50 protein-coding genes (1 of these 50 only partly in view) are annotated in these 57,306 nt (G+C 64.6%); 20 read left to right on the top strand and 30 right to left on the bottom strand.

What is annotated here, in order from left to right; all coding sequences use genetic code 11:
* Positions 1–212 precede the first annotated feature (212 nt).
* From LB572_RS26695 to hutI, 7 genes are all read right to left on the bottom strand, one after another.
* Positions 213–1,982 (bottom strand): glucan ABC transporter ATP-binding protein/ permease, encoded by a 1,770-nt coding sequence (locus LB572_RS26695; RefSeq protein ID WP_224669844.1) that lies wholly within the window; start codon positions 1,980–1,982, stop codon positions 213–215.
* Positions 1,983–2,357: 375 nt separating this feature from the next.
* Positions 2,358–10,940, bottom strand: coding sequence for a GH36-type glycosyl hydrolase domain-containing protein (locus tag LB572_RS26700; RefSeq protein WP_224669845.1), 8,583 nt, complete (start codon positions 10,938–10,940; stop codon positions 2,358–2,360).
* Between the two features lie 270 nt (positions 10,941–11,210).
* The gene (locus tag LB572_RS26705; RefSeq protein WP_140801277.1) at positions 11,211–11,798 is read right to left on the bottom strand and encodes a HutD family protein; all 588 of its coding nucleotides are present in this window, start codon (positions 11,796–11,798) and stop codon (positions 11,211–11,213) included.
* A 114-nt stretch (positions 11,799–11,912) separates the two neighbouring features.
* The gene (hutU, locus tag LB572_RS26710) at positions 11,913–13,583 is read right to left on the bottom strand and encodes a urocanate hydratase (RefSeq protein WP_224669846.1); all 1,671 of its coding nucleotides are present in this window, start codon (positions 13,581–13,583) and stop codon (positions 11,913–11,915) included.
* A 28-nt stretch (positions 13,584–13,611) separates the two neighbouring features.
* Positions 13,612–14,430: an N-formylglutamate deformylase gene (gene hutG, locus LB572_RS26715; protein WP_224669847.1), complete on the bottom strand. Its 819-nt coding sequence runs from the start codon at positions 14,428–14,430 to the stop codon at positions 13,612–13,614.
* On the bottom strand, positions 14,430–15,971 hold the full coding sequence (gene hutH / locus LB572_RS26720) for a histidine ammonia-lyase (RefSeq protein ID WP_224669848.1): 1,542 nt from the start codon (positions 15,969–15,971) through the stop codon (positions 14,430–14,432). The genes hutG and hutH overlap by 1 nt, the downstream gene beginning before the upstream one ends.
* Positions 15,968–17,197: an imidazolonepropionase gene (gene hutI / locus LB572_RS26725; protein ID WP_181179040.1), complete on the bottom strand. Its 1,230-nt coding sequence runs from the start codon at positions 17,195–17,197 to the stop codon at positions 15,968–15,970. The genes hutH and hutI overlap by 4 nt, the downstream gene beginning before the upstream one ends.
* 96 nt (positions 17,198–17,293) lie before the next feature.
* On the opposite strand from hutI, the gene LB572_RS26730 reads away from it, so the two are divergent.
* Together LB572_RS26730 and hutC are read left to right on the top strand one after the other, a co-directional pair.
* Entirely contained in the window at positions 17,294–18,649 is a 1,356-nt protein-coding gene (locus LB572_RS26730; RefSeq protein WP_224669849.1) for a formimidoylglutamate deiminase, read from the top strand.
* Positions 18,650–18,662: 13 nt separating this feature from the next.
* Entirely contained in the window at positions 18,663–19,409 is a 747-nt protein-coding gene (hutC, locus tag LB572_RS26735; RefSeq protein WP_224669850.1) for a histidine utilization repressor, read from the top strand.
* Positions 19,410–19,572: 163 nt separating this feature from the next.
* On the opposite strand, the gene LB572_RS26740 is transcribed toward hutC, so the two are convergent.
* Positions 19,573–19,917, bottom strand: a complete 345-nt coding sequence (locus tag LB572_RS26740) for a RidA family protein (protein WP_140801270.1) — start codon at positions 19,915–19,917, stop codon at positions 19,573–19,575.
* Positions 19,918–20,139: 222 nt separating this feature from the next.
* On the opposite strand from LB572_RS26740, the gene aztA reads away from it, so the two are divergent.
* The 4 genes from aztA to LB572_RS26760 all read left to right on the top strand — a co-directional run bounded on the left by aztA (position 20,140) and on the right by LB572_RS26760 (position 23,294).
* A complete protein-coding gene (gene aztA / locus LB572_RS26745) occupies positions 20,140–20,964 on the top strand; it encodes a zinc ABC transporter ATP-binding protein AztA (protein ID WP_140801269.1) in 825 nt (274 codons plus the stop codon).
* A complete protein-coding gene (gene aztB / locus LB572_RS26750; RefSeq protein ID WP_224669851.1) occupies positions 20,964–21,839 on the top strand; it encodes a zinc ABC transporter permease AztB in 876 nt (291 codons plus the stop codon). Before aztA ends, aztB begins: the two co-directional genes overlap by 1 nt.
* Before the next feature lie 27 nt (positions 21,840–21,866).
* Positions 21,867–22,808, top strand: a complete 942-nt coding sequence (gene aztC / locus LB572_RS26755) for a zinc ABC transporter substrate-binding protein AztC (protein ID WP_140801267.1) — start codon at positions 21,867–21,869, stop codon at positions 22,806–22,808.
* 147 nt (positions 22,809–22,955) lie between these two features.
* Complete coding sequence (locus LB572_RS26760; RefSeq protein ID WP_224669852.1) at positions 22,956–23,294, top strand: TIGR01244 family sulfur transferase; 339 nt, start codon at positions 22,956–22,958, stop codon at positions 23,292–23,294.
* Here LB572_RS26760 and LB572_RS26765 read toward each other — a convergent pair.
* The gene (locus LB572_RS26765; RefSeq protein ID WP_224669853.1) at positions 23,291–23,758 is read right to left on the bottom strand and encodes an Lrp/AsnC family transcriptional regulator; all 468 of its coding nucleotides are present in this window, start codon (positions 23,756–23,758) and stop codon (positions 23,291–23,293) included. The two genes, LB572_RS26760 and LB572_RS26765, sit on opposite strands and share 4 nt — an antisense overlap.
* Positions 23,759–23,896: 138 nt before the next feature.
* Between LB572_RS26765 and hppD the strand changes: the two genes are divergently transcribed.
* The 3 genes from hppD to LB572_RS26780 are packed head-to-tail and all read left to right on the top strand — an operon-like array spanning position 23,897 to position 25,669.
* Positions 23,897–25,012 carry a 4-hydroxyphenylpyruvate dioxygenase gene (gene hppD / locus LB572_RS26770; RefSeq protein WP_224669854.1) on the top strand — a complete coding sequence of 372 codons (1,116 nt, stop codon included), beginning with the start codon at positions 23,897–23,899 and terminating at the stop codon, positions 25,010–25,012.
* Between the two features lie 58 nt (positions 25,013–25,070).
* A complete protein-coding gene (locus LB572_RS26775) occupies positions 25,071–25,298 on the top strand; it encodes a type II toxin-antitoxin system Phd/YefM family antitoxin (protein WP_224669855.1) in 228 nt (75 codons plus the stop codon).
* Entirely contained in the window at positions 25,295–25,669 is a 375-nt protein-coding gene (locus LB572_RS26780; protein WP_224669856.1) for a type II toxin-antitoxin system VapC family toxin, read from the top strand. The genes LB572_RS26775 and LB572_RS26780 overlap by 4 nt, the downstream gene beginning before the upstream one ends.
* Here the strand turns inward: LB572_RS26780 and LB572_RS26785 are convergent, their stop codons facing one another.
* The 4 genes from LB572_RS26785 to hmgA form a co-directional block, all read right to left on the bottom strand.
* Positions 25,670–26,209, bottom strand: coding sequence for a DinB family protein (locus LB572_RS26785; protein WP_140801261.1), 540 nt, complete (start codon positions 26,207–26,209; stop codon positions 25,670–25,672).
* On the bottom strand, positions 26,206–26,502 hold the full coding sequence (locus LB572_RS26790) for a hypothetical protein (protein ID WP_140801260.1): 297 nt from the start codon (positions 26,500–26,502) through the stop codon (positions 26,206–26,208). The genes LB572_RS26785 and LB572_RS26790 overlap by 4 nt, the downstream gene beginning before the upstream one ends.
* A gap of 3 nt (positions 26,503–26,505) precedes the next feature.
* Positions 26,506–27,519 (bottom strand): fumarylacetoacetate hydrolase family protein, encoded by a 1,014-nt coding sequence (locus LB572_RS26795; RefSeq protein WP_224669857.1) that lies wholly within the window; start codon positions 27,517–27,519, stop codon positions 26,506–26,508.
* 106 nt (positions 27,520–27,625) lie between these two features.
* Entirely contained in the window at positions 27,626–28,939 is a 1,314-nt protein-coding gene (gene hmgA / locus LB572_RS26800; protein ID WP_224669858.1) for a homogentisate 1,2-dioxygenase, read from the bottom strand.
* A 130-nt stretch (positions 28,940–29,069) separates the two neighbouring features.
* Between hmgA and LB572_RS26805 the strand changes: the two genes are divergently transcribed.
* A complete protein-coding gene (locus LB572_RS26805; RefSeq protein WP_224669859.1) occupies positions 29,070–29,516 on the top strand; it encodes a MarR family winged helix-turn-helix transcriptional regulator in 447 nt (148 codons plus the stop codon).
* A 77-nt stretch (positions 29,517–29,593) separates the two neighbouring features.
* Here LB572_RS26805 and tdh read toward each other — a convergent pair whose 3' ends face one another.
* Together tdh and LB572_RS26815 are read right to left on the bottom strand one after the other, a co-directional pair.
* Entirely contained in the window at positions 29,594–30,628 is a 1,035-nt protein-coding gene (gene tdh / locus LB572_RS26810; protein ID WP_224669860.1) for an L-threonine 3-dehydrogenase, read from the bottom strand.
* A gap of 55 nt (positions 30,629–30,683) precedes the next feature.
* On the bottom strand, positions 30,684–31,871 hold the full coding sequence (locus tag LB572_RS26815) for a glycine C-acetyltransferase (protein ID WP_224669861.1): 1,188 nt from the start codon (positions 31,869–31,871) through the stop codon (positions 30,684–30,686).
* Between the two features lie 300 nt (positions 31,872–32,171).
* On the opposite strand from LB572_RS26815, the gene LB572_RS26820 reads away from it, so the two are divergent.
* Entirely contained in the window at positions 32,172–34,241 is a 2,070-nt protein-coding gene (locus LB572_RS26820; RefSeq protein WP_224669862.1) for a putative bifunctional diguanylate cyclase/phosphodiesterase, read from the top strand.
* Between the two features lie 71 nt (positions 34,242–34,312).
* Positions 34,313–35,053 carry a polysaccharide deacetylase family protein gene (locus LB572_RS26825; protein WP_224669863.1) on the top strand — a complete coding sequence of 247 codons (741 nt, stop codon included), beginning with the start codon at positions 34,313–34,315 and terminating at the stop codon, positions 35,051–35,053.
* A 4-nt stretch (positions 35,054–35,057) separates the two neighbouring features.
* On the opposite strand, the gene LB572_RS26830 is transcribed toward LB572_RS26825, so the two are convergent.
* Complete coding sequence (locus tag LB572_RS26830) at positions 35,058–35,576, bottom strand: MarR family winged helix-turn-helix transcriptional regulator (RefSeq protein WP_224669864.1); 519 nt, start codon at positions 35,574–35,576, stop codon at positions 35,058–35,060.
* 142 nt (positions 35,577–35,718) lie between these two features.
* On the opposite strand from LB572_RS26830, the gene LB572_RS26835 reads away from it, so the two are divergent.
* Positions 35,719–36,126, top strand: a complete 408-nt coding sequence (locus LB572_RS26835) for a hypothetical protein (protein ID WP_140801251.1) — start codon at positions 35,719–35,721, stop codon at positions 36,124–36,126.
* Between the two features lie 132 nt (positions 36,127–36,258).
* On the opposite strand, the gene LB572_RS26840 is transcribed toward LB572_RS26835, so the two are convergent.
* Positions 36,259–38,304 carry an FAD-dependent oxidoreductase gene (locus LB572_RS26840; protein WP_224669865.1) on the bottom strand — a complete coding sequence of 682 codons (2,046 nt, stop codon included), beginning with the start codon at positions 38,302–38,304 and terminating at the stop codon, positions 36,259–36,261.
* A gap of 137 nt (positions 38,305–38,441) precedes the next feature.
* On the opposite strand from LB572_RS26840, the gene queF reads away from it, so the two are divergent.
* On the top strand, positions 38,442–38,903 hold the full coding sequence (queF, locus tag LB572_RS26845; protein ID WP_140801249.1) for a preQ(1) synthase: 462 nt from the start codon (positions 38,442–38,444) through the stop codon (positions 38,901–38,903).
* 14 nt (positions 38,904–38,917) lie between these two features.
* On the opposite strand, the gene LB572_RS26850 is transcribed toward queF, so the two are convergent.
* The 4 genes from LB572_RS26850 to LB572_RS26865 all read right to left on the bottom strand — a co-directional run bounded on the left by LB572_RS26850 (position 38,918) and on the right by LB572_RS26865 (position 43,375).
* Complete coding sequence (locus LB572_RS26850; RefSeq protein WP_224669866.1) at positions 38,918–39,538, bottom strand: hypothetical protein; 621 nt, start codon at positions 39,536–39,538, stop codon at positions 38,918–38,920.
* 4 nt (positions 39,539–39,542) lie between these two features.
* Positions 39,543–40,016, bottom strand: coding sequence for a DUF3828 domain-containing protein (locus LB572_RS26855; protein ID WP_224669867.1), 474 nt, complete (start codon positions 40,014–40,016; stop codon positions 39,543–39,545).
* A 94-nt stretch (positions 40,017–40,110) separates the two neighbouring features.
* On the bottom strand, positions 40,111–41,760 hold the full coding sequence (locus LB572_RS26860) for an ABC transporter substrate-binding protein (RefSeq protein WP_224669868.1): 1,650 nt from the start codon (positions 41,758–41,760) through the stop codon (positions 40,111–40,113).
* Positions 41,761–41,824: 64 nt separating this feature from the next.
* Entirely contained in the window at positions 41,825–43,375 is a 1,551-nt protein-coding gene (locus LB572_RS26865) for a trimethylamine methyltransferase family protein (RefSeq protein ID WP_140801245.1), read from the bottom strand.
* Positions 43,376–43,464: 89 nt separating this feature from the next.
* On the opposite strand from LB572_RS26865, the gene LB572_RS26870 reads away from it, so the two are divergent.
* On the top strand, positions 43,465–44,367 hold the full coding sequence (locus LB572_RS26870; RefSeq protein WP_224669869.1) for a LysR substrate-binding domain-containing protein: 903 nt from the start codon (positions 43,465–43,467) through the stop codon (positions 44,365–44,367).
* Positions 44,368–44,421: 54 nt separating this feature from the next.
* Complete coding sequence (gene mutL / locus LB572_RS26875) at positions 44,422–46,290, top strand: DNA mismatch repair endonuclease MutL (protein WP_224669902.1); 1,869 nt, start codon at positions 44,422–44,424, stop codon at positions 46,288–46,290.
* Between the two features lie 46 nt (positions 46,291–46,336).
* Here the strand turns inward: mutL and LB572_RS26880 are convergent, their stop codons facing one another.
* Positions 46,337–47,062, bottom strand: coding sequence for a hypothetical protein (locus LB572_RS26880; protein ID WP_140801243.1), 726 nt, complete (start codon positions 47,060–47,062; stop codon positions 46,337–46,339).
* A gap of 150 nt (positions 47,063–47,212) precedes the next feature.
* Positions 47,213–48,106, bottom strand: a complete 894-nt coding sequence (locus LB572_RS26885; RefSeq protein WP_224669870.1) for a DMT family transporter — start codon at positions 48,104–48,106, stop codon at positions 47,213–47,215.
* Between the two features lie 90 nt (positions 48,107–48,196).
* Here LB572_RS26885 and LB572_RS26890 point away from each other — a divergent pair, with 90 nt between their 5' ends.
* On the top strand, positions 48,197–49,123 hold the full coding sequence (locus LB572_RS26890; protein ID WP_224669871.1) for a LysR family transcriptional regulator: 927 nt from the start codon (positions 48,197–48,199) through the stop codon (positions 49,121–49,123).
* A 28-nt stretch (positions 49,124–49,151) separates the two neighbouring features.
* Here LB572_RS26890 and LB572_RS26895 read toward each other — a convergent pair whose 3' ends face one another.
* Positions 49,152–49,772: a hypothetical protein gene (locus tag LB572_RS26895; RefSeq protein WP_224669872.1), complete on the bottom strand. Its 621-nt coding sequence runs from the start codon at positions 49,770–49,772 to the stop codon at positions 49,152–49,154.
* 95 nt (positions 49,773–49,867) lie between these two features.
* Between LB572_RS26895 and LB572_RS26900 the strand changes: the two genes are divergently transcribed.
* Complete coding sequence (locus LB572_RS26900; RefSeq protein ID WP_140801239.1) at positions 49,868–50,101, top strand: DUF2093 domain-containing protein; 234 nt, start codon at positions 49,868–49,870, stop codon at positions 50,099–50,101.
* Positions 50,102–50,302: 201 nt separating this feature from the next.
* Complete coding sequence (locus tag LB572_RS26905) at positions 50,303–51,229, top strand: UDP-glucuronic acid decarboxylase family protein (RefSeq protein ID WP_318014068.1); 927 nt, start codon at positions 50,303–50,305, stop codon at positions 51,227–51,229.
* Between the two features lie 59 nt (positions 51,230–51,288).
* Here LB572_RS26905 and lpxK read toward each other — a convergent pair whose 3' ends face one another.
* From lpxK to LB572_RS26935, 6 genes are all read right to left on the bottom strand, one after another.
* Positions 51,289–52,317, bottom strand: a complete 1,029-nt coding sequence (lpxK, locus tag LB572_RS26910) for a tetraacyldisaccharide 4'-kinase (RefSeq protein WP_224669904.1) — start codon at positions 52,315–52,317, stop codon at positions 51,289–51,291.
* Between the two features lie 138 nt (positions 52,318–52,455).
* Positions 52,456–53,772 carry a lipid IV(A) 3-deoxy-D-manno-octulosonic acid transferase gene (gene waaA / locus LB572_RS26915; RefSeq protein ID WP_140801237.1) on the bottom strand — a complete coding sequence of 439 codons (1,317 nt, stop codon included), beginning with the start codon at positions 53,770–53,772 and terminating at the stop codon, positions 52,456–52,458.
* Positions 53,769–54,548 carry a lysophospholipid acyltransferase family protein gene (locus LB572_RS26920; protein ID WP_224669905.1) on the bottom strand — a complete coding sequence of 260 codons (780 nt, stop codon included), beginning with the start codon at positions 54,546–54,548 and terminating at the stop codon, positions 53,769–53,771. The genes waaA and LB572_RS26920 overlap by 4 nt, the downstream gene beginning before the upstream one ends.
* Positions 54,549–54,553: 5 nt before the next feature.
* The gene (locus LB572_RS26925; protein ID WP_140801235.1) at positions 54,554–54,799 is read right to left on the bottom strand and encodes a DUF4170 domain-containing protein; all 246 of its coding nucleotides are present in this window, start codon (positions 54,797–54,799) and stop codon (positions 54,554–54,556) included.
* Between the two features lie 75 nt (positions 54,800–54,874).
* Complete coding sequence (locus tag LB572_RS26930) at positions 54,875–55,684, bottom strand: 3'(2'),5'-bisphosphate nucleotidase CysQ (RefSeq protein ID WP_224669873.1); 810 nt, start codon at positions 55,682–55,684, stop codon at positions 54,875–54,877.
* On the bottom strand, positions 55,671–57,014 hold the full coding sequence (locus tag LB572_RS26935; protein WP_224669874.1) for a TldD/PmbA family protein: 1,344 nt from the start codon (positions 57,012–57,014) through the stop codon (positions 55,671–55,673). Before LB572_RS26935 ends, LB572_RS26930 begins: the two co-directional genes overlap by 14 nt.
* A 275-nt stretch (positions 57,015–57,289) precedes the next feature.
* On the opposite strand from LB572_RS26935, the gene LB572_RS26940 reads away from it, so the two are divergent.
* Positions 57,290–57,306: the 5' portion of a glycosyltransferase gene (locus LB572_RS26940; RefSeq protein WP_224669875.1), read on the top strand. It continues 1,801 nt past the right edge of the window; only the first 17 of its 1,818 coding nucleotides appear in the window; its start codon is at positions 57,290–57,292; its stop codon lies off the right edge, out of view.

Below are 57,306 nucleotides of genomic sequence, written 5' to 3' on the forward strand. Positions count from 1 at the left end.
GGTTCGCGTAGCGAATTCATCGTGCCACTGGCACGATGAAAGGCCGGCGAACGCCGGGACGCTGCGGAGCAGCGGGGACTCGGCCGGGGTGGATCGGCCACCACCCGGCCCTTCGCAGGCTCAGGGCGTTCGAAGCTCGAAAAGCCAACCAATTGGCTTTTCGTCCGCTAGCGCGGACCGCTTCTCACCCCACAAGGCGAGAAGGGAAGAGCTTAAGCCGCTTCGTTGACCGGACGGCTGAGGCGGCGGACCTCTTCGTCGTTGAGCAAGCCGCCGGCGCGCAGCAGGGCGGCGAAGCGGCCATTGCGCAGCGACAGCTCCGTGAAGCCGCCCATCTCGACCACCTTGCCCTTGTCCATGAAGACGACGAGGTCGGCGTCGCGGACCGTGGTCAGGCGGTGAGCGATGATGAAGGTCGTGCGGTCCCGGCGCAGCTCGTCGATCGCTTCCTTGACGCGGTCCTCGGTCTCGACGTCGAGCGCGCTCGTCGCCTCGTCGAGCACCAGGATCGGCGCGTCCTTCAGCACGGCGCGGGCAATGGCGATACGCTGGCGCTCGCCGCCCGAGAGCTGGCCGCCACGCTCGCCGACGACGGTGTCGTAGCCGCCGCTCTTCGACAGGATGAAGTCCTGCGCCGCGGCGGCATCGGCCGCGGCATGGATCTCATCATAGGTCGCATCGGCGCGGCCGACGCGGATGTTGTCCTCGATCGAGCGGTTGAGCAGGCCGGCGTCCTGGAAGACGGTGGCGATCGAATGGCGGAGCGACTTGCGGGTCACCGTCTTGGTGTCGATGCCATCGATCAGGATGCGGCCGCTGGACGGCGTGAAGACGCGCTGCAACAGGTTGATGAGCGTCGTCTTGCCGGCGCCGGTCGGGCCGACGATGGCGACCGTCTGGCCTGCCTGGACCTCGAAGGAGACGTCCTCGATACCGTGGCCCGAATTGGCGAACTCGAAGCTGACGTCCTCGAAGCGGACATGGCCGGTGACGTTGGTGAGCTCGCGCAGGCCGTCCGGCTCGGCGGTTTCGGCAGCCGAGTCCTCTAGGCGATAGAAATCCTCGAGCTTGGCGCGCGCCTCGGAAATCTGGGTGGTGAAGGCCGACATCTGGTCGAGACGGGCGATCAGCATTCCGGCAAAGCCAGTGAAGGCGACGACATCGCCGACGCGAAGCTGGCCGCGGGTGACGAGATAAGCACCGATCGAGAGCACGATCATCATCGAGATGGTCGAGGACAGGCGGTTCAGCGCGTTGGCGATCGCCCACCAGTCGAGCACAGGGTTCTGCGCGTCGAGCAGGTCCTTGACGTAGCGCTTCAGCGTCGCGGTCTCGTGGCCGATGCGGTTGTAGCTCTGCAGGACGGCGACGTTGCTGACGCTATCGGTCACATGGGCAAAGACGGTGTGGTAGTGACGCTCGACGGCGGTCTGCCCCGACTTGGTGTGGCGCATGACGATACGGCCGATGCCGACGTAAAGCACGCCGAGGCCAAGCAGCACGATGGACATGCGGACATCCATGGCAAGCGCAGTCGGCACCAGCAGCACCAGCGCGATGGCGGTCGAGAGATGCACGCGCATGAATTCGAGCCACAGGCTGAACAGGGTCTCGACAGCGCGCAGCAGCGTGTGCAGCGAATTGGAGGTGCCGCGCTGGTGATGCCAGGCAAGCGGCATGGTGATGACGCGCTCGAAGGACTGGCACAGAACCTCGGAGCGGCGGGCATGGGCGAAGCGATCGGCGCCGCGCGCCACCAGAACGAAGGCGACGACGTTGAAGACACCGATGGCTGCCCAGACGGCGAGCGTCGAAAACACCGCGCCTTTTTCGGAAATGGCACCGATCACCCGACCCAGCAGGATCGGCTCGAGGATCGCGATCGCCGCGAGCGCGACGTTGGCACCGCAAATCAGCGCGACGCGCTTCTTGTCGGCCGCCAGATAACCCAGCGCTCTAAAGTAGATCTGCAGAAGTGACACTTCAGCTACTCCGCCAAACTCTTGTCAGTGCTCAATGCCCGTATTGTGCACCGCACCATTTTTTGACACGTACCGGTTAATGTGTCGCGAAACAATGCGTCGTCTATCCCTTCCGTTCCCATTTAGCGAACAAAAGATGACGACGGTACGAAATCTGGCGTGATCACCTAACGGTTTGAGATAAAAGGTGAAATGTCAGCCTTGCGGCAAAATAATGGCACTTGCCCCGCGCTGCCACATTTTTAATCACAAGCTGCTTGCTTAGCCTGCCCTAAAGGAAGGCACGCGACCGGGCGCAAAAGCCGCGCCAAGTAAAAAACGGCGATTGGCCGCGCATCCCAAGGGACGCGCGGCCGGCAAGCCAAGCCTTTGATTTTACGCAGGTATCCTGACGACGACCTCAGTCTTGTCGCCGGCTTTCGGCTCGAAAGACGCCGATTTTTTCTTGGAGCCGTCGACTTCTAGCGAGATCGACTTGGTCTTTTTGTCGCGGATAACGCGAAGCTTGACCTCTGCGTCGAACATCTTGAGCGTCGCGGCGTAGCCGTCCCAGTGCCCGGGCAGCTTCGGCCTAAACGTGATCTCTTTGCCGCGCCGCTCGATGCCGAGGATGCCCTCCACCGCGGCGCGGTAAAGCCAGCCGGCCGAGCCCGTATACCAGGTCCAGCCGCCGCGGCCGCCCTTGCCTTCGCCGGAATAGATGTCGGCGGCCACGACATAGGGCTCGACGCGGTAGTGTTCGGCCGCGGCCTCATCCGAAGCATGGTTGACCGGGTTCAGCATCGAGAAGCAGCGATAGGCCTCGTCGGTGCGGCCCATTTCGGCCAGCGCGATCACGAACCAGGTGGCGGCATGGGTGTACTGGCCGCCATTCTCCCGCACGCCCGGCGGATAGCTCTTGATGTAGCCGGGATCCTTCTCGCTTTTCGAGAAGGGCGGGGTGAACAGCTTGACGATCTTGAGCTCATCATCGACCAGCATCTCGGTTGCCTGCTCCATGGCCGTGGTCGAGCGCGCGGGATCGCCCTCGCCCGATAGCACGCTCCAGGACTGGGCGATGGAGTCGATCTTGCACTCGTCCGAATTGTGCGAGCCGAGCGGCGTGCCGTCGTCGAAGCTGCCGCGCCGATACCACTGGCCGTCCCAGGCGGTGCTTTCCAAGGCCCGCTTCAGCGCGTCCGCGTGCTTGGTCCAGGCCTGCGCCCGCTTGGTGTCGCCCTGCCCCTTGGCGACAGGCGCGAAGTCGGTGAGCGTCTTCAACAGGAACCAGCCCAGCCACACGCTCTCGCCCTTGCCGCCCTCGCCGACACGGTTCATGCCGTCGTTCCAGTCGCCGCCGAGGATAAGCGGCAGGCCGGCAGGGCTGCTGCGCTTGATCGCGAGATCGAGCGCCCGCGCGCAATGCTCATAGAGCGGCGCGGTGGTCTTGGTGATCTCCGGCGTGAAGAAGGCGTCGTGCTCGCCCTCGCCGAGCTGCTGGCCGTCGATGAAGGGCAACTGCTCCTTGAGGATCGCGGCGTCGCCCGTCACCTCGATATAGCGGGCCGTGGCATGCGCCAGCCAGACGACGTCGTCGGAGATCATGGTGCGCACGCCGGCATCGGTGCGCGGCAGCCACCAATGCTGCACGTCGCCTTCCGGGAACTGCCGGCGCGCGGCATTGAGGATCTGGTCGCGCGCCAGCTTCGGGTCGTGCGCCAGAAGGGCGAGCGTATCCTGTAACTGGTCGCGGAAGCCGAAAGCGCCGCTCGCCTGGTAGAAAGCCGAACGGGCGCGGATGCGGCAGGCAACGGCCTGGTAAGGCAGCCAGTGGTTGACCATGGCGTTCATCGCCTCGTCGGGCGTCTCGACCTGAATGGTGTCGAGGAAGCCGCGCCAGGCCTTTTCGTTGTCGGCCAGGCGCTTGTCGAAATCCTTGCCGCGATGGGTCTGCACCAGCGCGCTGGCCTCGGCGGACGTGGCCGCGTCGCCGAGCAGCCAGAACAGCGTGACGTCGCCGCCGGCAGGAATGTCGATGTCACTGGCGACAACCGCGCAGGGATCGTCGCCCGCCTCGATCCGACCCGAGAGCGCGAGCCCGCCTAGCACGGCTTGCGGATACTCGGTCGTGCCATGCCTGCCGATGAACTCGCTACGGTCAGCGGTCACCGAATGGACGGTATGGGCAGCCGCCAGGAAAGCGACCCGCTCGCCGAAGTCGAGGCCGTAGGGGTTCTGCGCCAGAAGCGCGCCCGTTGCCGCATCCCGCGTCGGCACGATGGTCGCCGCGGTGCGCGAGCGGTGGCCGCCCAGCACCCATTCGGCATAGGCATAGACGCGCAGCCGCGCCGGCGCGGAGCCGGAATTCTGAATGCGCAACCGGGTGATCTTCACCGGATCGACGGGGTCGACCACCTGCGTCAGGTCCATGGAGAGCGGCCCGCGCTTCGAGCGGAAGGTGGAAAAGCCCTGGCCGTGCCAGGTCTCATAGGTCATCGACGGATCGCGAACCAATGCTGCCATCGGCGAGAACGCCTTGCCGCTGGCATGGTCGAAGACATAGAAGCCCTCGCCCGGCCGGTTCGACACCGGGTCGTTCGACCACGGCGTCAGCTGGTAGTCGCGGCTGTTGCGGCTCCAGGTGAAGCCGGCGCCTTCCGCCGAGACGTGGAAGCCGAAGGAGGCGTTGGAGATGACGTTGATCCAGGGCTGCGGCGTCGAACGTCGTCCGGTAAGCCGCGTCACATAGTGGCGGCCGTCGCCGTCGAAGCCGCCGAAGCCGTTCCACAGGCTGAGGCCACTGCCGTCGGCGGCGATGTCGCCTCCATCCCGGCTTGCCGGCACCGGCAAGGGCAGCGGCGGAGTGGGCTCGCGCGGGCTGCCGCCTTCCGCCTGAAGCAAGGCGTCGCGGGCCTGGAGGGCCGCTGTCTCGGCGCGTTCGAGCTGATCGAAGATCGTGCCGTTGCGGGTGTGCAGCACGACGCGCGCCACCGACAGCAGGGTCTTGTAAGTCGGCTCATCCATCAGGTCGCGACGCACCGCGAAGATGTGCTGGCGAGGTCCGAGTTCGCGGCCGCGCAGGCGGCTGTTCTCGCACAGCGTCTCCACGGCGCGCTGCAGGTCCTGCACATAGGAGGAGGCCTGCTCGTTGACGACGACGAAGTCGATCATCATGCCGCGAGCACGCATATATTCCTGGAAGCGCAGCGCCTGGGCGACGATCTCGAGGTCGGCGACGTCGCCGATGCGTACGAGGAAGATCGGGAAATCGCCGGAAATGCTGGTCGGCCACAGGCTCGACTGGCGGCCGAGGCCCGACGCGATGGATTCCGCCGGCAGGCGCAGGAACGGATCGGGATAGATCAGGTAGCGCGCCAGCTTCTGCACATTGGCTGCGTCGGTGAGGCTGAGCCCCAGATGACGCGTCTGCACCTGGCTGCGCGTCCAGGCAAGCATGGCCTGGCGGGCAAAGCTCTCCTGGTGGTCGAGGCGGGCGATCGCTTCGTCGAGCTCGCCGCGATTGGCGCCGACGGCGGTCCAGAAAGTCAGCGAGATCTTCTTGTTGGCTGGCACGCGCACCTGGCGGCGCAGTGCCGCCACGGGATCGAGCGTGAAGCCCTGGCTACCGGAAAGCCTGACGCCGGGGTCGAAGGCGACGGCATCGGCGATGGTGCGGCCACGGCCGATGAAGGCGCGCCGGTCGGTCTCGGCCTCGGCATCGCGCGACGGACCCGACGGGTCGGTGACGAAATGCACCATTGTGAGGTCGGGGTCGTTCTTGTCTCGCTTGCGCCGCGTGGCAAAGATCGCGCCGTTGTTCGGCGCGATCTCGGTCTCGACGAACATCTTGGAGAACGCCGGATGGGCGTTGTCGGAGGCCTCGTTGCCGAGCACCAGCTCGGCGAAGGAGGTCACCTCGATATGCCGGTCGGTGGCGCCGTCATTGTAGAGCGTGATGCGGCGACCTTCGCCATTGCCCTCGGAGATGACCATGCATTCGACTTCCGAACGCAACGATCCCACGGTCTTGGTGAAGCTCGCCTTGTCGTCGCCGAACAGCGTCTGGACGCGTTCGCCCTCGGCGCGCTTCGGCTCGGCGGTTGCGGACCACCAGTCGCCGGTCGCGGTGTCGCGCAGGAAGATATAGGAGCCGAGGCGATCCTCGCTCGGATCCGGCTGCCAGCGGGTGACGGCAAGCTCGCCGAAGCGGCTGTAGCCGGAGCCGGTCGCGCTGACCATGACCGAATAGCGGCCGTTGGACATGACGTTGGTTGCCCGCAGCGCCTTGATAGGATCGAGGATGACGCGGCTGTCCGGGCTCTCCGTCTCGGTCTCGTCCTTGGAGCGCTCGTCGGCTTCCGTCCTGACGGTCGCGGTCGGAATGTCGCGCGGCGCCTTCTCCTGCAACAGAAGCTCGGCCGACTCGATCACCGGATCGCTGTGGAACCGCTCGCGCAGCCGGCCCTCGAAGATGGCGTCGGCGACAGCGGCGATCGACATGCCGGAATGGTGCGCCATGTAGTTCTGCACCACGGCGTGGTCGGTGCCCTCCGGCACGCGCTGCGGCGTGAAATCGACCGCGTCGTAGAAGCCGTGGCGGCCAAGCGCGCCGATCGAGCGCAGCCGCTGCAGGTTCTGCACCGCCTCGCGTGGGCTGAACTGCGCGGCCAGGATCGTCGCATAGGGCGCGATCACGGTGTTCTGGCCAAGGCCGCGCTTCAGGCCGAGGCCGGGCACGCCGAAATTGGTGTACTGGTAGGTGAGCTCGCGGTCGCGGGCGTTGTAGGCCGCTTCCGAAATGCCCCAGGGCACGTTCTTGGAACGCGCATACTGGATCTGGCGCTTGATGATGAGCTTGCTGGTCTGGTTCAGGATCGAGCCCTGCGGCTCCTTCATGACCAGCGGCGGCATCAGGTACTCGAACATCGAGCCCGACCAGGACATCAGCGCGCCCTGGAAGCCGATCTCGACGATCGGCCGTCCGAGACGGAACCAGTGCTCGGTCGGCAGGTCACCCTTGGCGATGGCGAACAGGCTGGTGAGCCGCGCCTCGGAGGCGAGAAGGTCGTAGCAGCTCTCGTCGAGCTGGCGGTCCTCGACCCGGTAGCCGATCGACAGAAGCTTGCGCTCCTGCCGCATCAGGAAGGAGAAATCCATCTCGAAGGCATAGCGGCGACAGCGCTCGCGCAACGCGAGCAGCTTGGCGCGCAAGGCGGCGACAGCGCTTTCGTCATTGTGCGAGTCATGCACATGCGCCTCGCAGGTCGCCTCCAGCCGCTCCGCCCAGTCGGCAATGACATCGCTCTTCGGCGACGCCGCCTCGGTGTGAACGGCGGTTGCAAGCTTGCGGATCTCGCCCGCCAGCACGGCAAGGTTGATGGTACGGATCGATGCCATCTCGGGCTGCGCCTTGATGGTCGCAACCGCACGGCGCATGCCGTCGAGACGGTCGGCGAGACGCTGGCGCAGCGGCCGCAGCTGCCGGCGGTCGTCCGGCAGCTCGTCAAGGCTTTCGTCGAGGATGGTGACGGTGTCGATGATGCCTTCGAAATCGCCCTGCAGGTGCACGGACGGCGCTTCGGCCCATTCGGCGCAGGACGCCGCCACCGCGACCAGATGCCCGGCGAGATTGCCGCTGTCGACCGCGGAGATATAGAGCGGATAGAGCGGCTTCAGCGTCGTCGTGTCATACCAGTTGTAGAGATGGCCGCGATCGCGCGGCATGTTCTCGATGGTCGTCATCGTGGCGTCGATGCGGGTGATGGCGTCCGACAGGCTGATCCAGCCGAAATCGCGCGCCGACACCACCGAGAGCAGATAGACGCCGATATTGGTCGGCGAGGTGCGCGGAGCCACAACCGGCGCCGGGCTTTCCTGGAAATTGTCCGGCGGCAGATGATGCTGCTCGGGCGTGACGAAGGTCTCGAAATAGTGCCAGGTGCGGCGCGCGAAGGTGCGCAGCGCGTGGATGTCGGCGCTCGAGATGCGCAGCCTGTCCTCGGTCTCGGCCGAGCGGCTGATCCAGCAGGCGACGGCGGGCGAAGCGATCCAGAAGATGGCGAAGAAGAAGGCGACGAAGGCGCCGGTGGAATCGGCCAGCACCGGAATCGCCAGGCCGACGACGCCGATGATCACCGCGCCATACATCATGCCGTAGTAGGCGCCGAGATCGCTGCCGCTGTTCTTGGCGGCCTGCGAGGCGGTGCGCCATTCGAGCAGGTTCTGGCGGCTGACGAAGAGCCGATAGATAGTGCGGATGATGGCATCGCCCATCATCCAGGCGAGATGCGCCATCAAGAGCACCTTGAGCGCCACAAGCGCTGTGCCGAACACGGTGTCGCGCGCCAGGGCGGAGAAATGGCCGCGCGGGGTCTGGTCGCCGCTCTTGGGCAGGATGCCGTTCACGATGTCGAAGGTCGGCGCCATGAACAGGCTGAGGATCAGAAGCGCCTGCCACTGCGCCGCCTGGGTGAAGGGCAGCAGCGTCCAGCCGGCGACGCAGGCCATGACCCAGAAGATCGGCGTGACCGAGCGGCGCAGATTGTCGACCATCTTCCAGCGCGACAGCGCAGGCACGCCGGAGCGCGGGTCGAAGATGTAGCCGAGCAGCTGCCAATCGCCGCGGGCCCAGCGGTGGTGGCGCGAGGCGTCGACCGAGTAGCGGGTCGGATAGTCCTCGACCAGCTCGACGTCGGTGACCAGCGCGGCGCGCGCCAGCGCGCCTTCGAGCAGATCGTGGCTGAGGATGGTGTTTTCGTCGATGCGGTTCTTCAGCGCCGCCTCGAAGGCGTCGACATGGTAGAGGCCCTTGCCGGTGAAGGACCCGTCGCCGAAGACGTCCTGGTAGACGTCGGATACGGCGAAGACATAGGGGTCGAGGCCGCGATTGGCCGAGAAGACGCGCTGGAAGAAGGAGGCGTCGTCGCCGCTGGTGAGCGAAGCGGTGATGCGCGGCTGCAGGATGGTGTAACCGGCGCTGACGACGCGCTTCACCGGATCGAAATGCGGGCGGTTGAGCGGATGGGCGAGCTTGCCGACCAGGCTCGAAACAGCATCGCGTGTGGTGCGCGTGTCGGCGTCGAGCGTCATCACATAAACGACCTTTTCCGGCAGCGGCACGTCGAGCGGCAGGAAGGTGGTATCGCTGTCGCCGCGCAAGAGAAGGTTCAGCTCATGCAGCTTGCCGCGCTTGCGCTCCCAGCCCATCCAGCAGCCCTGCGCCTGGTTGTAGAGCCGGCGGCGGTGCAGGAGATAGAAGCGCGGCGAGCCTTCCGACGGATAGCGGGCATTGAGCCTGGCGATCTCGTCGCGGGCATATTGCAGGATCTCGATGTCGGCGGCGTCGATCTCGGTCTTGGAATCCGGCCAATCCGACAACAGCGCGAAATGGATCTCCTCCGCCGTGTTGGCGAGGTGATGGACCTCGATGTTGCGGATGTTTTCCTCGACGTCGTCGCGCGAGCCGATCAGCGAGGGCACCACGACCAGCGTGCGCGCCGTGGCCGGGATGCCGTGCTTGTTGTAGTCATAGCCCACAAGCCTAGTCGGCTTCAGGAACAGCGCCACCACGGTGTTGAAGAAGGCCAGCGCGCCTTCGCTGGCCGGCACGGCGAACAGCGCCAGCATCAGCGTGATCGATTCCACCGACAGGCCGAGATTGGCGAGCGCCCTGCCCGACAGCACCAAGAGCAGCGCCGTCAACAGGAAGACGGGCACGACGATGCCCAGCCAGCCGGCGCCGGCAAAGCCGCGCTTGAACGTCACATAGAAAGGCGGCCGGTAGCCGATCGCCTTTTCCAGTTCCTGCCGGCGTGGGCCGACCAGGAAGAAGCCGACATCGGTGTGCACGGCGGGGTCGGCGGTTTCCGGCACGCCGGATGCGTCGGTGACGCCGGGCGTGTGGCCGGCAAGCTCGATCGCCTTTTCGGCGACGCGGTATTCGGAGAGGTCCGAGCGGCGTGCCAACTGCTCGATCGCGGTGCGGTACTGGTCGCGCGAGAAGAAATCGAGGTCGGCGAAATCGGTCTTTTCACGCAGCAGCGTGTCGATGCGGCTGACGCCCTCGAACCAGACCGTCCAGTCGACGTCGTTGATGAGGCGCAGGCCGCGAATGATGTTGCCGGTGGTGACGTTGCCGCTGGAGAGCGTCTGATGCTCGGAGATGATGATCTCCTCGGCGTCGGAGCCGGTCTTTTCGAGCTCGCCTTCCAGCCATTCCAGCGCGCGGCCGGCGTTCTGCGACCCGTCGCGCAGGCGGTAGAGCAACTGGGTGGCGAAAGTGGTGTCCTGCGCATGGGCGCTGTAGTTGGACAGGATCCTGGTGCGGTCGGCATTGTCGTCGGTCGCCAGAACGCGGTCGGCGACCTCGTTGGCGATGTGGCGCATCTGCCTGGTGCGATCGACGCGCACGGCGATGCGGCGCAGGTTCTCGATCAGCACGAAGCGCAGCAGCGAGGGCAGCGCCCAGAGCTCGCCGATCTTCATCGGCTCGATCGACTGGAAGCCCTCGACGATCGCCTTGAACATGGTGGCCGAGACGGAGCTGTCGGAATGCTCGACATAGCCCCAGGCAACGACGAAGGCGCGCGGCAGCACCGTGCCGTCGCCAAGCGTGAGCGTCGGCAGCTGGCGATAGAAGCGGCGCGGCAGGTCGCGCTTGACCTGGAAGATGGTCTCCTCGACCAGGTAATTGTTGTCGAGCAGCCATTGCGCGGCCGGCGTGATGGTCTCGCCCTTGGCCTGGGCGGCGTTGGTCGAGCGGTAGACTTCGAGGATCTTCTTGGCGCTGTCGCGGATGCGGGCCTGGAACTCGAACGGAGCGAGGCCGAACAGTTCCTTGACCTCGCCCTTGGCCAAAGCGACGCCCAAGGCGCGCAGCCGGTCCTCAGGCAGGAAATTGGAGCGTATCGGCGCTTCCGTCACCGCCGGGAAACCGGCGCTTGTCTGTTCGATCTTGTTCGGGTTCGTCTGAATGTTCATTGAAAATTCCGTAAGGCGGGGCGCAATGCGGCGTCACCGCCACGGCAATGCCCCTAAAACCGGTTCAATTGCAATTGGTTGCATGACTGGTTGGCCGAAAGTTTGTTTTGCGCACCACGACAGGGGGCGTGCCCTTTCGACAGCTCGTGGGCGAACGCCCCTCGCTCTCCGCCCCGGTTGGATCAGGGCAAGGATTCAGGCTTTTTCGTGATACATGCAAGGGCCCGGGCGATAATTCGCCCGGGCCGCGATCATGTTTGGCAACAGCCGTTAATGGTTGGCGGCGAGGCGGTCGAGTTCGATCACGAAAAGCAGGCCCTGCCCCTTGGGCCGAAGCCGCAATTCAGGACTGCCGCGGTCGAGGACCAGCGTGTCGAGCGGGCCGAGGTCCGGCGCCTCGTTCGTGAAGAGCGCGAAGCTTCCGCCGACGGCTAGAACCAACGTCGTGTCGGCGCGCGGCGCGATGCGATTCTCACCAGCGAACGGCCGGCGCTCGACCTTATGCGCCATGCGGCCACGGCGAGTCATGACGTTGAGATCGGTGATCGGACCGCCGATCAGCGCCGCGCTGGTCGGCACGTCGCCCGGAAAGGCGAGCGGCGCTGAGGCCGTGGTCAGCCGCGCCGGCGGCTGGCCGGCGATGTCAAGGACAACGCCATCGCCTTCCAGCACCGACAGCGTCCGGTCGATGCCGGCGAAACTCGAGAACGGCCCGCTGGTTTCGACGCGGGCCATCGAGATGCGCCAGTCGAAATCGTCGAGCCCGGCGCCGTCTGGCGAAACCGCGATCTCGGTCGTCGTGCCGCCGCCATTCTTCCACGGCATGACGCGGTAGTCGGCGGCACGAAGGATGCGCATGGCCTAGAGCCGGATGATTTCAAGTCGATTCGACCTGAAATCATCCGCCTCTGTCTTCTTGGTATGGAGCATGATGTTGTCCGAAAACCGTTTCACACTTTTCGGCATCATGCTCTAGCCCAGGATGCCCGGCAGGTTGAGCTGGTGCTCCTTGGCGCACTCGATGGCGATGTCGTAGCCGGCATCGGCATGGCGCATGACGCCGGTCGCCGGATCGTTCCACAGCACGCGTTCCAGGCGCTTTGCCGCTTCAGGCGTGCCGTCGGCGACGATCACCATGCCGGCATGTTGGGAGAAGCCCATGCCGACGCCGCCGCCATGGTGCAGCGACACCCAGGTGGCGCCCGATGCGGTGTTGAGTAGCGCGTTGAGCAGCGGCCAGTCGGAAACGGCATCCGAGCCGTCCTTCATCGCTTCGGTCTCGCGGTTGGGCGAGGCGACTGAGCCGGAATCGAGATGGTCGCGGCCGATGACGACGGGCGCCTTGAGCTCGCCCTTGGCCACCATCTCGTTGAAGGCGAGGCCGAGCCGGTGGCGATCGCCGAGGCCGACCCAGCAGATGCGCGCCGGCAGGCCCTGGAACGCGATGCGCTCGCGCGCCATGTCGAGCCAGTTGTGCAGATGGGTGTTGCCGGGAGTGAGCTCGCGCACCTTGGCGTCGGTCTTGTAGATATCCTCCGGATCGCCCGACAACGCGGCCCAGCGGAACGGACCGATGCCGCGGCAAAACAGCGGCCGGATATAGGCCGGCACGAAACCCGGGAAGGCAAAGGCGTTCTCGAAGCCTTCGTCCTTGGCGACCTGGCGGATGTTGTTGCCGTAGTCGAGCGTCGGCACGCCGGCGCTCCAGAACGCCACCATCGCCTCGACATGCTCGCGCATCGACGCACGCGCCGCCTTCTCGACGGCCTTGGGATCGGACGTACGCTTCTCGCGCCATTCGGCCATGGTCCAGCCCTTGGGCAGATAGCCGTTGATCGGGTCATGCGCCGAGGTCTGGTCGGTGACCATGTCGGGGCGAATGCCGCGCCTGAACATCTCCGGCACGATCTCGGCCGCGTTGCCGAGCAGGCCGACCGATTTCGCCTCGCCGGCCTTGGTCCAGCGATCGATCATTTCCATCGCTTCGTCGAGCGTCTCGGCCTTTTCGTCGAGATAGCGGGTGCGCAGGCGGAAATCGATCGAGTCCGGATTGCATTCGATGGCAAGGCAGGACGCGCCGGCCATGACCGCGGCCAGAGGCTGGGCACCGCCCATGCCGCCGAGACCGCCGGTCAGGATCCACTTGCCCTTGAGGTTGCCATTGTAGTGCTGGCGGCCGGCCTCGACGAAGGTCTCGTAGGTGCCCTGCACGATGCCCTGCGTGCCGATGTAGATCCAGGAGCCGGCCGTCATCTGGCCGTACATCATCAGGCCCTTCTTATCGAGCTCGTTGAACTTTTCCCAATTCGCCCAATGCGGCACGATGTTGGAATTGGCGATGAGCACGCGCGGGGCGTTGGCGTGGGTCTTGAAGACGCCGACCGGCTTGCCGGACTGCACCAGCAGCGTCTCGTCTTCGCCAAGCGTCTTCAGCGAAGCGACGATGCGATCGAAGTCGTTCCAGGTGCGTGCCGCCCTGCCGATGCCGCCATAGACCACGAGCTCATTCGGGTTCTCGGCGACCTCCGGGTCGAGATTGTTCATCAGCATGCGCAGCGGCGCCTCGGTCGTCCAATAGCGGGCGTTGAGCTTGTCGCCGCGGGGAGCACGCACTTCGCGGATGTTGTGGCGGGGATCGTTCATCTTTATCCCTTTCGAGTAAGGCGGCGCGTCAGCGCCCGGCCCAGTCAATGGCGGTTTCGAGGATGGTCTTCAGCGTGGCGCGGATCGGCGCGGCGTAAGTCGCGTCGTAAGGCACCGGCCAGTTCTCGGGCGAACCCTTCTGCGACGGCTCGCGCATATAGCCGCGATTGGACAGCTCCATCTGCAGCGCGTGGACGCCGTTTTGGGGCTGGCCGAAGCTTCGCGTGATCCAGCCACCCTTGAAGCGGCCGTTGACCACCCAGGTCTCGCCGGTCGCGGCCAGGATGGCGGCTACCCTTTCCTGCAGCACCGGATCGGTGCTTTTGCCCTCATTGGTGCCTAAGTTGAACACTGGCAGCGTGCCTTCGAACAGGCGCGGCAGCACCGAGCGGATCGAATGGCAATCGTGGAGCACGATCTTTGCGTGCATGCCGCGCAGCCGGTCGATCTCGGCCTGCAGCGCAGCGTGATAAGGCTTGAAATAGGTCTCGCGGCGCTGGTCGATCTCGGCCGGCGTCGGCTCCTCGCCCATGCGGTAGAGCGGATCGCCATCAAAGGTATCTGTCGGGCAAAGGGTTGTCGTCGCCTGTCCGGGATAGAGCGAGACGCCGGACGGATCGCGGTTGACGTCGATGACCGTGCGCGAAATCGCGGTGTGCACGACCGTCGCGCCAAGGTCCCTGGCGAAATCGTAGAGATTGTCGATCCACCAGTCGCAGTCGCGGCGGCCCAGCCAGGTCGAGACCAGCCGCGAGTCGAGGCCGGCAAGGTCGATCCCGGTATGCGGGATCGAGACCAGCAGCGGCGCGGTGCCCTGGGTGACGGTGAGCCAGGAAGGCGTGGCCATCATGCCGCTCCGGCGATCGACGGCAGCGCCACTGCGCTCGCCGCCTTCACGGTGGCGCCGCTGCGCACCATGGCGATCGCCTTTTCCATGTCGGGGTGAAAATGGCGGTCGTTGTCGAGATGCGGGACTTCGGCCCGGACCAGCTTGCGCACTGCTTCCAGCGCCTCGCTGGATGCAAGCGGCTGGTGGAAGTCGCAGCCTTGGGCTGCTGCCAGCAACTCGATGCCGATGACGGCGGTCGCATTCTCGATCATGCCGAGCAGCCGGCGCGCGCCGTGAGCGGCCATCGAGACATGGTCTTCCTGATTGGCCGAGGTCGGGATCGAATCGACGCTTGCTGGGTAGGCCTTCTGCTTGTTTTCCGAAACGAGCGCCGCCGCCGTCACCTGCGGGATCATGAAGCCGGAATTCAGGCCGGGCTTCGGCGTCAGGAAGGCCGGCATGCCGGACAGCGCCGGATCGACCAGCATGGCGATGCGCCGCTCCGACAGCGAGCCGATTTCGCACACGGCTAAAGCGATCATGTCGGCGGCGAAAGCCACCGGCTCGGCGTGGAAATTGCCGCCTGAAAGCGCGGTGTCGTCCTCGGCGAAGATCAGCGGATTGTCGGTGACGCCATTGGCCTCGGTCTGAAGCGTGTCGGCGGCCTTGCGCAGCACGTCGAGCGCGGCGCCCATCACCTGCGGCTGGCAGCGCAGGCAATACGGATCCTGAACGCGCTCGTCGCCGACCCGGTGCGATTCACGGATGGCGCTGCCGGCCATGAGATTGCGCAGCGCATCCGCCGTTTCGATCTGGCCGCGATGCTTTCTCAAGAGATGGATGCGCGGGTCGAAGGGGGCGTCGGAGCCTCGTGCCGCGTCAGTCGACAGCGCGCCAGCGACCAGCGCCGACTGGTAAAGCGTCTCGGCTTCGAACAGGCCGGCGAGCGCAAAAGCTGTCGAAAACTGCGTGCCGTTGAGCAGCGCGAGCCCCTCCTTGGCGCCGAGCGTCACCGGCTCCAACCCATGCGAAACGAAGGCGACCTTGGCCGGGAAGCGGCCGTGCGGGGTGAAACATTCGCCGACGCCGATCATCACGGCCGTCATGTGGGACAGCGGCGCGAGGTCGCCCGAGGCGCCGACCGAGCCTTGCGCCGGCACCACCGGAATGACGTCGTTGGCGAGCATGGCTTCCAGCAATTCTATGGTCTGAGGCCGCACGCCGGATGCGCCCTGGGCCAAGCTGGCGAGCTTCAGCGCCATCATCAGCCGAACCACAGCGACGGGCATCGGCTCGCCGACACCTGCGGCGTGCGAGAGCACGATGTTGCGCTGCAGCGTTTCGAGATCGTCAGCCGGGATGCGGACGCTGGCGAGCTTGCCGAAGCCGGTGTTGATACCATAGACCGGCTCGCCCTTGGCGACGATGCGGGCGACCGCTTCGGCGCTGTCCCGGATCTTCGGCCGGCAGGCGGCGTCGAGCTTCGGCACGGCGCCACGATAGATGGCGCGCCAGTCGGCAAGCGTCGCGTTGCCGGGCGTCAGGGTCAGTTCGGTCATTGTCCTCTCCAGATACGGGCATGGAGCGGGTTGAAGCCCATGCGGTAGACGAGTTCGGCCGGGCGCTCGATGTCCCAGATGGCGAGATCGGCCGATTTGCCGGCTTCCAAAGTGCCGGTCTGGCCAAGCAGGCCAAGGGCGCGCGCGGCTTCGCGGGTGACGCCGGCGAGGCATTCGTCGACAGTCATGCCGAACAGCGTCGCGGCCATGTTCATGGTGAGCAGCAGCGAGGTGAGCGGCGAGGTGCCGGGATTGGAATCGGTGGCGACAGCCATTTTCACGCCGCGTCGGCGGAACAGTTCGACCGGCGGCTTCTTGGTCTCGCGGATGAAGTAGTAGGCGCCTGGCAGGATACCCGCCACGGTGCCGGCCTTGGCCATCGCCGCGGCGCCCTCCTCGTCCGTATATTCGAGATGGTCGGCCGACAACGCGTCATAGCGGGCGGCAAGCGCTGCACCATGCAGGTTGGAAAGCTGGTCGGCATGCAGCTTCACCGGCAGGCCGAGCGCCTTGGCCTTGTCGAAGACGCGCGCCATCTGCTCCGGCGAGAAGGCGATACCCTCGCAAAAGCCGTCGACGGCGTCGGCGAGCTTTTCGGCGGCGACTTGCGGCAGGATCGTCCCGGCGACCAGATCGATGAAAGCGTCCTTGTCGCCCTTGGCTTCCGGCGGCAGGGCATGCGCGGCAAGACAAGTCGTGCGGACGGTGACGGGGCGCTCTTTGCCCAGACGGCGGGCCGCACGCAGCGACTTCTTCTCGTTGTCGGCATCGAGGCCATAACCGGACTTCACTTCGACGGTGGTGACGCCCTCGGCCATCAACGCGTCGAGGCGCGGCAGCGTCTGGGCTACCAGCTCGTCCTCGCTGGCAATGCGCAGCGATTTGACCGAGGAGACGATGCCGCCGCCGGCGCGCGCCACTTCTTCATAAGTGGCGCCGGCCAGCCGCATCTCGAACTCGTTGGCCCGGTTGCCCGCATAGACGAGATGCGTGTGGCAATCGATCAGGCCCGGCGTGATCCAGCGTCCAGCGCAATCGACGGTCTCGGCGCCCTCCCCGGCCGCAGCCGGCATATCGGCCTCAGGGCCGGCATAGACAATAAGCCCATCGCGCGCAGCGACCGCGCCTTTCTCGACGATGCCGAGACCGGCCGCGCCATCGGCCAGGGTCGCCAGGCGCGCATTGCGCCAGACCCGATGGCCGCTCTTCCGGTTTGCTCCACCCATCATCTTTTCCGTTGCTTGGATGGCGATTATGTATATACATATTGGAACGCGACGCAAGTGATAATGTCGCTTGGGCATTCAGATTTGGAGATGGACGTGACGGCGATCTTTGCGGAACAGGCGCTTCTGCCCGGCGGTTGGCAGGGCAATGTGCGGATCGCCTTCGACGGTGGCCGCATCTCGACGGTCGAGACCAGCGCTTCCGCTCGGGCAGGCGACGAGCGCCATGCCATCGTCGTACCCGGCATGCCCAATCTGCATAGCCACGCCTTCCAGCGCGGCATGGCGGGATTGGCCGAACTGCGCGGTCCTTCGGCCGACAGTTTCTGGAGCTGGCGCGAGGTGATGTACCGCTTCGCGCTGTCGATGACGCCAGACCAGGTCGAGGCAGTGGCGGCGCAGCTTTATGTCGAGATGCTGGAGGCCGGTTTTTCGCGCGTCGGCGAATTCCACTATCTGCATCACGACCGCGACGGGCAGCCTTACGCCAATATCGCCGAGATGGCGCAGCGGATCGCCGCCGCCGCGGCCGACGCCGGCATAGGCCTGACGCTGTTGCCTGTCTTCTATGCCCATTCCGCCTTCGGCGGCGCCGCGCCGAACGAAGGCCAGCGGCGATTCATCAATGATGTCGATCGTTTCGGGCGTCTGCTTGAGAAAGCCCGCGAGGGCGTTCGCCCGTTGGAACAGGCCGTCGTCGGTGTCGCGCCGCACAGCTTGCGCGCCGCAACGCCGGACGAGCTCAATGCCGTCGCAGCCTTGGCGCTGGATGGGCCGATCCATATCCATGTCGCGGAACAGGTGAAGGAAGTAGAGGATTGCGTCGCCTGGTCGGGCAAGCGTCCGGTCGAATTCCTGCTCGCCAATGCTGAGGTGGACAATCGCTGGTGCCTCATCCACGCCACCCATATGACCGAGGCCGAAACGATCGCCATGGCGAAGTGTGGCGCGATCGCCGGGCTCTGCCCGATCACCGAGGCCAATCTCGGCGACGGCGCCTTTGCCGCGCCGCTGTTCATCGAGCATGGCGGCCGCTTCGGCGTCGGCTCCGACTCCAATGTGCTGATCGGCCTGCCCGATGAGCTGAGGCAGCTCGAATATTCGCAGCGCCTCGCCCATCGCGCCCGCAACGTGCTGGCCCGCGCAGGCGGATCGACGGGGCGCGCGCTGTTCGACGCTTCGCTCGATGGGGGCAGTCAGGCGCTCGGCGCCGGGCCTTCGCGGATTGCCGCGGGCTGTCCTGGCGATCTCGTCTCGCTCGACCAAAACCATCCATCACTGGCCGGCAACGCGGGCGACGCGGTCCTCGATGCCTGGATCTTTGCCAATGGCAGCAAGGTCGATTGCGTTTGGGTGCATGGCAGGAAGCAGGTCAGCGGCGGCAGGCATGCGAAGCGCGAGGCGGTCGCCGCGCGGTTCCGCGACGTCATGACCGCATTGTCGCAAGGCTGAACAGGATCACCCGATGAGCCTTGTCGAGACAGACGATGTCGAGGGCGGCGAGATCCTCTCGCTGCATCAGCGCATCCTGTCGGACATCCGCGACAAGATCCTGTCGGGCGCCTGGGCGCCAGGACATCGCATCCCCTTTGAGCACGAGCTGACGGCTCAATACAATTGCTCGCGCATGACGGTGAACAAGGCGCTGTCGCAGCTCGCCAAGGCCGGGCTGATCGAGCGCCGCCGCCGCTCCGGCAGTTTCGTGCGCCAGCCGCAGTCGCAGGCCGCGGTGCTGGAACTGCATGACATCAGGATCGAGGTCGAGGCGCTCGGCCTGCCCTACCGCTACGAGCGGCTGGAACGCCTAAAGCGGCGCAGCGGTGCCGAGGATCGCGCGCTGCTCGGGCTTTCCGCGCCGGGTCCGGTGCTTGCCCTGGAGGGCCTGCATTTTGCCGGCGAACGGCCGTTCGCGCTCGAGCAGCGGCTGATCAATCTCTCAGCTGTGGCCGAGGCCGGCGAGGAACAGTTTATCGATATCGCTCCCGGCCCCTGGCTGATCGGCCGCGTGCCATGGAGCGAAGCCGAGCACCGCATCCGCGCCATGGCGGCAGACGAGACAATCGCCGATGCGCTCGACATCGACCCCGGCGCGCCCTGCCTGGTGGTCGAGCGCCGCACCTGGAGCGCCGAGCATCCGGTGACGCATGTGCGGTTCATCTATCCGGCGGAGAGCCACACGCTGGTGGCGAGGTTCACGCCTTCGCAGGGGTGAGGCTGTCACCTTCTCCCCCTTGTGGGAGAAGGTGGATCGGCGCGATAGCGCCGAGACGGATGAGGGGTGTTCCAGCGGAGTGAGGCGCTGGCGTTCCCTGGAACACCCCTCATCCGGCCGCTGCGCGGCCACCTTCTCCCACAAGGGGAGAAGGGAAAAGCGCCTACAGCGCCGCCGTCACAATGATCTCGACCAGATATTCCGGGCCGGCGAGCTTGGCTTCGCCGGTGGCGCGCGCTGGGGTGTGGCCCTGCGGCACCCACTTGTCCCATTCCGAATTCATCTCGGCGAAGGTGCTCATGTCCGCCAGCCAGATGATCGTCTGCACGATCTTGGTCTTGTCGGTGCCGGCCTTGGCCAGCAATTCATCGATGGCCTTCAGGATGTCACGGGTCTGCGAAGCGACGTTGCCGCCGGGCTCGCCGACCTGGCCGGCGAGATAGACGGTGTTGCCGTGAATAACGATCTGGCTCATGCGCGGGCCGACATCGATGCGACGAATGCTCATTGGAGGTTCCTTCGTTGTGGGAGTCGCTGCTCTTTAGAGTCCGAGCCGGCGCGGGGCAAGGCCGGCGGGCGCGAAACCAATTGAGCCAATTGTCCGGGTCCCGAGCGGACCGCCTACACGGCGAGTTGACCGGTCGCGACATAATTCCGCCGGGCTGGCGTGTTGACTAATGTAATAACATCACATATCGACAACCTACCCGATTTCCCGGACCGCTGTTTGATGACCACCGCCTGCCTGACCTTCCGCGACCTGACGCTTGGCTATGGCAGCCACCCCGCCATTCATCATCTCGACGGCATTGTCCGCAAAGGCTCATTGACGGCCGTCGTGGGCGCCAATGGTTCTGGCAAGTCGACGCTAATGAAGGGCATCGTCGGCGTGCTGAAGCCGATGGAAGGCGCGGTGGTCCGCATGCCCGGCGTGCGCACCGCCTATCTGCCGCAGCAGTCGGAGCTCGATCGCTCCTTTCCGGCGCGCGTCGTCGACCTAGTCTCGCTCGGGCTGTGGCCGAAGCGGGGCATGCTCGGCCGCTACACCAGGGAAGACCGCGAGTCGGTCAGCAAAGCGCTGATGGCGGTCGGGCTCGGCGGCTTCGAGAAAAGGCCGATCGACACGCTCTCCGGCGGCCAGCTGCAGCGCACGCTGTTTGCCCGCGTGCTTCTGCAGGACGCCGACCTCATTCTGCTCGACGAGCCGTTCAACGCGGTCGACGCCAAGACCGTCGGCGACCTGATCCAGCTCATCAAACGCTGGCATGGCGAGGAGCGCACGATCATGGTCGTGGTGCACGATCTCGATCTGGTGCGGCAGAATTTCCCGGAGACGCTGCTGCTCGCGCGCCAGCCGGTGGCCTGGGGCGACACAAAGGAGACGCTCAGGCCGGAAAACCTGCTCAAGGCAAGGCGCTTCCACGAGGGGTGGGAAGAGAACGCGCCTTGGTGCGAGCCGAGCGAGGATGATCATGACCATGATCACGGCCATGACCACGACCATCATGATCATACCCACGACCACCGGCATGGCTCCGGACCGAGGGCGGCGTGATGGATTTTCTCCATGGCCTGTTCATCGCGCCCTTTGCCGATTTCGCCTTCATGCAGCGGGCGCTGTTCGGCTCGCTGATGCTGTCGCTCGGCGCCTGCCCGGTCGGCGTCTTCCTGATGCTGCGGCGCATGAGCCTGTCGGGCGACGCCATGGCGCATGCCATCCTGCCGGGCGCGGCCGCAGGCTTCCTGCTCTATGGCCTGGAAATCCTGCCGATGACGATCGGCGGGCTGGTCGCCGGCATCATCGTGGCGCTCGGCGCGGGTGCTGTCTCGCGCTTCACCATCCAGCGCGAGGACGCCTCGATGGCGGCTTTTTATCTCATCTCGCTCGCCGTCGGCGTGCTGATGGTGTCGATCCGCGGTTCCAGCGTCGACCTGATGCATGTGCTGTTCGGCACTGTGCTGGCGCTCAACAACGAGGCGCTGATCCTGATTGGTGGCATCGTCGTGGCGACGCTCGCCTGCCTCGCCCTCTTCTGGCGCGCGCTGGTCGCCGAATGCCTCGATCCCCTGTTCCTGCGCTCGGTGAGCCGCATGGGAAGCCCAGTGCATTTCATCTTCCTCGGCCTTGTCGTGCTCAACCTCGTCGGCGGTTTTCAGGCGCTGGGCACGCTGCTCTCGGTCGGGCTGATGATGCTGCCGGCGGCGGCCGCCCGCTTCTGGACGGCGCGCGTCGAACCAATGTGCGTGCTGGCCGTGCTGATCGGATTTGCCTCCTGCATTTCAGGACTGCTTCTGTCCTACCACGCCTCGCTGCCCTCTGGCCCGGCGATCATCCTCTCGGCCGGCGTCGTCTATTTCTGCTCGATCCTGTTCGGCACGCGTGGTGTGTTGCGCGCCCGCATCGTGCATCACCGACACCGCACCGCCTGATCCCAATACCCAAGCAAGGAGACTCCAATGCTGAAATCCTTCCGTGCCGCTTTGGCCCTGAGCGTTATAACATTAAGCGCCTTTGCGACGTCTTCGGCCTTCGCGGCACCGCTGAAAGTAGTGGCGAGCTTCACGGTGATTGCGGACTTCGCGAAAAATGTCGGCGGCGACCGGGTCAACATCACCACCATCGTCGGTCCGGATGGCGACGCGCATGTCTATGAGCCGAGCCCGGCCGACGCCGTGGCGATGGCCGGCGCCGACGTGGTGCTGGTCAACGGCCTGCATTTCGAAGGTTTCCTGCAGCGCCTGGTCGACGCCAGCGCCACAAAGGCTGCGATCGTGACGCTGACCAAAGGCGTGACCCCGATCGACTTCAAACCGGAATTCGCCGATGCGGATGCCGCCGAAGGCGCTGGCACTGGCGGCGGCAAGACTGTCACCGACCCGCACGCCTTCCAGTCGATCGCCAACGCCAAGATCTATGTGAAGAACATCGCCGAGGCGTTCTGCACGGCCGACAGCGAGGGCTGCGACAGCTACAAGGCCAACGCCGCCGCCTACACCACCAAGCTCGATGCGCTGGAGACCGAAGTGAAGGCGGCGATCCAGTCGATCCCTGAAGAAAAGCGGGTCGTCATCACTTCGCATGACGCCTTCGGCTATTTCGAGCACGAATACGGCCTGACCTTCCTGGCCCCGCAAGGCGTCTCGACCGACTCCGAGCCTTCGGCCGCAGACGTCGCAAAGCTCGTCAAACAGGTCAAGCAGGACAAGGCTACCGCCATCTTCATCGAGAACATCACCAATCCGCGGCTGATCGAGCAGATCTCAAGCGAATCCGGCATCAAGGTCGGCGGCACGCTCTATTCGGACGCGCTGTCTGGGCCCGACGGCCCCGCCTCGACCTATATCGACATGATGCACAACAACATCACGCAGATCAAAGGCGCGATCCTGGGAAGCTGATCGGTCGAGTATCCAACCGGGCACGAAGCGGCCCGGTTGGAATTTTCTGCGCGCGATGTCTATTTGGCAGAGAATTCCTTCAATGCGGATTGCCGCTCCTCACCCGGAGTGGCAAGACTGCGCCAAAGAGATCGCGAGGACGACACCATGGAATACCGCCAGATCAGCGACGACTATTCGGTCTCCGGCCAGATCCAGCCGCAGGACATCGCCGCCATCAAGGACGCCGGCTTCAAAAGCGTGATTTGCAACCGGCCGAACGATGAGCAACCCGGCCAGCCTTCGGCCGAGAGCGTCCAGGCCGCGGCAGAGGCGTCAGGGCTTTCCTTCCGCTACATCCCGGTCATCAGCGGCCAGATCACCATGGACAATGTCGAGGACCAGGCCGCCGCGCTGGACGAGCTCGAAGGGCCGGTCTTCGCCTATTGCCGGTCAGGCGCGCGCTGCACCAATCTTTATGGGCTGATCCAGCAGCAGCGCAGCTAAATAGGCAGAGAGCCGGTTTCCTTCAACGTCTCCAGCACGATCGCCGTCTTTACATGCTGCACGGATTCGTGCGGCAGGAGCACGCCGTTGACGAACTCCGACAGCGACTTGAGATCGGGCGTCACCACCTTCAGGATGTAGTCCATCTCGCCGGTCAGCGCGTGCGCCTCCTGTACCTCCGGTAGCCGCGCCACCAGTTCGCCGAAGCGGCGGGCGTTGTCCCGGTTGTGTGTCGCCAGGGTCACCGAGATGACGTTGACCAGCGAAAAGCCCAGACGGTCGCGGTCGAGCACGGCGCGGTAACCCTTGATATAGCCATCGTCCTCCAGCCGCTGGCGGCGGCGCGAGCATTGCGATGGCGAGAGGTTCACACGCTCCGAAAGGTCGTTGTTGGTGTAGCGCGCGTCATCCTGCAAAAGCGCCATTATCTTGCGGTCAAACTGATCAAGGCGCGCATCATCCATGAATACTCCTCCATTCATGCACAATTTGCGCACATCATGAGCATTTCAAGCGGTTGAATGCAAGCACCGTGCGGCGACTCCGCGCTATCATGGTGAAAGATGGCCAAGACCGGCCGCAACAGCTTTCGGAGGACTGCCATGGGCCCCTTCCCGCACGACGCCCCGCCCGCCAGGATCAGCAAGCAAAACCCCGCCGGCACCGACGGCTTCGAGTTCGTGGAATTCGCGCATGCCGAGCCGGCAAAGCTTGCCGAGCTGTTCACCCGCATGGGCTATGTCGCGGTGGCCAAGCATCGCTCGAAGGACATCACCGTCTGGCGTCAGGGCGACATCAACTATGTCGTCAATGCAGAGCCTGGCTCGCATGCGATGAAGTTCGTCGAAAAGCACGGCCCCTGCGCCGCCTCGATGGCCTGGCGCGTGGTCGATGCCAAGCATGCCTTCGACCATGCGGTATCGAAGGGCGCCACGCCCTATCAAGGCACCGACAAGGCGCTTGACGTGCCGGCGATCGTCGGCATCGGCGGTTCGCTGCTCTATTTCATCGAGGCCTATGGCGAGAAGGGCTCGGCCTATGACGCCGAGTTCGAATGGCTGGGCGCGCGCGACCCGAAACCGGAAGGCGTCGGCTTTTACTTCCTCGACCACCTCACCCACAATGTCTATCGCGGCAACATGGACAAGTGGTGGGACTTCTACCGCGACCTGTTCGGCTTCAAGCAGATCCATTTCTTCGACATCGACGGCAAGATCACCGGTCTGGTCAGCCGCGCCATCACCTCGCCCTGCGGCAAGATCCGCATTCCGCTGAACGAGTCCAAGGACGAGACCAGCCAGATCGCCGAGTATCTGAAGAAGTACAATGGCGAGGGCATCCAGCATATCGCGGTCGGCACCGACGCCATCTACGAGGCCACCGACAAGCTCGCCGCCAACGGGCTGAAATTCATGCCCGGCCCGCCCGACACCTATTACGAGATGTCGCACGACCGCGTGCATGGCCATGACGAGCCGATCGAGCGCATGAAGAAACACGGCATCCTGATCGACGGCGAAGGCGTCGTCGATGGCGGCATGACCAAGATCCTGCTGCAGATCTTTTCGAAGACGGTGATCGGCCCGATCTTCTTCGAGTTCATCCAGCGCAAGGGCGACGAAGGTTTTGGCGAAGGCAATTTCCGCGCGCTGTTTGAATCGATCGAGCAGGACCAGATCAAGCGTGGCGTGATCAAACTGGACGGCAAGGCGGCGTAGCGCCTGAGCTTGCGGCTCGACCGATTATGACCTAAATTATGGTCATAAGAGGTCTGGTATGAACGTTCCGATGGCAAAAGCCAAGGCGCAACTTTCCGAGTTGGTTAAACGTGCCCAGGCTGGCGAAACGATCCATCTGACAAAGCATGGAGAGGTTGTCGCGACCTTGAGCGCTCCCGTTCGGGCTGGCGGGAGCGAAGGCCTGTTTGGAGCCCTGAAAGGCCAAATCTGGATAGCGGATGATTTTGATGAACTCGGTCCCGAATGGGACGAGTACATTAAATGAGCCACAGATATTTGGTCGACACCCATATTCTGCTTTGGGTGCTTAACGCAGACTCACGTCTTTTGGATCACCACCGTGACATTTTTCTGGCGGGCAAGGATGTAACCGTCAGCACCATCTCGGTGGCTGAGATTGCCATCAAGAAGTCGCTCGGTAAGATCACACTCACCGGCAATATCGTCGACATTCTGCGATCGAACGGAATCCCAATCCTTGGCGTCAACGAACTGCATGCGGCAAGGCTTGAACACTTGCCGCTCCATCATCGCGATCCCTTTGACCGCCTGCTCATCGCACAGGCTCAAATTGAAGGCCTCATTCTGGTCACCGCGGATCGGCATTTTTCAGCCTACGACGTAGCGCTGGCTTGATCATTCCAGCCCCAGCCGCTCGACCTCGCCCTTCCTGAGCTTCGCGTCATAATCGAGCAGAAACTCATCCAATTGCGGCGGCGCCACCGAAGTGCCGGAAAGCATGGCATGCACCTGGCCGCGATGATGGATGTCGTGCAGGAAGACATGGGCGAGGATGTCGCCGATCCTCTCGGGGATCATGCCGTCCTCGCGCCGGTCGGTGATGACGCGGCGATCAAGATCGGCCTCGGACAAGCCGTCGCAGAAGGCGATCAGCCTGCGGTCAAAATCGGCCTGCGCCGCCGCCAGGCTTGCCGCGCCGTCGAACGGTACGAAATCGTCATAGGCCGAGGCGTCGAGACCGCCATCGGCCAGGAAGTCGAGATAGAGAAGGTCGACCGCGAGGATGTGGTTGAGCGTCTCCCTGATCGACGGGAAGAAGCTGGTGCGTCTGGCCTCGAATTCGCCCGGCTTCAGCGCAAGCACAGCGCGGTAGAGCCGGTCGTTCGACCAGAGATTGTTGCGCGCCATGCGACGCAGATGCTCGAGCAAGGTCATGGCGCGCTTCCGCTGGCCAGGCCGATGCCGGCGGCCATGGCCAGGAAGCCGGCGACGACGACCAGCAGCAGCATGATCATGCGCCGCCGCAGCGCTTGCGTCTCCGCGTCCCGCGCCACGTTCAGATTGGTGATGGTGTGGAACAGCATCGCCTTGCGCGGAACGCCGCTCCGGTTGGTGAGGCCCGGCGAACGCGCCTCGATGCGGTAACTCAGCCGGGTCGCCTGAACGAAAACCACCAGCATGGCCAGCGCCCACAGCCCAAACAGCACATAGAGCGCTTCGCCCGGCATCAGCTACCCTTCGTATTTCTCGACCTTCTGCTCGATGGCGCCGAAGATCGAATGTCCGGTTTTGTCCTTCATCTCGATGCGCACCGTGTCGCCGAAGCGCAGGAAGGGCGTCTTCGGTTCGCCTGACTCGATGGTCTCGATCATGCGCAGCTCGGCGATGCAGGAATAGCCAGCGCCGCCCGCCGAGACGGGCCTGCCCGGCTTGCCATCCAGCTTGTTGGAGACCGTGCCCGAGCCGACGATGGTGCCGGCGGCGAGCGGCCGGGTCTTAGCGGCATGCACGATCAGCGCCGGGAAATCGAAGGTCATGTCGATGCCGGCATTGGCGCGGCCGAACGGCTTGCCGTTGAGATCGGCGAGCAGCGGCAGGCTGACCTTGCCGCCGTCCCAGGCATCGCCCAATTCGTCCGGCGTGACCGCGACCGGCGAGAAAGCCGAAGACGGTTTCGACTGGAAGAAGCCGAAGCCTTTGGCCAGCTCCGGTCCGGTGATGGCGCGCAGCGTCACGTCGTTGACCAGCACGACGAGGCGGATCGCCTCTTTCGCCTCCGCCAGCCCGGCGCCCATCGGCACATCGTCGACGATGACGGCAACCTCCGCCTCCATGTCGATGCCGAAAGCCTCGTCGGCCATGCGGATAGGGTCGCGCGGCGGAATGAATGAGTCCGAGCCGCCCTGGTAGATCAGAGGATCGGTCCAGAAGCTTGCCGGCATCTCGACGCCGCGCGCCTTCCGCACCAATTCGACATGGTTCACATAGGCCGAGCCGTCGGCCCATTGATAGGCGCGCGGCAGCGGCGAATGCGCGTCATGCTCGTGGAAGCGCGCCGAAGGCACCGCGTTGGTTTCCAGCGATTCCGCCATGGCCGCCAGATGCGGCGCGATGCGGCGCCAGTCGTCGAGCGCGGCCTGCAGCGTCGGTACCAGGAAGGAAGCGTCGGTGAACCGCGTCAGATCGCGCGAGACCACGACCAGCTTTCCGTCGCGCGTCCCGTTCTTCAAAGTGGCAAGCTTCATGCGGTTTCCTCTCCTGGCGGCCTTTTCACCGCTTTGTCACACATCAAAGCGCGCGCGGGCGATCGTCAAGTCGCCCGAGCGAGTTTTCCTGACAATGATGCGCCGATCAGGACCAATCGCCTTCGGGCGTGCCGTTGAAGCGCTTCTTCAGGTCGGCCCAGCAATCGATGTAGTTCTCCTGCAGTGTGCCGAGCTCGGCGGCATAGCGGGTCAGCATCTGTGGAAAGCGGGTCTCGAACATGAAGGCCATGGTGTTGTCGAGCTTGACCGGCTTCAGCTCCGCGCGGGTCGCCTTCTCGAAGCCGGAAGCGTCCGGTCCATGCGCCAGCATCTGGTTGTGCAGGCTGATGCCGCCAGGCACAAAACCTTCCTCCTTGGCGTCGTACTGGCCGTGGATCAGGCCCATGAACTCGCTCATGATGTTGCGGTGGTACCAAGGCGGCCGGAACGTGTTTTCCGCCACCAGCCAGCGCGGTGGGAAGATGACGAAGTCGACATTGGCGGTGCCCTCCTCGCCGCTCGGCGCCGTCAGCACGGTGAAGATCGACGGATCCGGGTGGTCGAACAGGATGGCGCCGACCGGCGAAAACGTCGCAAGATCATATTTATAGGGCGCGTAGTTGCCGTGCCAGGCGACGACATCCAACGGCGAATGGCCGAGCTCGGTGACGTGGAAAGAGCCGCACCATTTGACAATCAGCCGGCAGGGCGTCTCCTTCTCTTCGAACCAGGCGCAGGGCGTCTTGAAGTCGCGCGGATTGGCCAGGCAATTGGCTCCGATCGGGCCGCGGTCAGGCATGGTGAACTTTGCGCCATAATTCTCGCAGACATAGCCGCGTGCTTCCTTGTCGGCGAGCTCGACTTTGAAGACCAGGCCGCGCGGCAGCACGGCGATCTCGCCGGGCCGAAGCTCGATCACGCCCATCTCGGTGACGAAGCGCAGCGCGCCGACCTGCGGCACGACCAGCAATTCGCCGTCGGCATTGAAGAAATGATCGTCCACCATCGAGCGGTTGGCGACATAGACATGCGCTGCCATGCCGGACTGGCCGACCGCATCGCCTGCCGTGGTGAAGGTGCGCATGCCGGAGATGAAGTCGGTCGGCTCGCCGGGCATCGGCGTCGGGTTCCAGCGGTATTGGCCGAGCGCCAGCTCGTGGTCGCCGATGCTAGGCCCGGTCTTCCACAAGGGATAGCTCGCGCCCTTGAAGCGGCCGGTGTGCTTTACGCTCGGACGGATGCGGTAGAGCCAGGAGCGCTCGTTGGTGCCGCGCGGCGCCGTGAAGGGCGAGCCGGAGAGCTGCTCGGCATAGAGGCCATAGGCCGGTCGCTGCGGCGAGTTGCGGCCCTGCGGCAGCGATCCAGGCAGCGTCTCGGTCTCGAAATCATTGCCGAAGCCCGGCATGTAGGAAAAGCCCATCCGATCCTCCCTGATCCCGGCTTTGCAAGCTCCCGAAGCGTTGCCCGCCGGCGATGTTGACCAAACTGGTTTCGTTTGTAACCATCGAAAATGTAACTATCAACGGCTGGCTGCATCCCGGGAACGCTTCATGGAACCGGACACCCTCGAACTGGAAAGCTTCCTGCCCTACCGGCTCTATCGGCTGGCAGACACCATCAGCCGTGAGTTTTCGCGCATCTACAAGGAGCGCCATGGGCTGACACGGCCGGAATGGCGCACGCTCTCCGGGCTTGGCGAGCGCGGCACGATGACGGCGACGGAGCTCGGCGAGCAGTCGGCCATGCACAAGACCAAGGTTTCGCGCGCCGTGGCCGAGCTGGAGCGAAGGCGCTGGCTGACGCGGACAGCTGACGAGAATGATCGGCGCGTCGAGCATCTGGCGCTGACCAAGGCGGGGCTGGCTGCGTATCGGGAGATGGTGCCGCTGGCTAAGGCGTTTGAGAGGGAGCTGCTGGAGAGATTGAGCGTGGAGGAGCGAATGGCGGTTGTGGGAGGGGTGGCGGCGCTGGAGGGAGCCTTGGAAGAGAAGAGCTGATAGGCTGGCGCGAGGCTCCCCTCTCTGTCCTGCCGGACAGAGAGGGGAGCGGAGGAACTCGGCGTCTCTTTAAAGCGCTACCAATCCATCACCACCTTGCCCGAACTCCCGCTCCGCATCGCATCGAACCCAGCCTGGAAATCATCGATCCCGATCCGATGCGTGATCAGCCCCGAAACATCCAGCGGCCCCTGCACCAGGGCGATCATCTTGTACCAGGTCTCGAACATCTCGCGGCCGTAGATGCCCTTCAGATGCAGCATCTTGAAGATGACCTTGTTCCAGTCGATCTCGAAGCCGGTCGGCGCGATGCCGAGGATGGCGATCTTGCCGCCATTGTTCATGGTGTCGATCATGTCGCGGAAGGCGGGCGCCGCGCCCGACATCTCCAGCCCGACGTCGAAACCTTCGCTCATGCCGATCGACGGCATCACGTCGCGCAGCTTCTCCTTCGAGGCGTCGACGACATGCTGGACGCCGAGCTTGCGCGCCAGATCCAGCCGGACGGGGTTGATATCGGTGATGACGACCTTGCGCGCGCCCACGCATTGCGCCACCAGCGCCCCCATGATGCCGATCGGGCCGGCGCCGGTGACCAGCACGTCCTCGCCGACCAGATCGAAGGACAAGGCGGTGTGAACGGCATTGCCCAGCGGATCGAAGATGGCGGCGATCTCGTCCGGCACATCGTCGGGGATCGGCACGACATTATGCTGCGGGATGACCATGTATTCGCCGAAGGCGCCGGGGCGGTTGACGCCGACGCCGAGCGTGTTGCGGCAGAGGTGCCCTCGCCCGGCCCGGCAGTTGCGGCAATGGCCGCAGACGATATGGCCTTCGCCCGAGACGCGCTGGCCGACCTTGTACTCGGTGACCGCCGCGCCGAAATCGGCAACGGTGCCTACGAATTCATGACCGGTCACCATCGGCACCGGCACGGTCTTCTGCGCCCACTGGTCCCAATTGTAGATGTGGACGTCGGTGCCGCAGATCGCGGTCTTCTTGACCTTGATCAGCACGTCGTTGGGGCCGATCTCCGGCATCGGCACCTCTTCCATCCAGATGCCCGGCTCGGCCTTGGCCTTCACCAGCGCCTTCATCATGTTGGACATCAGGATCTCCCAATGGTTTGGAGGCTTGCGCCGTAGAGCGAAGACATTTGCAAATTTACCCAACCACTCCGAGCTCGCGCCCGACTTCCCCGAACGCCTCGACCGCGCGGTCGATGTCGGTGCTGGAATGGGCAGCCGACATCTGGGTGCGGATGCGCGCCTGGCCTTTCGGCACCACGGGGAAGGAGAAGCCGATGACATAGATGCCACGCTTCAGCATCCGCTGCGCCATCTCCTGCGCCAGCGCCGCGTCGCCCAGCATCACCGGAATGATCGGATGATCGGCGCCGGCCAGCGTGAAGCCAAGCTTGCCCATCTTGGACCGGAACCGGTCCGCATTGGCATACAGGTGCTGGCGCAGCGCGTCGCCATTGCGGATCAGGTCGAACACCTTGATCGAGGCGCCGGCGATTGCCGGCATCAGAGTGTTGGAGAAGAGATAGGGCCGCGAGCGCTGGCGCAGCCAGTCGACCACCTCTCTCTTGCCCGACGTGTAGCCGCCGGAGGCGCCGCCCAGCGCCTTGCCGAGCGTCCCGGTGATGATGTCCACCCTGCCCTCGACGCCGCAATGCTCGGCCGAGCCGCGGCCTTGTCTGCCGACGAAGCCGACCGCATGGCTGTCGTCGACCATGACCATGGCATCATATTTTTCGGCGAGGTCGCAGACGCCCTTGAGGTTGGCGATGATGCCGTCCATCGAGAACACGCCGTCGGTAGCGATCAGCCGGAAGCGGCAGTCCTTCGCCTCCTTCAGGCGGGCTTCGAGATCGGCCATGTCGTTGTTGGCGTAACGGAAGCGCTTCGCCTTCGACAACCTGACGCCATCGATGATCGAGGCGTGGTTCAACGCATCGGAGATGATAGCGTCCTCCTCGCCAAGCAGTGTCTCGAACAGGCCGCCATTGGCGTCGAAGCAGGACGAGTAGAGGATGGTGTCGTCCATGCCGAGGAAGGAGGAGATCGTCGCCTCGAGCTCCTTATGCTCTTCCTGCGTGCCGCAGATGAAGCGCACCGAGGCCATGCCGTAGCCGTAGCGGTCGAGCGCGTGCTTTGCCGCGTCGCGCAAATCCTGGTTGTCGGCGAGGCCGAGATAGTTGTTGGCGCAGAAATTCAGCACCTTCTGGCCGCCGACCTCGATCTCGGCGGACTGCATGGAGGAAATCACCCGTTCGGACTTGTAGAGCCCGGCCGATTTCAGGCCCTGGAGCTCACTGTCGATGTGGGAAAGGAATGCTTTGCTCATGGTCCGGCCCTGTTCGGTTCGAGGCCGGACTGTCGCGCCATGGCTACAAAAAATCCATCGCAAAAGCGACCGCTTCGGTGGCGTCGCAAAAGCCCGGTCGCAATCCTTTGCGACGGCGCTGCGGCATTACGATCAAAAAAGGGGTGAGCGGGAAAGGACGTGATAACCATCTTGCGAGCTTTGTCGAACCGCCACTACGGCCGCCAACGTCCCTTGCCGACCTGTTAACTCTTTCAAGGCAAGCGTTTTCCTGCCACGAATCCAGGGCAGGAATCCGTCGACCGGAGGGGTCAGCAAGTTATGTCGCAGCAGCCAGTGCATAGCGTTTCGCGCAAGCTGATCCTGCTCATCAAGACCGGCTACTGGCTGGCGCTGACGATCATTGCCGCCATGGTCGTGGCCTCCTTCATCCTTCTGCAGCAGCTTATGGCGCAACAGCAGCACAACGACACGCTGCTCGACATCGTCTCGACGCAGAAGGCGCTGTCGCAGCGCATCGTCTTCCTGGCCAGCGCCACCGGCGCCGCGGCGCGCGACAAGCAGCCGGCGCTGGTCACCGCGCTCAAGCAGGCGACGGGCGAGTTCGAGACCAACTACGACCGGCTGCTCAAGGAGACGGGCGCCGATCCGCTGTCACCAGCGCGCAACGATCCGAAATCGATCGAATATGTGCTGTTCAGCAAGCCTTTCCATCTCGATTACTTCTCGGTCGGCCTCGTCGCCAATGGCGACAGGCTGGCTTCGTCCTTCGAATCGCAGCTCGGCATGCAGAGCGATGGCTACAAGGGCGGCGGCGAACGCGTCGGTCTCGACGCCTCCGTCGCCAACGCGACGATGTCGGGCTATGCCGCGCTCGGTCAGCGTATCAGCGCCTTCGCCAACGAAAAGGCCGGCAATATCCTCGATCTGCACCGCAAGCTGTTCTTCGCCACCCTCGGCGTCATCGTGCTGGTGGCGCTGTTCATCTTCCGGCCGATGTCCAACGCCATCCTTCGCAAGACGCGCGAGCTGGTCGACGCCCGCAACTCCATGGCCTTCATCGCCGTGCATGACGGCCTGACAGGGCTGCACAACCGCACCTTCCTCACCGACCATTTCGACACGCTGATCAAGGGCGCGCACCGCCGCCGCGAGCGCCTGGCGGTGATCCAGTTCGATCTCGACCGCTTCAAGCAGATCAACGACACTCTGGGGCACGCGGCGGGCGACTATGTGCTGGTGGTGACCGCGCAGCGCATGCGCGATTCCTGTCGCGCCTCGGATCTGTGCGCAAGGCTCGGCGGCGACGAGTTCGTCATGATCCTCAACGGCGCCGGCACCACCGAGGATATCCATGCGCTGGCCAAGCGCATCCTGGGCGAGATCAACGAGCCGATCACGTTCCAGGGCACGACCATCATGCCCGGCGCCAGCGCCGGCATCGCGGTCTACCCGGTCGACGCCGACAATGCTCAGGACCTGCTCGTTCATGCCGATCTGGCGCTCTATTCCGCCAAGAAGCTCGGCGGCGGCAGCTTCTCCTTCTTCTCCGAGGAACTGCGCCGCGAGCTCGACTACCGCAAGCAGCTCGAACAGGACATCCGTACCGCGATCGCCAACAGGAGCTTCGAGGTCTATTTCCAGCCGCAGGTGTCGCTGACCAGCGGCAAGATCAGCGGCATCGAGGCGCTGGTGCGCTGGAAGCACGAGACGCGCGGCATGATCTCGCCCGGCGAATTCATTCCGGTCGCCGAGAAATGCGGCTTCATGCCGGATATCGGCCGTATCGTCATCGGCAAGGCGATCGAGGAAGCCGCGGAATGGGATCGCGCCGGCATCGATTTCGGGCGCATCGCCGTCAATGTCTCGGGCACGGAGCTGCGTGAGCCCGATTTCGACGCCTTCCTGTTCGGCACGCTGGAGCGCGCCGGGCTGGCGCCGCAGAAACTCTCGCTGGAAATCGTCGAATCCGTCATCCTCGACGACGAGAAGACCGGCATCGCCGCCAAGCTCAGGCACATCCGCGCCGCCGGCGTGCATCTCGAACTTGACGATTTCGGCACCGGCTATGCCTCGCTCAGCCACGTCAATCCGAACGAGATCGACCGGCTGAAGATCGACCGCCGTTTCGTCCAGAACATCAACGAGAATGGCGACAACACCAAGATCGTGCGCGCCATCACCGAGCTTGCCCGGGGACTCGGCATCTCGATCGTTGCCGAGGGCGCCGAAACCGAGGCCGAACTCGACTCGCTGATGGCGATCGGCTGCGACCAGGTGCAGGGCTATTCCATCGCCTTCCCGATGCCGCAGGACAAGGCGCGCGAGTGGCTGATCGCGCGCAGCCCCAAGAAGGCGAAGTTGAAAGTGCTGCAGGGCAGCTTAGCCTAGCAAGAACGTCGACAAACTTGACACAACCGGGCGGGCTTGGCGGCCTATCTGATCGCAACCGGACCTCGCGGATGCCGCTTCGTTTCATATTGCCGTTCCTGCTGCTGCTTGTCGTGTCGCCGGCTTTGGCCGCCGACCGCACGATCTATCTCACCTTCGACGACGGTCCGTTGAACGGCACCAGCAACATTCTCGACGTGCTGCAGGCCGAGCAGGTGCCGGCGACTTTGTTCATGGTCGGCATGCATGCCGAGGCCAACGCCACCAATCGGGCGCTGCTGCAGCGGGCGAAATCGATGCCGCTGGTGATGATCGGCAACCACAGCTACAGCCACGCCTATAACCACTACCGGCATTTCTACGGCGACACCGAGGGCGTGGTCGCCGACATGCTCAGGGCCAATACCGTGCTCGGCTTGAAGCCTGCCGTGGATGCCCGGTTGCCGGGGCGCAATGTTTTCAGATTGCCCAGCTATTCGAAGAACGACAATTCGCTGGGGTTGGCGCAGGCCGGCCGCGAGGATCCGGACTACGAATTCGTCGCGGCGTCGGGCTTCTGGCTCTATGGCTGGGATCACGAATGGGTGCATGAGGACAGCGGCAAGCCGGTGCAGAGCGTCGACCATCTGGTCAGCGAGATCGACCATCTGTTCGGCTACGGCCATTTCGCCAAGCCGAACAAGCTGATCCTGCTCATGCATGACGAGATGTTCCAGGACACCTTCAACGGCAAGGCGAAGCTGACTGCCCTGATCGCCGCGCTCAAGCTGCGCCGCTACGCCTTCGGCGCGATAGCGGGTTACGATCGCTAGAAGATCATGACTTGATTGCGCGAGCCGGCCCGCCAGGGCGAGGCGGGATGTCGTTCTCGTCACCGGGGAAAGATGCCAGCAAACGTCCGAAGCTCGACGCTTCGACGTTCGCCCGCAGCGCCGCGAGCACCTCGGCGAATTCCGCCAGCCTGTCGTAAGGAATACCTGCCCGCAGCCGCTTGTCGAAGGCGACGGCCGCGAGACGAAGCTTTTCGAACAGCGCTTCGCCGGACTCGGTCAGCGCCACCTGATGGACCCTGCGGTTTTCAGGATCGCGGCGGCGCGTCAGCAACCCTTGCGCTTCCATGGCGTTGAGGTGATGCGTCAGCGTCGCGCCCTGGATGCCGATCATGCCGGCAAGCTCACGTTGGTTGGCCAGTTCCTTGGACTTGACCGACAGCAGGGTCAGCCAGACCGGCAGCGTGCCGCCTGCTTCGGCCATGGCAGCATCGAAAGCCTGCGCCACCACTTTCGAGGTGCGGGTGAGATTCATGCCGACGGGCGGGCGGTCAAACGGTGTCATGACGTGACAGTAGAGCATGCAATGGCAAGGTGGAACTCGGCTCTATGCATTGACATCTAATCATTAGATATCTAACTTTGTCCTATTGATGGCGTCGCAACACGACTGCGAGGCACGGCGGGTGGCAGAGAGGAATGCAGTCATGCAATATGTCTACATCGTCACCATCGGCCTGCATGTGATGGCCGGCGTCTTCTGGGCCGGCACGACCATCGCTGTTGCCCGCGATCCTGAGATCAAGGCGGAGCGCTTTATCCGGCCGCAACTCGGCGCCTCCGGCGTGGTGTTTCTGACTGGTTTGCTGCTTTGGTATTTCTTCCATGAGGGCGCTTTCGGCCCGATGGAGAAAGTGCTCGCGCTCGGCATTTTGACAGCGCTGATCGCCGCCGGCGTGCAGGGCGCGCTTGTGGCTTCCGCCAGCAGGCAGTTGGCCGGCGCCGACCAAGCGACGCAGACTGGGCTGCGGGCGAAAATGACCAGGGGCGAACGCATCGCCGGCGGGCTGCTCATCATCACCGTGTTTTGCATGGCGACTGCCAAGCTGTTTTGAAATCGCACGGCCGGCGAACCCGACCGGGCGCGGCGCGCAACGGACCGAAGCGGCAGGTGGCTCTCCTTGCAACGGCCCGTTGCGCGTCTTTTTTCGTTTGGGCATGATCTCTTTCGATCATGCCTTGTCCAATCAGATCCTGATCCCGAACCGGATGCCGTCATAGATGGCGGCGTGGATGTTGCGCGATGCGACCGCGTCGCCGATGCGAAACAGCACGAAACCGCCTTCGGCATTGCGCGTGGGGAAGATGTCGCCGCCGCTCACCAGCCGCTCATAATCGACCGCGCCGGCATTCTTCGACAGCGGTTTGAGCGACAGATAGAGGTCGTCGAGCGGCGCGGTGCCATGCTCGACCACCACTTGGTCGACGCGCCGCTCGCCGCGCCAGCCGTCGGCGAAATCCGATGCCAGCTCGGCGATAAGTTGGTTGCCCTCGCGCCGAACCGAGCGCAGCCTTGTGTTGATGGTGACGGTGACGCCCTTTTCGTGGAAGGCGCGCATATAGGGCACGTGGTTCAGACCGCCCATTTCCGGCGCGAAGAAACGCTCCGGCGAGACCAGCTCGAGCTTCGAGCCGCCGTTGGCGATGAGTTCGGCGGCGCCCATGCCCTGATGGCCGCCATTGTCGTCGTAAAGCAGGACGTTCTCGGCCGGCTTGACGCTTCCGGCCATGATGTCCCAGCTCGAGGTGACGAGATTGTCGCCTTCCGTCAGCGGCGGGTTCTGAGGCATGCCGCCTGTGGCCACGATCACCACGTTCGGCGCCAGCGCCAGCACGTCGTCCTTCTCGGCCCAGGTGTCGTAGCGGATCTCGACGCCGAGGCGGTCGAGCTCGGCCAACCGCCAGTCGATGATGCCGATCAGCTCCTTGCGGCGCGGGTTCTGTGTCGCCAAACGCACCTGTCCGCCGGCCTGTCTGGAGGCTTCAAGCACGGTCACCTGATGGCCGCGTTCGGCCGCGACACGGGCGGCTTCCAGGCCGCCGGCGCCCGCGCCCACCACCACGACTTTCTTCTTCGGTCCTTCGCTCTTGGCGATGATATGCGGAACGGTCGCCTCGCGCCCGGTCGCGGCGTTGTGGACGCAGAGCGCCTCGCCGCCTTCATAGATGCGGTCGAGGCAATAGGTGGCGCCGACGCAAGGGCGGATCTCGTGCTCGCGGCCTTCCATCACCTTCTTGATGATATGCGGGTCGGCGATATGGGCGCGCGTCATGCCGACCATGTCGAGCTTGCCGGTGGCGATGGCGTGGCGGGCGGTGGCGACGTCGGAAATGCGCGCCGCGTGGAAGGTCGGGAACTTCGTCGCCGCCCTCACCTCGCCGGCGAAATCGAGATGCGGCGACGAGCGCATGCCGGCCACCGGGATCACCTTGGTCAGCGATGCGTCGGTCTCGATCGTGCCGCGGATGATGTTGAGGAAATCGACTTTGCCGGAATTGGCGAGCCGCCTGGCGATCTCGACGCCTACCTCCTTCGAGATGCCCTTTTCGAAATCCTCATCGGCGACCATGCGGATGCCAACGATGAATTTCTCGCCGACGGCGGCGCGCACGGCATCGAGCACCATGTCGGTGAAGCGCAGCCGGTTGTCGAGCGAGCCGCCGAACTCGTCGTCGCGGTGGTTGGTGAGCGGCGACCAGAAGCCGTCCATCAGATGGCCGTAGGATTCGAATTCGATGCCGTCGAGGCCGGCCGCCTGGCAGCGTTGCGCGGCCGAAGCATAGTCGGCGACGATGCGCTCGATGTCCCATTCCTCGATGGTTTTCGGGAAAGCGCGGTGCGCTGGCTCGCGCACAGGCGAGGCCGACAGCACCGGCAGCCAGTCGGCCTTGTTCCAGCCGGTGCGGCGGCCGAGATGGGTGATCTGGATCATCACCTTGCAGTCATGCTCATGGCAGGAATCCGCCAGTTCGGCGAGCCATGGAACGATCCTGTCGTCATAGACATGCAGGTTGCCGAAGGCGGCCGGGCTGTCGCGCGAAACGATCGCCGATCCAGCCGTCATGGTCAGCGCCATGCCGCCTTTGGCCTTCTCGGCGTGGTAGAGCCGGTAGCGCTCCTTTGGCATGCCGTCCTCGGAATAGGCCGGCTCATGGCTGGTCGACATCACCCGGTTCTTCAGCGTCAGGTGCTTGAGCTGGTAGGGTTGGAGAAGCGGGTCGTTGCTGGTCATCTTCTTCCTGCCGTTTCAAATTGTGCTAATGAGCGGCCAAACGTGCCGCCCGGAAAGAATTGCGGTGCCTTCTTCGTTCTTCGTTTCACGCCCGCCACTCGCGAACCGCGCTTCGCACCGGCGGCAAGGAGCCACTGATGACTGACGCCAAGAACCTTACCCAGCTCGGCAAGCACGTCGAGCCGCCACAGAGCCCGGAACAGGCAGTCCTGGAGGCCGTGCCGTTCCAGCGCGGCGACGGCCCGCCGGCGATCGTGCGCTTCACCTGCCCCGAATTCACCTCGCTCTGCCCGGTCACCGGCCAGCCCGACTTCGCCCACATCGTCATCGACTACGCGCCCGACAAGACGCTGGTGGAATCGAAGTCGCTGAAGCTGTTCATGACCTCGTTCCGCAACCACGGCGCCTTCCATGAGGAATGCACCGTCATGATCGGCCGCCGCATCGTGGAGGCGACGAAGCCGCTCTGGCTGCGCGTCGGCGGCTACTGGTTCCCGCGCGGCGGCATCCCGATCGACGTGTTCTGGCAGACCGGCGCGCCACCCAAGGACGTATGGCTGCCGGATACCGGCGTTGCGCCCTATCGCGGGCGCGGTTGAGCGGACCGCCATCGTCACTCGCACTGGTATTGGCTCAACGCCCATTCGCCGGTCACCGACAGAAGGTCGGAGACCTTCCAGCCGCCGCCGACCTTCTTCAGCTTCCATTCCAGCCGGTGCTGATGGCCCTCGACGACGAAGGCGACCACCACCTTGGCCTGGTCGCCATTGACGGCCTCGATCGTCCGCAAGCTCTTGTCGATGGCGAGCTTGTCATAGTTGGCATTGTCGAGCGCCATGTTGGGGTCGAGGCACTCGCCCTGTCCCGAGGCGCGCAACGCATCGCTCTTGTCGAGCACGGTCTTGGCCGGGTCGATGAAGTTCTTGCGCTGGGCCGGATCGAGCTCCAGCCCGAGATGCTCATAGAACGGCTTGACCAGCGCGGTCGGCGATCCGGGCAGGACAGGCGCAGGGGGTGGCAGTTCGACCGGCTTGTTTTCCGGCGCTGCGGCGGCTGGCGGCGTGTCGACCGCAGGCGGCAACGTGTCGACCGCAGGCGGCGACTCTGCCGGCGCATTGTCGCCGGATGAGGCTTTTGGCGGCGCGCCGAAGAGCCCCTGCGCCGAGACGGCGCCGTTCAGCCCCGCGACCAGCATCGACAAGCTCGACAGCGCGACGACGAGACGGCGAAGCACGGCGTCACTCCGGCGAGGCGCCGCATTCCAGCGCGCTGAGCTTCCAGTCGCTGGTCTTTGAGGTGATGTCGGCGATCTTCCACTTGCCGTCCATTTTCTTCAGCGACCACACCATTTCGCGTTTGGAGTCATCGCCTTCCGGGAAAAGATTGAAGCTCGCCGTCACCTCGGCGGTGTCGCCATTGACGATCTCGGTGAGCTTCAGCGTCTTCGACAGGGTCTTCTGATCGAAATCCTGAGCGTCGAGGCCTGGATCGAAGTCGATGCAGGACACCTCGTCGGGCTTCTCCTTCTGCGCCTTGTCGTTGGCCTCGAACAGCTTGGTGACCGGCTCGGTGAAGCGATCGCGGTATTTGGCGTCCGCCTCGAACTTCACCTCGGGCACGTAGAAGAACTTCACAGTGTTGGACGCCGGCCCGGCCAGCACGGCGCCGGGCAAGGCAATCGACATGGCAGCGGCAAGCAATATCGGCTTCATGCAGGATCTCCGGAGGTTCGGCGGCGTGGTGGCGATCTTGCCACCACGCATCCTGCATATCGGCTTTTTTGCGGCTCATGAAGTCCAGGCGCGCTCAGGCATCCAGCCAGACGTTCTGGAAGTCCATCTCATAGGTCTGGTGCATCGAATAGTTCTTCACCTTCTTGTTCATGTGGCAGTAGAGCTTCTGCCAGAACGGCTGGATGATGACGCCGGAGTCCTGCAGGATCGCCTCGACGTCCTTCATCACCTCCTTGCGCTTGGCGACGTCGATCTGCGACAGCGCGTCCTTGAGCTTGGCGTCGAACTCCGGATTGGAATAGGCCGTCTCGTTCCAGGCCTCGCCGGTGCGGTAGCCGAGCGCCAGCACCTGCACGCCCAGCGGGCGCATGTACCAGATCGTCATGGAATAAGGATATTTCGTCCAGTCGTTCCAGAAGGTCGAACCAGGCAGCACCGTGCGCTTCACCTTGATGCCGGCGTCGCGCAACTGGCCGGCGATGGCGTCGCCGGTGTTCTTCTGCCATTCGTCCTCGACCGTGATCAGCTCATGCTCGAAGTCGGCTTGGCCAGCATCGGCCATCAGCTTCTTGGCGCCGGCGGCGTCACGTTCCTTCTTGGGCAGCGGGTAGTATTCGGGATGGATCGGGCTGACGTGATGGTTCTCGCCGACCGTGCCGCGGCCGTTGTAGCCAAGCTGCATGACCTGGTTGTTGTCGACCGCCATCTGCAGCGCGTTGCGCACCCGTTTGTCGTCATAGGGCTTGTGCGTGACGTTGGTGCGGGCAACGAGCGTGGTCGCCGTCGCGACCTCCGATTTCACGAGATCCATCTTGTCGAGGGGGTCGATGAAATCGGCCGGCGTCTCGAAATCGAGATCGATCTCGCCGGAATCGAAGGCATTGAGCGTGGCGTTGAAGTCGGTGCCGTAGTCGATGAACTCCACACCGTCGAGCGGGGCTTCGCCGCCCCACCACTTGCCGTTCTCGCGGCGCTTGACCACCGCCTTCGACCCCACCGAATAAGACACCAGCTCGAAAGCTCCGGTGCCGACCGGCTTCTTGATCGGATCGGCGCCATCCTTGTCGAAGTCGCGGTGCACGACCAGCGCCGGATAGTCAGTGAAGCCGGGGATGATGGCGATGTCGGGTTCGTTGAGCTTCAGCTTGACCGTGTGGTCGTCGACCTTGGTGATCGCCCCATCCTTGGCCTTGCCGGTCTTGGTGTCGATCAGCGCGCCGACGCGGGCGGCCATGGAATTGCCGGAAGCCCCCTTCTCGCACCAGCGGTTCAGATTGGCGACCACGTCATCGGCGTTGAAGGCATCGCCATTGTTCCAGGTCACGCCCTTGCGCAGATGCAGCGTGTATTCGGTGGCGTCGTCATTGACGTCCCAGCTTTCGAGCAGCACCGGCTCGAAGGTGAACTGGTGAGTGTAGCGCACCAGCGGCTCCAGCCAGGTGCGGGTGACGTTCGCCATCTCCGTCCAGTCGTAGGTGCGCGGATCCTTCTGCGCCTTGACCGACATCGCGACGTGCAGCGTTCCGCCCTTCTTGGGTTCGTCGGCGAGCGCCTTGGTCGGCGCGGCAAGGCCGAGCATGCCATAGGCGAAAGCCGTCGATGCGCCGAAGGCGCTGGCCAGCGCCAGGAATTCACGCCGGTCGACACGGCCCGCCCGCGCCTCCTCGGCCATCGCTTCGATGGCGACCGGGACCCGGTCACCATTGCTTCTGAATAGTGTCATTCTCTTTCTCCCATTGATTTCTTCAGGTCTTCGCCCGGTTGGTTCCAACTCACGTCGCCATCCATCAACTAACGCTGTCCGGCAGTTTTTCCTCACGCCGCGCGATCAAATCCGCGAGACCCTCGGCAATGCCCTCGTCGAGCTTCGGCTCCTGGTAGTCGGCGAGCATGGCGCGCGCCTTTTCGCGGCCGCGCGTGTCATGGTCCTTTGCTCCCTCGGCGCTCCATTGCTCGAAGGAATTGAAATCCATGATGTTGGGCATGAAGAAGGCGCTCTCGAAATGCTCGAGCGTGTGCTGCGTGCCTAGGAAATGGCCCTGCGGCCCGACTTCGCGGATCGCGGCAAGAGCTTCCTTGAAATCGTCGAAGGGGACGCCGCCGGCATATTTGTACCAGCCGACCAGCTGCTCGCAGTCGGTGGCGAATTTCGAATAGCCGCAGGTCAGGCCCGCCTCCAGCCAGCCGGCGGAATGCCAGATGTAGTTGGCGCCGGAAAGGATCGCGGCATGCATCAGCATGTTCGCTTCATAGCCGGCCTGGGCGTCGTTGAGCTTGGAGCCGACATGGAAGCCGGAGGTGCGCCAGGGCAGCTTGTATTTCCTGGCCAGCGCGCCCATCAGGTACATCATCTGCGCGGCCTCCGGCGTGCCGCCCATTGGCGCGCCGGTCTTCATGTCGACGGTGACCATGAACTGGCCGTAGAGCTGCGGCGAGCCGGGCCGGATGAGCTGGGTCAGGGCCACGCCGGCAAGCGCCTCGGCGTTGACCTGCGCCACCGCGCCGACCGCGGAAGCCGAGGTCGAGGCGCCGCACAGCGCGAAAGGCGCCAGGATCAGCGGCTGATTGTGGCTCGCATAGACCCGCATGGCGTCGATCATGGTGGCGTCCCACACCAGCGGCGAGTTACAGTTGGTGATCGCCACCAGCACGGGGTTGTCGCGCACGAACTCCTCGCCGAAGACGATGCCGGCCATCGCCATCGTGTCCTCGGCGCGCTCCTTCGACGTCACGATGCCCATGAACGGCTTGTCGGAATGCTTCAGCGCCGAGTGGATGATGTGCAGATGCCGCTTCGGCACCGCGATTTCCATCGGCTCGCAGATGACCGAGCTCGAGGAATGCAGCGCCGGCGCCATATAGGCGAGCTTGTGGAAATTGTTGAGGTCGGCGAGCGTGCCGTAGCGCCGCTTGTTGTCGAGATCGCGGATATAGGGCGCGCCGTACATCGGCACGAAGATCGAGTTCTTGCCGCCGACCCGCACGGTGCGCTCGGGGTTGCGCGCATTGAGCGTGAATTCCGCCGGAACCTTCGAGACCAGTTCCATCAAGAGCGCGCGGTCGATGCGGACACGTGTCTCCCTGACATCGGCGCCGGCCGCCTTCCAGAGTTCGATCGCCCCGTCGTCACGGAATTCGCAACCCACCTCCTCGAGAATCTTGAGCGATTCCTCGTGGATCAGTTCCACCGCCTCGTCGGGCACGATTTCATAGGCGGGGATCTTTCGCACAAGGGTCGGGAAGGACGCGATCGGCGCGCTTCTCAGCGCCTTGCGGCCAAGCCGGCCACCACCGCGGCGATGGGTCTGTTCGGTCAATTCAACGGCCGGTGCGTTCATGGAGCCTCCTTCTTCCCGCCACCAACGTTAGCGAGGCAAAACATGGCTGTGACGCTGGAAAATCCTGATCTTCTGTATAAGTTGTGCTTATGCGAAGCCTGCGCCACCTCCTGCCCTCCGCCGGCAGCCTCATCGTCTTCGAGGCCGCCGGCCGTCTGTCGAGCTTCACCGCCGCCGGGCGCGAACTCGGCATGACGCAGGCAGCGGTCTCGTATGCCGTGCGCGGCCTGGAGGAACAGCTCGGCGCCAAGCTGTTTCAGCGCCGCCACCGCCAGGTGCTTCTGACCGAAGCCGGCGAGCGCTTCCATGCCGACGTCTCGCTCGGCCTGTCGCACATCCGCAAGTCGGCAGAGGACCTGCGCCTGCAGGCGACCGGCGGGCATGTGACCTTGGCCGCCTCGACCGCTTTCGGCTCATTCTGGATGATGCCGCGCCTGCAGCAGTTCCGCGATGAATTGCCAGGCATTGATCTCCGCATCCAGACCGCCGACCGCGATCTCGACATCATCGCCGAGGGTATTCCACTCGGCGTGCGTGGCGGCGTGCCGCGCGACTGGCCGGACTATCACACGCTGTCGCTCTCCGACGAGGAGATATTCCCGGTGGCAGGTCCGAGCTATATTGCCAAGTTCGGCAAGCCGAGGACGGTCGAGGAATTGGCCACGCACCGGCTGATCCATCTCGAGGAGCCCTATCGCGAGGCGCCGAACTGGGACGAATGGTTCGCATCGGCCGGAACCAGCCTACGCAATGCGGAGCGCGGCCTGCGCATCAACGACTATGCGCTGGTGATCCAGGCGGTGATGGAGGGACAAGGCATCTCGCTCGGATGGCGGCATCTGGTCGAGCGTCTCGTGGCATCGGGGCTGCTGGTGCCGCTGACCGATCACGTCATGCGGACCGGCATCGGCTTCCACGTGATCTGGCCGAAGAACCGCGACCTCAGCGACAATGCGCGCAGGGTCAGGGACTGGCTGGTGGCGCAGGCTTGAGGTTCTGGAAGTAACCCCTCCCCCATGCCGGTCGAATCCGCCTATAATCACCGTATGCCCATCCGCCAGCTTTCCGAAACGATGATCAACCAGATCGCCGCCGGCGAGGTTATCGAGCGTCCGGCGAGCGTGGTGAAGGAGCTGGTCGAGAATGCGCTCGATGCGGGTGCCTCGCGCGTGGAGATCGTCACCGCCGGCGGCGGGCTGAACCTGATCCGCGTCACCGACGATGGCTCCGGCATTGCCGAGCCGGAGCTTGCGCTGGCGATCGCGCGGCACTGCACCTCGAAGCTCTCCGACGACATCCACGACATCCGCTCGCTCGGCTTCCGCGGCGAGGCGCTGCCCTCGATCGGTTCCGTCGCGCGGCTGTCGATCCGCTCGCGCACCGCAAGCGGTGACAGCGCGGCCGAGATCGGCATCGACGGCGGCCGCGTCTCGCCGGTGAAGCCGGCGGCGGCAAACCGCGGCACCACGGTCGAGGTGCGCGACCTCTTTTTCGCCACGCCGGCCAGGCTCAAATTCATGAAGGGCGAGCGCGCCGAAAGCTCGGCCACCAGCGACGTGGTCAAGCGCATCGCGATCGCTTTCCCGGCCGTGCGCTTCACGCTTGCCGGACCCGACCGCTCGACGCTGGAACTGCCGGCGACCGACGACACGCCGGAAGGCCGGCTTGCCCGCGTCGCGCAGGTAATGGGCAAGGATTTTCCAGACAACGCCATTGCCATCGATGCCGTCCGCGACGGCGTGCATCTTGCCGGCCACGTCTCGATCCCGTCCTACACGCGGGCGAATGCGCTGCAGCAATATGCCTATGTCAATGGACGGCCAGTGCGCGACAAGCTGATCGCCGGCGCGATCCGCGGCGCCTTCGCCGACGTTTTGCCGCGCGACCGGCATGCGGTGACCGTGCTCTTCCTGTCGCTCGACCCTTCGACCGTCGACGTCAATGTGCATCCGGCCAAGGCGGATGTGCGCTTCCGCGATCCAGGCCTGGTGCGCGGACTGATCGTCGGGGCCGTCCGCGAGGCACTGGCCGGTGCCGGCATCCGCGCGGCAACGACGGGCGCCGCCGGCATGATGGCGGCGTTCCGGCCGGGTGCTGCGCCCTATTCCAACCCCGGGCCGGCCAACGGGCACCGCAGCTACGACGCCGCCTATCGCGCCCCCCGCGGCTTCGACCCTTCGCGTTCGGCGCAGCGGCCGCTCGACATGGGTTACGGGGAGGCAAGGCCGCGAACCAATGGTTTTGCCGAGAACGAGCAGGCTGCCTTCGACACCGGACCGCTGGCCAGCGCCGACGCCCGGGCCGGCATGGCCGAGCCGGCCGAAGCGCTGCTCGGCATGGTGCTGGGCGCGGCGCGCGCGCAGGTGCATGAGAACTATATCGTCGCCCAGACGAGGGATTCGCTCGTCATCGTCGACCAGCATGCCGCGCATGAGCGGCTGGTCTATGAAGCGCTGAAGAACGCGCTGCATTCGCGCGCGGTACCGTCGCAGATGCTGCTTTTGCCCGAGATCGTCGACCTGCCGGAAGAGGATGCCGAGCGGCTGGCAATGCATTCGGACACGCTCGCCAAATTCGGCCTCGGCCTCGAGCGCTTCGGTCCGGGCGCGGTGGCTGTGCGCGAGACGCCGTCAATGCTTGGCGAGACCAATGTGCAGCAGCTGGTGCGCGACCTTGCCGACGAGATCGCCGACAACGACACGGTCGAGACGCTCAAAGAACGGCTGGACAAGATCGCCGCGACCATGGCCTGCCATGGTTCAGTGCGCTCGGGCAGGCTGCTCAAGGCCGAGGAGATGAACGCGCTGCTGCGCCAGATGGAGGCGACGCCGGGATCCGGCACCTGCAACCACGGCCGTCCGACCTATATCGAGCTCAAGCTCGCCGATATCGAAAGGCTGTTCGGTCGGCGCTGAGCGCCCCGTGGCTCGTTGCGCAACACCAGGGTTGGCGCCCTGAATATCATTTCTTTAGATGGTATTTTCTTGTCTTCGGGTTGAGGACGTAGTCGTTCGCGCCTGCGAATTTGCCACCTCCAAAATCTACGGAGATGATGTCCTTGCCTCCCTCCACCCATTTTTGCACGTTCATATAAATGGGCGTCGTCGACATACCGGCGTTGCAGTCCTCATCGTCGAAGCCGATCTCCTGAACGGCCTTCTTTGTCTTCTTGTTGATGACCTGCAGTTTGGTCATGCAGATGCCGGCGTCGGACTTCGCGTAAATCCCTGCAAATCTGTCGCGGGCCGTCTCAGCCCAAAAGGGAATTTCGACAGTCCCATCGATCTTCAAGTCGCCGGTATCGTCGAGGCTCGCGACCTTCTTGAGCGTGACGGGAAATTTATCCGCGCCTTTGCTCCAGCTTCCCGCCGCGCCGCTTTCACTGATCTCGAGAGAGAAAGGACATCCCGTGGTATCGACGGATGTCTTCGACCCTATGACAAGGACGCGTTGAAATTCCTTATCGTCCGCGATCTCGCATAGCGAGAGCCTTGAGCCGTCAGCCTTGCCGTAGATTGCGATAGGACTTTGCTTTGTGTCGTATAAATAGCTTCCCTCGACGGTGATGCCGCTGCCGAAGCTGGCATATTTCTGCAGTGAAAGATGGACCGGGTTCGATCCGATCGAGCCTTCGTAGTTCTCGACCTGGTACCAGCCCGCGAATGCTTTCTGGCTTAGCAGCAGCAAGCAGCCGACCGCGGCGATAGTCCCTCTTCGCATCCCAACCCCTTCGTCAAGGCGGATCAGGATAGCTTGCTTCAGGCCTGCATCAAGGGGGCTGAGCCGGTGAGATGCAACCTAGCAGATTGAGTCCGGAAACGGCCCCAAGCTTCTGATCTACCTCTTCAAATTCACCACGATCACGCCACCCAGAGCCAACGCGCCGCCGAGGATGCCGAGCAGGCTTGGCACTTCGCCCAGCCAGAAGAAGCCGATCAGGGCGGAGGTCGGCGAGACCAAATAGAGGAAGTTCGAGGCGCGCGCGGCCGGCAGGCGCGAGAGCGCGGTTGCCCAGGCGGCATAGGCGATCAACGACGGCACGATGCCGAGATAGATGACGGCGCCGAGACCGGCGGTGTTGGCGACCGCTGCCTGCGAAAACGCTTCCGGCAGGAAGGGCGACAGACAGAGCGCGCCGAGCACCATGTTGGAGGCCGCGATCGTCAACGGATGATGGCGGGCAAAGAGCGGCTTCTGGACAATGGTGTTGACGGCCGAACAAAGCGCGGAGCCCAGCACCAGCAGCGCGCCGGCATTGAAATGCAGGCCGTGTCCGTCGGCCACCGCGATGATGCCGATGCCGGCGAAGGAAATGACGGTGCCCAGCCAGGCGAGCCTCGAGAAGCGCTCGCCGAGCAGCGCCATGGCCATGATGGCGGTGAAGATCGGGCTGACATTGATGATGAAGCCGGCCGCGCCCGCCGAGACGGTGAGCTCGCCGAAATTGAGCATGGCGGTGTAGAGCGCGACGAAGATGGCGCCGCCGAAGCCGAAGCGCCACAGCTCGTCGATCCTGGGCAGTGCCGGGCGCTTCACCGCGAGGAAGATGGCGGCCGGAACCGCCGCGATGGCAAAGCGCAGCGCGCCGAGCTCCAGCGGCTGAAAGGCGGCGAGGCCGGCGCGGATCGCCGGGAAAGCCGAGGCCCAGCCGAGCACCGTCAATGTCACCGCGATCGCCGCGGTGGTGTCCACGCGCTGTGTCTCATTCAACGTGCCGGTGTAAGCGCTCATTGCCGTAACCTCGTCTTTCTGTGCCATGAAGGCAGAAAACGCCATTGCCGGCCAATTGACAAACGACCAATTCGAGGGTCAGCTGTGAGCATGGATCACAGCTCGGAACAGATACTGCCACTGGAAACCTTGCGCGCCTTCGATGCGGCGGCGCGTACCGGGAGTTTTTCCGCGGCGGCCGAAAAACTCAACCTCACCCATGGCGCGGTGAGCCGCCAGATCGCCAAGCTGGAGGACTGGCTCGGCTTGAAAGTGTTCGAGCGCAACGCGCGCGGCGTGACGCTGACGATCGAGGGCAATCGCCTGCATTTGAGGACCGCCGAGGCGTTCGCGCTGATCTCGTTCAACTCCGACCGCTGGGTCGAGCCGCGCGGCACCGCCGTGGTGCGGCTGGCCTCGATCCCGTCGGTGAGCGGGCTGTGGCTGATGCCGCGCATGGCGGCGCTCGAGAACCATCCGACCAGGCTGCGTATCGTGCTCGACGTCGACAACCGCCAGGCCGACCTCGCCGACGAAGGCATCGACCTTTCGGTGCGCTGCGGGCGCGGCCGCATTCCAGGCCGTGTATCGGTGCAGCTTTTCGAGGAGCACATTTTCCCCATCGCCTCGCCGGAACTGGCCAACGAGATCGGACGAGGCGACCCTGCCCGGCTCTTGAAGTTCCCACTGATCAACGATTCCGACGCGTCAGGCTGGCGCGCCTGGTTCGCGGCCCAGGACGTCGATTACCGTCCCCGTCCGCAGGACAGGCGTTTCGAGGACTATAATCTGGTGCTCGACGCGGCGGCGCATGGGTTGGGTATCGCGCTGGCGCGGCCGCCGCTGACGGCGGACCAGCTTCAATCCGGCCGTATCGTTGGTGTCGATGAGCGCGTTGCGCTCAACCCGGTGTCTTATTGGATGGACCGCCCGGTCGGCCGGGCGCGCGCGGCGGCGGCGGATCTTGCCAGGCGCATTGCCGACCAGGCCGGGCTCGCTTCGGAGGCCGTGGAGGCATTCCTGCAGGACGACGGCTAGCGCAGAACCGCAGCGCTGGGTTATCGGATCAGCGAAGCAGCAGAACCATGATCGTTGCCGTCACCGCCGAGACGATGGCCGTGACGACAGAGATCGTCCAAAGGGATATCGGCGCGGATTCCGATCGCGGCGCACGACCGGCCGGCCGGACCGCGGCACCGCGAGGCTGCGGCGCGTTGGCGTTGGCAGCGACCAGCACCGCGGCGGAAGCGACGGCTGGCGAAAAAGTGGACAATGCCGGCGCAAGCGCGGGCCTGGACGTATTGTCGGTAACCGCTGCTTGCGGTGAGCCGAAGCCGCGCGGAGCCTGATCGGGATCCGACGACGACCTGCCCGTCGAGGGCCTTGCCGACGCATCGTCGGCGGCGGCATCGGGCTCCATGACGGCCCGGTAGGCATCCTCGACCTCGGAGGACGAGAGGCGTTGCGATGCCTGAGCGGCCGGGCGCGGCTGCGCGCTTTGCAGCGACTGGGCCGCGATTTGCGCCGCCTGCCCCGTCGAGGGCGCCGGCGGCTGGACCAGCGTCTTGATCAAAGCCGCCACCCCCGGATCGGCCTTGGGCGACGGCACCGCCTGCGGGATGAGCGCCTCACCGATCAGTGTGTTCAAGCGGGTCGAGGTGATGTCCATGCCGTTTCCGGAAACCATTTTGCCGCTCTGCCATACTGCATGAGCATTGCGTCAAGCTTGACGTTGCTGGCGATTTGTGGCGATTGAAACCCGATGAACTCAAGCGTCCTTTCATGATGAACCGTTTCGAAGGCCCGGGCGGCAGAGAAGCCCGGATCCGTTATCTCGACGGCGACTTCCAGGTCACCAGTCCCGGCTCTTTCGTGCGCTGCGCGGTGACAAGCGAGAACATTCCCCTCGACGAGCTCAAATATTGGAGCGTCGCCCGGCAGGAGCCCTATGTGAACGCAACGGTCTCGCTTGCCCGCGAGATCGAGATGCACCCGGAATTGCGCAAGCGGGGATAGGCCGCGCGAGGCGCGCCTTCGCATGCCGCTCACGATCCCACGCCGTCGTCTTGTGGAATCGAACCCCACGCAGGTTCGCAGCCAAATATCGGCTAATCGATCGCAGCGGCGAAAAACCCTCTTCCGATACGCGTGACAGTCTCGTGAATCCACGGCTATAGACAATGCTGTGGGTATTGGGGGATTGCAGTGAAGGTTCTTGTGACCGGCGGCGCCGGCTTTATTGGTTCGCATCTATGCGACCTGTTGTTGGCAAAAGGCCGAGACGTAGCATGTCTCGATAATTTCTCGACCGGCTCGGAGGAGAACATCCGGCACCTCCTGGGCAATGCACGGTTCAGGCTGCTGAGGCACGACATCACGGTGCCTGTGCAGGCCGAGGCGGATGAAATCTTCAATCTCGCTTGCCCGGCCTCGCCTGTTCACTATCAGCGCATTCCGATCGAGACGACTAGGACCTGCGTCTATGGAGCGATCAACATGCTCGATCTTGCATGCGCTTCCGGGGCCAGGATCCTTCAGGCATCGACATCCGAAGTCTATGGCGATCCGCAAGTCCATCCTCAGACCGAGGCCTATTGGGGCCACGTCAATCCGATCGGGCCGCGCAGCTGCTACGACGAAGGCAAGAGATGCGCGGAGGCGCTGTTCTTCGACTACTGGCGCCAGTCGAAAGTGCCGATCAAGGTGGTGCGCATCTTCAACACATACGGGCCGCGCATGCACCCGTCTGATGGTCGGGTGGTCAGCAATTTCATCGTCCAGGCCCTGCGGGACGACCCCATAACCATCTACGGCGACGGAAGCCACACGCGCAGCTTCTGCTATGTCGACGACCTCGTGGACGCGATGGCCAGGATGATGGCCACCCCCGACGATTTCGTGGGCCCCCTCAACGTTGGCAACCCGACCGAAGTCACGATCCTGGAACTGGCCGAACTTGTATTGGGTATCGTCGGCGGCAAGTCCAAAATCGAGTTCAAGCCCCTCCCGCAGGACGATCCCCGCCAGCGCCAACCCGACATAGGCCTGGCGCGATCGACGCTGGACTGGTCTCCTCGCGTCGCTCTCGAAGATGGGCTCGGCGAGACGGTTCGCTACTTCCGCCGGCTGATCGACGGCAATTGACGGCGCGCGCCGGGCAGACCTGAAGACCGCTTGACGCTTTTCGGCACCACGCCCGAAGCTCAGCCCCGCATCTTGCGCAGGCGCCAGGCGTCGAGCGTCTCGTCAACGATGCGTTCGGGCACATGATCGAGCTCGAACACAGCCTCGATATCGAGCACATCCAGTTGATCGAGGAAACCGGCAGGCGTCTCGCCATGGCGCAGCCGCGCGGCATCCTTTGCCGTGGTGACGAGGCGCAGCCCCTCCTGCCGCGCAAGCGTCAGGAGGTCGCCTAGCTCGTCCTGGGCGTAGAAATGATGGTCCGGGAAGGCTCGCGACTGAGCCACTTCGCCACCCGCGCCGCGCACCGTGTCGAAGAATTTCTCCGGATGGCCGATGCCCGCGAAGGCAAGGAAGCGGCCGCCGGCGAAGCGTGACGGGTTCGCCGGCTCGACATGCGCCAGGAAGATCGGCCGGCCGGCGCGCGCCGCCTGGCGCACGACGCCGTCGGCGGCAGCCCCCTCGCCCATCTTCAGCAGGCCGCTGGTGAAGACCAGCTGATCGACGACCCTGGCGCGGAGCGGCCCGCCCGGAATGACGCGGCCGTTGCCGATGCCGAAGCGGGCGTCGACCACGACCAGCGCATAGTCGATATGGATGTGCGCCGACTGGAAGCCGTCATCCATGATGAGGAAGTCGCAGCCATGTCCCTCGATGAGCAGCTTCGCGCCGGCGGCGCGGTTCGCCGTCACCGCGACCGGCGCATGTTCGGCCAGGAGCAGCGGCTCGTCGCCGACATGCTTGGCGGCGTCGTGATGCGCATCGACGACATGCGGCCTGGCAAACGAGCCGCCATGGCCGCGCGACAGGAAGCCTGGCGTGAGCCGCATGCGCTTGGCCTGCTTGGCCAAGGCGATGGCGACCGGCGTCTTGCCGCTGCCGCCGACGGTCAGATTGCCGACGCACAGCACCGGCGCCTCGACCTTCTCGCGCGGGGCATGGCGCATGCGGCGGCCGGCGACCAGCCCATAGACCGCCGACGCCGGCGACAGCGCGAAGACGCGCCAGTCCGGCCTTTCCCACCAGAAGGGTGGCGCTTCGCTGGTCATCGCGTGGGTTCCGCGCAATTTGATTTCGCGCATGATCCTTTCCAAAAATCGGATCCGATTTTTGGGGTCATGCGCTCTATCCCTTCGTTTTACGCAATTCCGGACGGAAAACCGTTACACACTTTTCCTGGAATTGCTTTAGCGCCCGTTTGCGCCTTTCAGGCGCGCCTTGACGACCAGGGGCTGGATATAAGGCTCCAGCGATTTCAGCGTGCGGGCAAGCGCGCCGCGCATCTCGTCGACGGTGGCAGCACCGGCCGCCATCATTTCGTGGCGCGCCGCTTCGTTGCTCAAAAGGAAATTGACGGCTCCGGTCAACATGTCGCGGTCGCGCACCAGCTTGGCGCCACCGCTGTCGAGCAGGCGCTGATAGGCCTCGCGGAAATTCTGCACGTTGCGGCCGGCCAGCACGGCGGTTTCGAGCATTGCCGGCTCGAGCGGGTTCTGGCCGCCTTCCGAAGTCAGCGAGCGGCCGACGAAAGCGATCTCGGTCAGCCTCAAATAAAGGCCCATTTCGCCGATCGTATCGCCCAGGAGGATATCGGTGTCGGGCGAGATGCGGTCGCCCTTGCTGCGCCTTGCCACCGTCAGGCCCATGCCGGAAATCTGCGCGGCAAGCGTGTCGGCGCGGTCGGGGTGACGCGGCACGATGATGGTCAAGAGGCCGTGATGGCGCTTGTGCAGGCTGGCATGGACCTCAGCGGCCACGACCTCCTCGCCGTCATGGGTCGAGATCGCCGCCCAGGTCGGGCGGTCGCCGATCTGGCGCTGCAGGGTGGCCAAAGCCCGCTCGTCGACCGGCGGCGGGTTGGTGTCGACCTTGAGGTTGCCGGAAACCGTGACCGGCCGGGCGCCGAGCGCGCGAAACCGTTCGCCGTCGACATCCGACTGGGCGATGACATGGGCGAGGTTCTCGAACAGCGCCTCGGCAACGCTGGCGCGCTTCTTCCACGAGAGGAAGGAGCGGTCCGACAGCCGGCCATTGACCAGAACCTGCGGCACATTGCGGGCGCCGAGCTCCAGGATGGTCATCGGCCAGATCTCCGATTCGGCGATGATCGCCAGTTCCGGCCGCCAGTGATCGAGGAAACGGCTTACCGCCGGCTTGAGATCGAGCGGCACATATTGGTGGATGATGCGGCCACCGAGGCGCTCGTCGGCGACTTTCGCCGAGGTCACGGTGCCGGTGGTCAACACGATGTTGACGCCATAGTCGAGGATGCTCTCGACCAGCGGCACCACCGCGATCGTCTCGCCGACGCTTGCGGCATGGATCCAGATCACCGGCCCTGCCGGCCGAGGCCGGCCGGCAACGCCATAGCGCTCGCGGCGGCGGGCGCGATCCTCCTTGCCGCGCGAGGCGCGCCAGGCGACATAGGGACCGACGAGCGGATAGGCGACCGCCCCCGCATAGCGATAGGCCGTGAGGGCGGCACGCGCCCAGCGCTCGCTCATTTGCCGCCGTCCACGAGGCGATAAGCCTCAGCCGTCGCGGCGTTCAGGGAGACCGTTACCTCCTGGCGCTTGCGCTCCATCTCGGCCTCGTCGGCATCGGCGGGCACGAAGACAGGCGGCCCCACGATGACCGCGGAGCGGCCGAAAGGCAGGTTGATGGTGGTCTTGTCCCAGCTCTTCTCCAGCACTTTGCGGCGGCTGGTGGCGATGGCCGAGGGCAGGATCGGCCGGCCGGAAAGCCTTGCCAGAAGAACGATGCCAAGCCCGGCGTCGCGCGGCGTGCCGTTCGGAATGTCGGCAATCATGGCGACGTTCTTGCCGAGGACGAGCGCCCTCTTGAGCGCGATTAAGGCCTTGGCGCCGCCTTTGTCCAAATGCCTCGAACTGTTGCGGCCGCCGGAGCCGCGCACCGCCTCGATGCCGAATTTCTCGATCATCAGCGCCTGAAGCTCGGCGTCGGCGCTGCGCGAAACCATGGCGACTAGCTGCCGGCCCTTGGGGTAATAGGCGGGGGTCAAAAGATGCTGGCCGTGCCAGAGCGCGATGATGCCGGGCTCAAGATGGGCATAAGCGCCGCCTGCTACCTGCGTCGAGCCCTCGACGAGCGGGCTGGTGATGCGAATCAGCCGCAAGAACCAGGCGAACAGGCTGGCGATGAAATTCTTGACGAAACTCGACTGCGCCAACGGCTCGCGGATGCGTCGCCAAAGGGTGCGCGTTCCACCGCGTCTGGCGGCGCGCCGCCGGGTCGCCCCTTTCACCGCTTCATGCTCCATCGACGTCAACCGCCGACCTTCGCGTCTGGATCGAGCAAACGGTGCAGATGAACAACGAAATAGCGCATATGGGCATTGTCGACACTTGCCTGCGCCTTGGCTTTCCAGGCGCCAAGCGCGGTTTGATAGTCGGGATAGATGCCGACAATGTCGAGAGAGTCGAGATCACGGAACTCGGTTCCACCCAGTTTTTTCAGCTCGCCGCCGAACACCAGGTGCAAAAGCTGCTTCTTTCCGTCTTCCGCGACCATGCCGATCCTTCGCATATTCATGAGTTTTGTGAAACGTTTAGCCCAAAGCAGCCGATTTTGGAACTGCGGGCCGACTCACCCTTGGTCAATCCCCGCGATGACCCCGGCAAGCACGCTGAGCAATTCGCCGCTGCCGGCGGCGAGCGCGCCGTGATTGATCACCTCGCCGGCGTAGCGCGGCGGCTTGCCGGCGCGGTCGAGCAGCGCGCCGCCGGCCTCGGTGAGGATGAGATCGGCGGCGGCGATGTCCCAGTCATGCGCGCTGGGCTTTACGAAGGTCGCATCGAGCTTGCCGGCGGCGATCATCGCCAGCCGATAGGCAAGCGAAGGAATGTAGGCCGTCCGGCGCAGCCGGTCCTGCCAAGCCTGCGGCATCAGGTCGACCAGCGGCCTGGGTCCGCCGATATCTACGTTCTGCCCCAGCGGACGCACGTGGATGCGCTTGTCGTTGAGATAGGCGCCCTCGCCCGGCAGCGCCCAATAGGTCTCGCTTTTGGCCGGGCATTCGAGCACGCCGGCGAGCGAGCGCCCGTCCTCGACAACGGCTACGCTGACGCACCAGGAATGCAGGCCATCGAGAAAGCCGCGCGTGCCGTCGATCGGATCGACGACGAAGGTGCGGCGAGCCGACAGCCTGGCATGATCGTCGGCGGTCTCCTCCGACAGCCAGCCATAATCCGGACGCGCCCGGAGCAAGGTCTCGCGCAGATAGGCGTCCGCCGCATGATCGGCCTCGCTCACAGGCGAGGTGCCCCCCTTCATCCACACCTGAGGGTTGTTGCCGAAATAGCCCATGGCGATGGCGCCGGCCTCGCGGGCGGCCTCACGCAGCAGAGCGAGATCGTCGCGGGCCTCGCTCGAGGTCAATTGGTCAAGCGCCGGCAAGGGTCATCCCTTCGATCAGGAGCGTCGGCGCCGCCGTGCCGAAATTGCGGTCGAGATCGTTCGCCGGCACCATGTTGAGGAACATGGTCTTCAGGTTCGAGGCGATCGTCACCTCGGCCACCGGATAGGCCAGCGCGCCGTTCTCGATCCAGTAACCGGAAGCACCGCGGCTGTATTCGCCGGTCACCATGTCGACGCCCTGGCCGAAAACCTCGGTGACATAGAAGCCGCTCTTCAGCGACGCGATCAAATCTTCGGGCGAACGTTGGCCCGGCTCGATGGCAAGGTTGGTCGAAGACGGCGAAACCGACGAACCGCTGCGCGAGCCGCGTCCATTGGTGGTAAGGCCGAGCTCGCGCGCGGCCGAGGTCGACAGGAACCAGTGGTTCAGGACGCCCTTCTCGACCATCAGCAGCTTCTCGCCCTCGATGCCCTCGCCATCGAAAGGGCGCGAGGCCTGGCCGCGCCGCCGCAAGGGCTCGTCGGTGACGGTGATCGCGGCCGACGCCACTTGCTTGCCCATCATGTCGCGCAGGAAGCTGGTCTTGCGGGCGACCGCGGCGCCGTTGATGGCGCCGGCGAAATGGCCGGCTATGCCGCGCGCGACGCGCGGATCGAACACCACGTCGACCGGGCCGGTCGCCGCCTTGCGGGCGCCGAGGCGGCGCACCGCGCGTTCGCCCGCCTTGCGGCCGATGTCCTGCGGCGCGTCGAGATCGGCGAAATGCTGGCGCGACGAGAATTCGTAGTCTCGCTCCATCGCGGTTCCCTCACCCGCAATGACGCTGGTCGAGCGCGAGAAACGCGAGGCGACATACTGACCGACAAAGCCGTGCGAGGTGGCGAGAACCAGGCCGCCCAGGCCGGCGCCGGCGCTGCTGCCCACGGAATTGGTGACGCCCTTGACCGCCAATGCGGCCGCTTCGGCGGCAAGGGCGGCTTCCTTGAGCTGGTCGGCCGACACCTCGGTCGGGTCGAAGAGATCGAGATCGCGCAGATTGCGGGCAAGCAGCGCAGGATCGGCGAGGCCCTGGAACGGATCTTCGGGCGAGACCCTGGCCATCGCCACGGCACGCTCGGCAAGCGCCTTCGGGTCGGACGCGGCGGTGGCCGAGACGCTCGCCACGCGCTGGCCGACGAAGACGCGCAGCGACACATCCTCGCTCTCCGACGATTCGGTGCCCTCGACCTTGCCCAGCCGAACCGAGACGCCGGCCGAGCGGCCACGCACCGCCACCGCGTCGGCCGCGTCGGCGCCGGCGCGCCTGGCCGCCTCGACGAGCGCCGCGACGCGATCGGTCAATTTCGCTGCGTCGAGCTTGTCGATCATCAGGTTGTTCCTGTTTGTTCACGTAGTCTGCCAAGCCGCATCCGGCCGCGTCCATCCGTGGCTGCCACCGCACCATCTGTGGATGCTCCCGCACCATCTATTGTTCCATTGCCGCTTGTGCAATGGGCGCGGGGCAATCAGGATACCGCGACCAAATCGCCCAAAAGCGACAGGAAGGGGTTCCGATCGCGGGAAGAGCGTTCACGCTCTGATGAAGGGGGTTTGGCCGCGTGCGTCAGCGCCGAGCTGATGACGCCGGGGCTAACGGGGGAAGAATGGATTACTTCGTCGA

Source organism: Mesorhizobium sp. BH1-1-5 (assembly GCF_020165615.1).
GTDB lineage: Bacteria > Pseudomonadota > Alphaproteobacteria > Rhizobiales > Rhizobiaceae > Mesorhizobium.

Excerpts from the sequence above, each read along its gene's own strand:
- LB572_RS26700 (WP_224669845.1), bottom strand. The coding sequence starts at position 10,940 with ATGAACATTCAGACGAACCCGAACAAGATCGAACAGACAAGCGCCGGT.
- LB572_RS26705 (WP_140801277.1), bottom strand. The coding sequence starts at position 11,798 with ATGCGCATCCTTCGTGCCGCCGACTACCGCGTCATGCCGTGGAAGAAT.
- hutU (WP_224669846.1), bottom strand. The coding sequence starts at position 13,583 with ATGAACGATCCCCGCCACAACATCCGCGAAGTGCGTGCTCCCCGCGGC.
- hutG (WP_224669847.1), bottom strand. The coding sequence starts at position 14,430 with ATGGCCACGCCTTCCTGGCTCACCGTCACCCAGGGCACCGCGCCGCTG.
- hutH (WP_224669848.1), bottom strand. The coding sequence starts at position 15,971 with ATGACCGAACTGACCCTGACGCCCGGCAACGCGACGCTTGCCGACTGG.
- hutI (WP_181179040.1), bottom strand. The coding sequence starts at position 17,197 with ATGGGTGGAGCAAACCGGAAGAGCGGCCATCGGGTCTGGCGCAATGCG.
- hutC (WP_224669850.1), top strand. The coding sequence starts at position 18,663 with ATGAGCCTTGTCGAGACAGACGATGTCGAGGGCGGCGAGATCCTCTCG.
- LB572_RS26740 (WP_140801270.1), bottom strand. The coding sequence starts at position 19,917 with ATGAGCATTCGTCGCATCGATGTCGGCCCGCGCATGAGCCAGATCGTT.
- aztA (WP_140801269.1), top strand. The coding sequence starts at position 20,140 with ATGACCACCGCCTGCCTGACCTTCCGCGACCTGACGCTTGGCTATGGC.
- aztB (WP_224669851.1), top strand. The coding sequence starts at position 20,964 with ATGGATTTTCTCCATGGCCTGTTCATCGCGCCCTTTGCCGATTTCGCC.
- aztC (WP_140801267.1), top strand. The coding sequence starts at position 21,867 with ATGCTGAAATCCTTCCGTGCCGCTTTGGCCCTGAGCGTTATAACATTA.
- LB572_RS26760 (WP_224669852.1), top strand. The coding sequence starts at position 22,956 with ATGGAATACCGCCAGATCAGCGACGACTATTCGGTCTCCGGCCAGATC.
- LB572_RS26765 (WP_224669853.1), bottom strand. The coding sequence starts at position 23,758 with ATGGATGATGCGCGCCTTGATCAGTTTGACCGCAAGATAATGGCGCTT.
- hppD (WP_224669854.1), top strand. The coding sequence starts at position 23,897 with ATGGGCCCCTTCCCGCACGACGCCCCGCCCGCCAGGATCAGCAAGCAA.
- LB572_RS26775 (WP_224669855.1), top strand. The coding sequence starts at position 25,071 with ATGAACGTTCCGATGGCAAAAGCCAAGGCGCAACTTTCCGAGTTGGTT.
- LB572_RS26780 (WP_224669856.1), top strand. The coding sequence starts at position 25,295 with ATGAGCCACAGATATTTGGTCGACACCCATATTCTGCTTTGGGTGCTT.
- LB572_RS26785 (WP_140801261.1), bottom strand. The coding sequence starts at position 26,209 with ATGACCTTGCTCGAGCATCTGCGTCGCATGGCGCGCAACAATCTCTGG.
- LB572_RS26790 (WP_140801260.1), bottom strand. The coding sequence starts at position 26,502 with ATGCCGGGCGAAGCGCTCTATGTGCTGTTTGGGCTGTGGGCGCTGGCC.
- LB572_RS26795 (WP_224669857.1), bottom strand. The coding sequence starts at position 27,519 with ATGAAGCTTGCCACTTTGAAGAACGGGACGCGCGACGGAAAGCTGGTC.
- hmgA (WP_224669858.1), bottom strand. The coding sequence starts at position 28,939 with ATGGGCTTTTCCTACATGCCGGGCTTCGGCAATGATTTCGAGACCGAG.
- LB572_RS26805 (WP_224669859.1), top strand. The coding sequence starts at position 29,070 with ATGGAACCGGACACCCTCGAACTGGAAAGCTTCCTGCCCTACCGGCTC.
- tdh (WP_224669860.1), bottom strand. The coding sequence starts at position 30,628 with ATGTCCAACATGATGAAGGCGCTGGTGAAGGCCAAGGCCGAGCCGGGC.
- LB572_RS26815 (WP_224669861.1), bottom strand. The coding sequence starts at position 31,871 with ATGAGCAAAGCATTCCTTTCCCACATCGACAGTGAGCTCCAGGGCCTG.
- LB572_RS26820 (WP_224669862.1), top strand. The coding sequence starts at position 32,172 with ATGTCGCAGCAGCCAGTGCATAGCGTTTCGCGCAAGCTGATCCTGCTC.
- LB572_RS26825 (WP_224669863.1), top strand. The coding sequence starts at position 34,313 with ATGCCGCTTCGTTTCATATTGCCGTTCCTGCTGCTGCTTGTCGTGTCG.
- LB572_RS26830 (WP_224669864.1), bottom strand. The coding sequence starts at position 35,576 with ATGACACCGTTTGACCGCCCGCCCGTCGGCATGAATCTCACCCGCACC.
- LB572_RS26835 (WP_140801251.1), top strand. The coding sequence starts at position 35,719 with ATGCAATATGTCTACATCGTCACCATCGGCCTGCATGTGATGGCCGGC.
- LB572_RS26840 (WP_224669865.1), bottom strand. The coding sequence starts at position 38,304 with ATGACCAGCAACGACCCGCTTCTCCAACCCTACCAGCTCAAGCACCTG.
- queF (WP_140801249.1), top strand. The coding sequence starts at position 38,442 with ATGACTGACGCCAAGAACCTTACCCAGCTCGGCAAGCACGTCGAGCCG.
- LB572_RS26855 (WP_224669867.1), bottom strand. The coding sequence starts at position 40,016 with ATGAAGCCGATATTGCTTGCCGCTGCCATGTCGATTGCCTTGCCCGGC.
- LB572_RS26860 (WP_224669868.1), bottom strand. The coding sequence starts at position 41,760 with ATGACACTATTCAGAAGCAATGGTGACCGGGTCCCGGTCGCCATCGAA.
- LB572_RS26865 (WP_140801245.1), bottom strand. The coding sequence starts at position 43,375 with ATGAACGCACCGGCCGTTGAATTGACCGAACAGACCCATCGCCGCGGT.
- LB572_RS26870 (WP_224669869.1), top strand. The coding sequence starts at position 43,465 with ATGCGAAGCCTGCGCCACCTCCTGCCCTCCGCCGGCAGCCTCATCGTC.
- mutL (WP_224669902.1), top strand. The coding sequence starts at position 44,422 with ATGCCCATCCGCCAGCTTTCCGAAACGATGATCAACCAGATCGCCGCC.
- LB572_RS26885 (WP_224669870.1), bottom strand. The coding sequence starts at position 48,106 with ATGAGCGCTTACACCGGCACGTTGAATGAGACACAGCGCGTGGACACC.
- LB572_RS26890 (WP_224669871.1), top strand. The coding sequence starts at position 48,197 with ATGGATCACAGCTCGGAACAGATACTGCCACTGGAAACCTTGCGCGCC.
- LB572_RS26895 (WP_224669872.1), bottom strand. The coding sequence starts at position 49,772 with ATGGTTTCCGGAAACGGCATGGACATCACCTCGACCCGCTTGAACACA.
- LB572_RS26900 (WP_140801239.1), top strand. The coding sequence starts at position 49,868 with ATGATGAACCGTTTCGAAGGCCCGGGCGGCAGAGAAGCCCGGATCCGT.
- lpxK (WP_224669904.1), bottom strand. The coding sequence starts at position 52,317 with ATGACCAGCGAAGCGCCACCCTTCTGGTGGGAAAGGCCGGACTGGCGC.
- waaA (WP_140801237.1), bottom strand. The coding sequence starts at position 53,772 with ATGAGCGAGCGCTGGGCGCGTGCCGCCCTCACGGCCTATCGCTATGCG.
- LB572_RS26920 (WP_224669905.1), bottom strand. The coding sequence starts at position 54,548 with ATGGAGCATGAAGCGGTGAAAGGGGCGACCCGGCGGCGCGCCGCCAGA.
- LB572_RS26925 (WP_140801235.1), bottom strand. The coding sequence starts at position 54,799 with ATGGTCGCGGAAGACGGAAAGAAGCAGCTTTTGCACCTGGTGTTCGGC.
- LB572_RS26935 (WP_224669874.1), bottom strand. The coding sequence starts at position 57,014 with ATGATCGACAAGCTCGACGCAGCGAAATTGACCGATCGCGTCGCGGCG.